This window comes from Pseudomonas sp. LF-5 (assembly GCF_037626295.1).
Classification (GTDB): domain Bacteria; phylum Pseudomonadota; class Gammaproteobacteria; order Pseudomonadales; family Pseudomonadaceae; genus Aquipseudomonas; species Aquipseudomonas monsensis.
In genome coordinates this window covers 1-57,671 of the sequence record NZ_JARKMT010000004.1, presented here as the reverse complement: position 1 = coordinate 57,671, position 57,671 = coordinate 1, and the positions used below count along the sequence as shown (strand labels likewise).

Here is a 57,671-nt window from a genome sequence, read left to right as displayed (position 1 = left end):
CTGCGCGGATATCGCAGCCTGTTCGCCAGCCTGTTGCTGATCGCCGCCGGCCTGGCCGGTGCCGCTCTGCTCGCAGTGCGCATGGGCCGCACCATCAATCGGCCGCTGGGCCAGATCAAGCAAGCCGTCGCGCAACTCAAGGACGGCCACCTGGAAACCCGTCTGCCGCCCCTCGGCAGTCAGGAACTGGACGAACTGGCCTCAGGCATCAACCGCATGGCCGGCACCTTGCAGAACGCCCGCGAAGAATTGCAGCACAGCGTCGATCAGGCCACCGAAGACGTGCGCCAGAACCTGGAAACCATCGAAATCCAGAACATCGAACTGGATCTGGCGCGTAAAGAAGCACTGGAAGCGAGCCGGATCAAATCCGAATTTCTCGCCAACATGAGCCATGAAATCCGCACGCCGCTCAACGGCATTCTCGGCTTCACCCACCTGTTGCAGAAAAGCGAACTGACCCCGCGCCAGCTCGACTATCTGGGCACCATCGAAAAATCCGCCGACAGCCTGCTCGGGATCATCAACGAGATCCTCGATTTCTCGAAGATCGAGGCCGGCAAACTGGTGCTCGACCATATCCCGTTCAACCTGCGCGATCTGTTGCAGGACACCCTGACGATTCTGGCCCCGGCCGCCCACGCCAAGCAGTTGGAACTGGTCAGTCTGGTCTATCGCGACACGCCGTTGTCGCTGGTCGGTGACCCACTGCGACTCAAACAGATCCTCACCAACCTGGTCAGCAACGCGATCAAGTTCACCCGCGAAGGCACCATCGTCGCCCGCGCCATGCTTGAGGACGAACACGAAGACAGCGTGCAACTGCGCATCAGCATTCAGGACACCGGCATCGGCCTGTCGAATCAGGACGTGCGCGCGTTGTTTCAGGCCTTCAGCCAGGCCGACAATTCGCTGTCGCGGCAACCCGGCGGCACGGGCCTGGGGCTGGTGATTTCCAAGCGTCTGATCGAACAGATGGGCGGTGAAATCGGGGTCGACAGCACGCCGGGCGAAGGGTCGGAGTTCTGGATCAGCCTGAGCTTGCCGAAAACCCGTGACGATGCCGAAGACCTGCCTTCGGCGCCGCTGCTCGGACGGCGCGTCGCCTTGCTGGAAAGCCATGAACTGGCGCGCCAGGCGTTGCAGCATCAACTGGAAGACTGCGGCCTCGACGTCACGACCTTCAATACCCTGGAAACCCTGACCAATGGCGTCACCGGGGCCCACCAGACCGATCAGGCGATTGATCTGGCGGTGCTCGGCATCACCAGCAGCGACATGCTGCCGGAACGCCTGAACCAGCATGTCTGGGACCTCGAGCACCTGGGCTGCAAAGTGCTGGTGCTGTGCCCGACCACCGAGCAAACGTTGTTTCACCTCTCGGTACCGAACCCGCACAGCCAGTTGCAGGCCAAACCGGCCTGCACGCGCAAGCTGCGCCGGGCGCTGTCGGATCTGGCCAACCCGCGCCAGCCGCGCAATGAGCCGGGCGAGCCGCTGTCGAGTCGCGCGCCGAAAGTGCTGTGTGTCGATGACAATCCGGCCAACCTGCTGCTGGTGCAGACCCTGCTCGAAGACATGGGCGCCAAGGTGCTCGCGGTGGAAAGCGGCTACGCGGCGGTGAAAGCGGTACAGGCCGAGTCCTTCGACCTGGTGTTGATGGACGTGCAGATGCCCGGCATGGACGGACGCCAGAGCACCGAAGCCATCCGCCAGTGGGAAAGCGAACGGCACTGCACACCGCTGCCGATCGTCGCCCTCACGGCCCACGCCATGGCCAACGAGAAACGTGCGCTGCTGCAAAGCGGCATGGATGACTACCTGACCAAACCGATCAGCGAGCGGCAACTGGCGCAAGTGGTGCTGAAGTGGACCGGCCTGGCCCTGCGCAATCATGGACCGGAGCGGGTCAGCGACAGCGCCGCGGCGAACAATGAACTGCCGGTGCTCGATCACGAAGAAGGTCTGCGCCTGGCCGCGGGCAAGGCGGATCTGGCGGCAGACATGCTGGCCATGCTCCTGGCTTCGCTGGAAGCCGACCGCGAGGCCATTCGTGCAGCGTGTGAAAGCCGTGACCAGAACGCCCTGATCGAACGCGTCCATCGCCTGCACGGCGCCACCCGTTACTGCGGCGTGCCGCAATTGCGCGCGGCCTGCCAACGCAGCGAAACCCTGCTCAAACAAGGCGACCCCAAAGCCGTGGCGGCGCTGGAAGAACTGGAGCGGGCGATCAACCGCCTCGCCGCTCAAGCGAGGATCAGCGCCTGATCCACGACAATGCCGATGCCGCGCGCTCACGCTAAGGTAGTGGCAGGTCGATACTGACCGGCCACGCTGTTCCAGGAGGAATTCATGCGCACGATTGTTTTCAGCAGCCAGACCTACGACCGCGAGAGTTTTCTCGCCGCCACCTGTCCGGCCGGCCTTGAGCTGCACTTTCAAGCAGCCCGGCTGAGCCTCGATACGGCGGCCCTGGCCGAACATCACGAGGTGGTCTGCGCCTTTATCAATGACGATCTCAGTGCACCGGTGCTGGAACGCCTGGCCGCCGGCGGCACACGGCTGATCGCCTTGCGCTCGGCCGGTTACAACCATGTCGATCTGGTCGCGGCGAAACGCCTGGGCCTGTCGGTGGTGCGCGTCCCGGCCTACTCGCCACATGCGGTGGCCGAGCACGCGGTGGCACTGATCCTCGCGCTCAACCGGCGTTTGCACCGTGCCTATAACCGCACCCGCGAAGGCGATTTCAGCCTGCACGGCCTGACCGGTTTCGATCTGGTCGGTAAAACGGTCGGTGTGGTCGGCACCGGGCAGATCGGCGCGACCTTCGCGAAAATCATGCATGGCTTCGGCTGTGAACTGCTGGCCTACGACCCCTTTCCCAACCCCGCCGTGCTGGCGTTGGGCGCGCGTTATCTGAGCCTGCCGGAACTGCTCGCGCAATCACGCATCATCAGCCTGCACTGCCCGCTCAACGAGCAAAGCAGGCACTTGATCAACCGTGACTCACTGGCGCACATGCAAGCGGGCGCCATGCTCATCAACACCGGACGCGGCGGTCTGGTGGACACGCCGGCGCTGATCGACGCGTTGAAGGACGGTCAACTAGGCTATCTGGGGCTGGATGTCTATGAGGAGGAAGCGCAGCTGTTTTTCGAGGACCGTTCCGACCTGCCGTTGCAGGACGATGTGCTGGCGCGTCTGCTGACGTTTCCCAACGTGATCGTCACGGCGCATCAGGCGTTTCTGACCCATGAAGCGCTGGGCGCGATCGCGGCGACGACCTTGCACAACATCGCGACCTGGGCGGCAGGATCGCCGCAGAACCAGGTCGAAGGTTGAGGGTTATTTCGGCGAGAGCGAGGACGCCAGAATCAGCAGGCCCAGCCAGCCGAAACCGAACAGCCGCTGTTTCGCCGAATGGCCGTTGCGCAGCAGGAACCAGACAAACACCATCGGCAGCAGAAACACCATGATCTTCAGCCAGCCCTCCACCGGACGGCTGCCGTCGGCATTGACGTGAGCCTCCACCGCTTGCGCGGCTTGCTGGCGACGGCGACGCCCCGCGGCGGCCGGCATCACTTTCGGTAGCGGCTCGGCGACCGGAGGCACGACAGCAGCCTCGGGGACTGCCCGGTTGCGCGGCAGGCTACCGAACGAAATTGTCGATGCCTGCGCCGGCCCCGCTTGCACGTGCGCCTGTACCGGTTGCTCCGCCATCGGAGCCCCGCAATGAATGCACGCCTGGGCTTCGGAGCTGATGCTCCGCTTGCATTCATAACATTCGATCAGCGCCATGTTCCGTTCCTTCAGAGTCGAGGGCGGCAGTTTGCCATGAGCGTCGGTCGATTTGAACCGGATCGAAGGTCGCACGCGTGCACCATTCTGCAATCGAGCCCGTGCTAGCATGTCGCGCATATTTGGAGGACCCATGGTCGAACACGATTTCCGCTACACCCTGATGAACCCGCAACACACCCTCACCGAATGCCGCGCCCTCGTACCCGGCCGCTATCAGGTTACCGGCAACGGTGGCTCGATCCGCATCGGCGATACCCTGTTGGTGACCCTCAAAGGCAGCAAGGACTTGTCCATGCGCCTGACCGTCGAAACCGTGCGCCACCTGATCAACCCGCCGGGTCAATGGACCGCGATGACCACGGGCCCGGTGTTCGGCGAACTGGCGATTCACACCTGGCAGGTCAACTGCGACAGCTGCGCCAAAGAGCTGAGCTTCGAATTCGCCGTGGACGCCAAACTGGGCAAGGCCGCCGAGCAACCGGCCGCCACGGCGCGCATCGCCGAGCTGGGCTGGAAAGCCGTCGGCGACAAGCACCTGTGCCCGAAATGCCAGGAGCCCGCGTGATGAAAGGCCTGGCCCTGACTGCGCTGATCGGTGCAGGCCTGGTTGGCTGCGCCGCGGAGCCTGTGCAGTTGCAGCAGAACCGCAGCTACATTCTGGAGTGGATCGGCGAGCGACCATTGATGGATTACAGCCATCTGACCGTGACCCTCGGCGACGATGGCCGCGCGTATGGCAATGGCGGCTGCAATCACTGGTTCGCGCCGTACACCCTCGACGGCGACAAGCTGAGCTTCGGCAAAATCGGCAAGACCCGCAAACTCTGCGCACCCGCGTTGATGGAGCAGGAACAACGCTTCCTGCAGGCGCTGCAAGGCGTCGAACGCTGGGACGTCTCGCCGATCGAGCAGATGCGTTTCTGGCCGGCGGAAGGCAAGCCATTGCGTTGGTGGCTGGAAGAGGGTTAACCCTCAGGCCGCCAAAGCCCTCACCCTAACCCTCTCCCAGAGGGAGAGGGGACTGATTGGGGGATATTGAAGAGGTACGCCGACCTGAAAGGCCTTCACCGAATCCATAATCGACTGGATTTTGCTTTGGCGAACCCATAATCGACTGGACCTTGCTTTGGCGAATCCATAATCGACTGGATCTTGCTTTGGTGAATCCATAATCGACTGGACCTTGCTTTGGTGAATCCATAATCGACTGGACCTTGCTTTGGTGAATCCATAATCGACTGGATCTTGCTTTGGTGAATCCATAATCGACTGGACCTTGCTTTGGCGAACCCATAATCGGCTGGATCTTGCTTTGGCGAATCTACAATCGGCTCGATCTCTCAGGTCGGTGTAGCTCGCCAGACACCTCGGTCGGCCCCCTCTCCCTCCGGGAGAGGGCTGGGGTGAGGGGCTTTTGACGTTACTTGGTCGCTTGTAGCGCCTCAAGCTTCGCCATCACCCCCGCCGCCGTCTGCTCGCCCATCAACTGCTCACGCACCTTGCCCTTGTTGTCGATGATGTAGGTCACCGGCAAGGCCTCACTGCGCGGCACGTCGAACAGGTCCGCCGGATCCTGCGCCAGCACGGTGAACTGGATGCCCAGCTTCTCGCTGGCAGACTTGAGATCCTCACCCTGCACGTTGTCAAAGTTGACCCCGAACACGCCGATGTTCTTGCCTTTCAGCTCCTCAGCCAGATGATTGAGTTCCGGAATTTCCGTGCGGCAAGGACCGCACCATTCAGCCCAGTAGTTGAGCACCACCCATTGTTTGTCCAAACGCTCGGACGCGACTTTCTGGCCGTTCTGGTCGATCCCGTAATCATTGCCGCAGCCCCCCAACATCAACGCCCCGATCATCGTCAATGCCGCTGCCAATCGCCGTGTCATGTCATGTTCCCTGGTCAAAAATTGAATGCGCCTGCGACCCAACGCCTCTGACGGTTCTGGATTGCGCGCTGCACAGTTAGAATAGCCGCCACTTTACGCCAGAAGCGACCCGCCATGACCGATCTGACGCTTTATCACAATCCGCGCTGCTCGAAATCCCGCGGCGCACTGGAGCTTCTCGAAGCCCGCGGCCTGACTCCGAACGTCGTGCGTTACCTGGAAACCCCGCTGAACGCGGCGCAAATCAAGGCCCTGCTCGGCAAGCTCGGGATCAGCGCACGCCAGTTGCTGCGCACCGGGGAAGATGAATACAAAATGCTTCAACTGGCCGACACAAACCTCAGCGAAGCGCAATTGATCGCCGCCATCGCCGAACATCCGAAGCTGATGGAGCGACCGATTCTCGAAGTCGGCGACAAGGCCGTGATCGGTCGTCCGCCGGAGCAGATCCTGGAGTTGCTGCCGTGAGCGCGCCGTACATTCTGGTGTTGTATTACAGCCGCAGCGGCTCGACCAGCGAGATGGCCCGGCAGATTGCTCGCGGTGTCGAGCAGGCCGGCCTCGAAGCGCGCCTGCGCACCGTGCCGGCGATCTCCACCGAGTGTGAAGCGGTGGCCCCGGACATTCCCGACGAAGGTGCGCTCTACGCCACCCTCGATGACCTGAAGAACTGCGCCGGCCTGGCCTTGGGCAGCCCGACCCGCTTCGGCAACATGGCCGCGCCGCTGAAGTACTTCCTCGACGGCACCAGCAACCTGTGGCTGACCGGTGCACTGGTGGGCAAACCGGCTGGCGTGTTCACCTCCACCGCCAGCCTGCACGGCGGCCAGGAAACCACTCTGCTGTCGATGATGCTGCCGCTGTTGCACCACGGCATGCTGATCACCGGCCTGCCGTACAGCGAGTCGGCGCTGCTGGAAACCCAGGGCGGCGGCACGCCTTACGGCGCCAGCCATCACGCCGGGGCGGACGGTAAAAAAGGCCTCGATCAGCACGAAATGGCACTGTGTCGCGCGCTGGGCCTGCGCCTGGCCAAGACCGCACAAAAACTGGAGGGCTGAGGGTGGCGAAGAAGCCGAAAGTCCTGCCCTCCGTCGAGTGGCTCGAACCCCGCGTCAAGGCAATGCGGATCATCAGCCTGCTGTGCTTCTTCGGCCTCGCCGGGCTGCTCGCCGCTTACTACCTGGTGTTCGCCGACCTGCACGGCGCCCGACCGTGGGTGATTCTGCTGGTCGAGCTGATCCCGTGGATCGTTCTCGCACCGGCGATGATCATGGGCAGCGCCCGCGGGCATTCGTGGATGTGCTTTGTGGTGAACCTGTATTTCATCAAGGGCGCACTGGCGGCCTATGACCCGAGCCGCCAGCTGTTTGGCGTGTTGGAGATGGTCGCCAGCCTGGCGCTGTTCTGTTCGGCGCTGCTGTATGTGCGCTGGCGATATCAGTTGAATCGCAAACTGGCGGGTGAAGGCGAAGTCTCCGTCGCCTGACAAACCGCTATCGCTGGCAAGCCAGCTCCCACAGGTTTCTGTGTCGAACACAAAGTTGTGTTTCAACACAGGCCCTGTGGGAGCTGGCTTGCCAGCGATTAGAGCGACGCGGTCTTAATGATTGACGGTGTACGCGAGCATCATCGAAATCTGGCTCATCGGCCGCCCGCCACTCTGTTCATGCCACTGGTTGAACGTCTCCTGCACAATCGCCAGATCGCGCAGGCTGGTCGGGGCTTTGTCGACGATCTTTTGTGCATTCAGCGCGGCGACCACGTCGTAGCTCGGCACGAAGGTATCCTTGCCGACCATGCGCAAAAAGCGTGGCGCCGACAGCCCGCCCAGCTGACTCCCGTGCTTTTTCAGGTAGGTCCACAGACCGACGATATCGGTCACCGGCCAGTCAGCGATCAGCGCGCCGAAACTGCCCTTCTCCTTCTCGACATCGAGGATGAACTGCGCATTGCGCGGCACGCTCTTGAGCTTGCCCAGGTGGCGAATGATCCGCGCGTCCTGCATCAGGCGTTCGAGGTGCTCGGCGCTCATCAGCACGACTTTTTCCGGGTCGAACTTGAAGAACACGTCCTCGAAGGCCGGCCACTTGGCGTCCACCAGACTGTGCTTGAGCCCGGCGCGGAACACGCGCAGGGCCATGGTCGAGAGGTAGCGGTCGTCGCTGATCTTGCGCAATTGCGCCGCGGTCTTGGGAACGGGCAGATGGGCTTCCAGTTCAGCCGCCGAACCGAAGCGGTTCAGACAGTATTCGTGCAGCCACTTGTAATCGCGCATGCCCTCTCCCGGGAAATGAAAATGAAATTCTACCTTTGAACACAAAACACTGTGGGAGCAGGCTTGCTCGCGAAAGCGGTATGCCATTCAACATTGATGTCGGCTGACACGACGCCTTCGCGAGCAAGCTCGCTCCCACATTTGAAGTATGTTTACAGGTTGACGACGTTAACGAAGCGCGAAGCCGCTGTTTCGTCGATCTTCAGGCTGGTGAAGTCGAACAGATTGCGGTCGGCCAGTTGCGACGGCACCACGTTCTGCAGACTGCGGAAGATGCTTTCGGTTCGACCCGGGGTCTTGCGCTCCCAGTCCTGAAGCATTTCCTTGACCACCTGACGCTGCAGGTTTTCCTGCGAACCGCAGAGGTTGCACGGGATGATCGGGAAAGCCTTGAAGTCCGAGTAGGCCTGGATGTCCTTCTCGTTGCAGTAGGCCAGCGGGCGGATCACCACGTTACGGCCGTCATCGGCACGCAGTTTCGGCGGCATCGCCTTGAGGGTGCCGTTGAAGAACATGTTGAGGAAGAACGTCTCGACGATGTCATCGCGATGGTGACCGAGGGCCATTTTGGTCGCGCCGATTTCGTCGGCAAAGGTGTACAGCGTGCCGCGACGCAGGCGCGAGCACAGCGAGCAGGTGGTCTTGCCTTCCGGCACCAGCTCCTTGACCACCGAGTAGGTGTCTTTCTCGACGATGTGGTACTCGACGCCCAGCTCTTTCAGGTAGGCCGGCAGCACGTGCTCGGGGAAACCCGGCTGCTTCTGGTCCATGTTCACCGCGACGATCTCGAACTTGATCGGTGCAACCTTCTGCAGGTGCATCAACACGTCGAGCATGGTGTAGCTGTCCTTGCCTCCGGACAGGCAGACCATGACCTTGTCGCCGTCTTCGATCATGTTGAAATCGGCGACCGCTTCGCCGGCCAGGCGGCGCAGGCGCTTTTGCAGTTTGTTCTGGTTGACCGTAAGAGTGCCCATGACGCGAAATCCGTGAGGTGTGACGAAAGGCGGGCATTTTACGCAAAAACCCCGTGGGGGCGAAGGGCCGAGAGTCTGCCCCATTCTTCCGAGGTCTGCATTGCCCTCTGTGGCGAGGGGATTTACCCCCGATCGGCTGCGCAGCAGTCGTCAAACCATCCATCGCGAAGTATCGGGAAAATAGAGTTCTGAGGTTTTGGGGCGGCTTCGCACCCCATCGGGGATAAATCCCCTCACCACAAATGTATTTCAAAGATAAAAAAGAGCTGATGCCAAGACCCCAAGGCGATTAAGCCCCGTATTTACAGCGCGATTTGCTCTAAGCCCCTAGTCCCAGTGCGGTTAAGACCTTTCTATACTGCGTCATAAGGTCGCACACATCTGAAGACCTGTATTTGCTCGGCCACCTTGGCCCGTAGGCGCTCCGCTGGGGGGCGATGGCAATAACAAGAGGAGTGACTGGCATGATCCATCACGTAGTGGGACTGTTTACCCACCCCGATCAGGAATGGAAGGAGATCCGTGGCGACCAAGAGGAAAGCATCAGCCACATGTACCTGACCCACACGCTGATTCTCGCGGCGATTCCGGCCGTTTCGGCGTTTATCGGCACCACCCAGGTTGGCTGGGTGATCGGCAACCGGGCGCCGGTGATGCTCACCGTGGAAAGCGCGATCTGGATGACTGTGATGTCATACCTGGCGATGCTCGGCGGGGTCGCGGTGATGGGCGCTTTCGTGCACTGGATGGCGCGCACCTATGACGCCAACCCGAGCCTGGCCCGTTGCGTCGCGTTCGCCACCTACACCGCAACGCCGCTGTTCGTCGGCGGCCTGGCGGCGCTGTATCCGCACATGTGGCTGGGGATGATCGTCGGCACGGCGGCCATTTGCTACACGGTCTACCTGCTGTACGTCGGGCTGCCGACGTTCATGAACATTCCCTCGGACGAAGGCTTTCTGTTTTCCAGCTCAGTGCTCGCGGTCGGTCTGGTGGTGCTGGTGGCCATCATGGCGTTCACCGTGATTGTCTGGGGCCTCGGCGTAGGGCCGGTGTATACCAACTGACATGATTCCCCCCCCCGAGAACGACAAGATCTGCCAATACAGGCCGCCGCAAGGCGGCCTTCTCGTTTGGCGGATGACCATTCGGCAGGTCGGCGATTCGCAAGTCCGGGAGGTTGCGGCATACTCGACGCCTCTGGAGATCCATCAAGCATGCCCGAGCAACTCAATACCCGCGTCGAAGACTGTTACCAACTCGCAGAAGCCTTTTTCAAACGTCATTTCCAACGCCCCGTCGTCAGCCTCAAGCTGCGCGGGCAAAAAGCCGGTGTCGCGCATCTGCACGAGAACCTGCTGCGCTTCAACCCGCAGCTGTACCGGGAAAACACCGAACACTTCCTCAAGCAGACTGTGGCCCACGAAGTCGCGCACCTGATCGCCCATCAACTGTTCGGCGACCGCATCCAGCCACACGGCGAAGAGTGGCAACTGATCATGCGCGGGGTCTATGAGCTGCCGCCGGATCGCTGCCACACCTACGCCGTCAAACGCCGCAGCGTGACCCGCTACATCTACAAATGCCCGTGTGCCAACAGTGATTTTCCGTTTTCGGCACAGCGTCATAGCCTGGTGCGCCAGGGGCGACGGTATTTGTGCCGTAGATGCCGCAACACCTTGGTATTCAGTGGTGAGATGCGGGTGGAATAGTCAGTGTTCATCTGGACCGCAGGGCCTCATCGCTGGCAAGCCAGCTCCCACAGTTTCCAGGTGCTCACAGGCTCTGTACACGACACATAACCTGTGGGAGCTGACTTGCCAGCTCCCACAGTTTCCAGGTGCTCACAGGCTCTGTACACGACACATAACCTGTGGGTGATGACTTGCCAGCTCCCACAGTTTCGAGGTGCTCACAGGCTCTGTATACGACACAAAACCTGTGGGAGCTGGCTTGCCAGCGATGAGGCCGGTACAGGCCCTAAAGAATGACTTTGGAAGCACGCAACTCGGCAATCCGCTGCGCTCCAAACCCCAACTCCCCCAACACCTGCTCCGTATGCTGGCCCAACCCCGCCCCGACATGTCGCGGTGCCGGCAGCGCCTCGGAGAACTTCAGCGGACAGGCAATCTGCGCCTGCGTCGTACCATCCCCACGCGGCACCTGGGTCACCACTTCCCGCGCCTGCAACTGGGGATGCAGCACCGCCTCGCTCAGATTCAGCACCGGCTCGACACAGGCATCGACCCCGGCGAACAATTCACACAGCTCGGCAAAGTCGTGTTTCTCGAATTCCACTTTCAGTGCGTCCTTCAATAACCGCTGCTGCTCGGGCTTGGGCGACAAGCCCTGCGCCGCCAGCTCTGGCCGGCCCAACGCCGTACACAGTTGCTGCATGAAGGCCGGCTCCAGACTGCCCACCGACAGCCAGCGCCCGTCACGCGAGCGGTAATAGTCATAAAAGCTGCCGCCATTGAGCATCTGGTCTTCCCAGTGCGGTTCCTCGTCACAGGCCAGGTAACCGGCACCGGCCATCGCGTTCAGACTGAACGCGCAATCGGTCATGCTCACGTCCAGATGGGTGCCCTGTCCGTTCTGTTGCCGGGCAATCACCGCCGCCAGCAGGCCGATCACGCCGTGCAGCGAACCACCGGCGATATCCGCCACCTGCATGCCCAGCGGCAACGGACCGCTGTCGGCGCGACCGGTATAACTGGCCAGCCCGGCCAGTGCGAGGTAGTTGATGTCATGCCCGGCGCGATCCTTGTACGGCCCGGTCTGACCGTAACCGGTGATCGACACGTAAATCAGCTTCGGGTTGATCGCCTTCAACGCTTCATACCCCAGGCCCAGGCGCTCCATCACTCCGGGGCGGAACTGCTCCAGAACAATGTCGTAGTCGCCCAGCAACTGCCTGATTACCTCCAGCGCCTCGGGCTGCTTGAGATCCAGCGCGAGGCTGCGCTTGTTGCGGTTCAGATAAGCGTGGCTGGCCGACACGCCCTGATCGTGGGGCGGCAGCACCCGCAGCAGATCCATACGGCTCGGCGATTCAATGCGCAGCACCTCGGCGCCCATGTCCGCCAGCAACAGCGAGGCGAACGGCCCGGGCAGCAAGGTCGAGAAATCCAGAATCTTCAGTGAGGCCAGCGGCGCAGACATGGGCGAACTCCTTGAGCGATGCACCCAGCCTAGGCAGCGATGCCGCGTCCGGCAATCACCGGATGCATCAGCGGCAGTGACCGTAATGCTCAAATCGCAGGCAATAAAAAACCTGCCGAAGCAGGTTTTCTATTGCCTGTGTGGTGAGGGAGCTTGCTCCCTCACCACAAGGTATTACCAAATTGCAGTTACTTCACGCTGCTCGGGGTTGGGCCTTCAGCCACACCCAGGTCATCTTCTTCACGTTCGTCCGAGATACCGCGACCGCCCGAGGCCAGCTCGGTTTGCAGTTGATCGGTATCCAGTTCCTTGACCCACTTGGCAACCACGATGGTCGCAACAGCGTTACCGACCAGGTTGGTCAGTGCGCGGGCTTCGGACATGAAGCGGTCGATACCGAGGATCAGCGCCAGACCGGCCACCGGCAGGTGGCCGACCGCCGACAGGGTGGCGGCCAGCACGATGAAGCCCGAACCGGTGACACCAGCCGCGCCTTTGGAGGACAACAGCAGTACCAGCAGCAGGGTGATCTGGTGGGTGATGTCCATGTGGGTGTCGGTCGCCTGAGCGATGAACACGGCCGCCATGGTCAGGTAGATCGACGTACCGTCGAGGTTGAACGAGTAACCGGTCGGGATCACCAGACCCACTACCGATTTCTTCGCGCCCAGACGCTCCATCTTGATCAGCATGCGTGGCAGTGCCGATTCCGACGAGGACGTACCCAGTACGATCAACAGTTCTTCACGGATGTAACGCACCAGTTTAAACACGCTGAAACCGTGAGCACGGCAGATCGCACCCAGCACCAACACCACGAACAGGATGCAGGTGATGTAGAAGCAGATCATCAACTGGCCCAGTTGCACCAGCGAGCCGACACCGTAGGCACCGATGGTGAAGGCCATGGCACCAAATGCACCCAGTGGCGCCAGTTTCATGATCATGTTGATGATGTTGAACATCACGTGGGCGAAGCGATCGATCATGTCCAGCAGCGGACGACCGTACGAACCCAGGCGATGCAGGGCGTAGCCGAAGATCACCGAGAACATCAGCACTTGCAGGATGTCACCGGTGGCGAAGGCGCCGACGATGGTGTTCGGAATTACATTGAGGAGGAAACCGACAATGCTCTGGTCTTTACTGGCCGTCACATAAGTGGCGATTTTCGAGGCGTCCAGGGTGGTGACGTCGATGTGCATGCCGGCACCCGGTTGCACAACGTTGACCACGATCAGACCGATCAGCAGGGCAATGGTGGAAACGATTTCGAAGTACAGCAGCGCGTAGCCGCCAGTCTTGCCCACGGATTTCATGTTCTGCATGCCGGCGATGCCGCTGACAACGGTACAGAAGATGATCGGGGCGATGACCATTTTGATCAGTTTGATGAACCCGTCACCCAGCGGCTTGAGGGCCACACCGGTCTGAGGGTAGAAGTGACCAAGCAGGATGCCGATGGCGATGGCAACGATCACCTGGAAATACAGGGATTTGTACAGTGGCTGACGAGTCGTCATTGCAGTTTTCCTCAAGCGTCCCGCGTAGCAACATCCATCTGTTGGCCGCGAAACCTTAATTGCGAACCCTCCTGCACTGGAGGGATTTGTTGTTGGAGCAGCGTTTTCCATCAGGTGAAACGCACGCTTCTGTGGCTTGTATCGCAAACGTCGTGCCACTTTGGTGCGATTGCCTACAAGCCTTTTGATGTCAGGGATTACACGTGCATGAATGTCACCATCCGGTGACTCATGTGTGGCGGATTTCCGCCAACCAGACGCTTCTGGTCCTGCAATTTGGCGGAAATCCGCCTTGTAGGTGCATCCGGCCGCCGGCTACCATCCGGCGCCTGAGGAAGGATCTGCCGCTTATGCGCGAACGCACCATCGCCAGTCATTTCGCCCGTGCTGCCCTCGGTGGCGCACGTCGCCTGGGTTTCGATTATTCGAACCTGCTGTCGCAACTGGGCATCAGCCCGGAATTGCTGGATGAACCCCGCGCGCGCATAGCTCCGGAACAATTCACCCGGTTGATCCAGAACCTGTGGCTGGCCCTGGACGACGAATACCTCGGTTTCGGCCACGCACCCAGCAAACCCGGCAGTTTCGCCATGATGTGCCATGCCTCGATTCACTGCCGCAATCTGGAGAAGGCACTGCAACGCGGTTTATTGTTTTATAGCCTATTCCCGCAAGCCCCGCGCCTGAGCCTGCGCCGCGAAGACGAATGGGTGCGCCTGAGTCTCGATGATGCGCAGCTATGGGATCCGGATCACTTTCTCAGCGAAAGCCTGCTGGTGATCTGGCATCGCCTGGGCAGCTGGATGATCGGCCAGCGGATTCGCCTCGAACAGGCCACGTTCAGCTACCCGCGCCCCGCCCATGGTGCGGAATACGAGTTGCTGTTCCCCTGCCCCACGACCTTCGGCGCCGGGCAGAGCAGTCTGGTCTTTCACAGCCGCTACCTGCACATGCCGTTGTTGCAGGACGAACGCACCCTCAAGCATTTCCTCGAGCGCTCCCCCGCCGACCTGCTCTCGCGACCCGACGACGGCGACAGCCTCAGCAGCCGCCTGCGCCGCTTGCTCAGCCGCGACAGTGCGCGCTGGCCGGATCTGGAGGCGGTGGCCGCGCACCTGCACATCAGCCCGCAGACGTTGCGCCGGCATTTACGTGAGGAAGGCACCAGTTTTCAGGCGCTGAAAGATCAGTTGCGGCGGGATATCGCCATTTACCATTTGGGCCGCGCGGATCTGTCGTTGCAACAGATCGCCGAGCAGCTCGGGTTTTCCGAGCCGTCGGCGTTTCACCGGGCGTTCAAGAAGTGGACGGGGCTGACGCCGGGGGCTTATCGGGCGCAGGAGCAGTGATCTGCTCGCAGCCTGTGGCGCCTTGACTGGCCTGATCGCTGGCAAGCCAGCTCCCACAGTGTCCGAGCCGAACACAAAATCCTTGAACGACATCGAAACCTGTGGGAGCTGGCTTGCCAGCTCCCACAGTGTCCGGGTCGAACACAAAACCCTCGAACGACATCGAAACCTGTGGGAGCTGGCTTGCCAGCTACAGTGTCCGGGCCGAACACAAAACCCTCGAACGACATCGAAACCTGTGGGAGCTGGCTTGCCAGCGATGGCGCCCGAAAGGCCGGCGACTAAACCGCCGGAAAATGAATCCTGAACGCCGCCCCGCCCATCGGCGAATCCCCCAGCATCAGTTTGGCGTTGTAACTCTCGATGATGTCCTTGACCACCGCCAGCCCGATGCCCTGCCCCGGATGCTGACGATCCAGGCGCTCGCCACGCTCGAGAATTCGCGCACGCTGATCAGGTGGCACGCCCGGGCCATCGTCCTCCACGCACAATTCGACCCCGGCCAGGGTCTCGCGCACGCTGATGCGCACTTCCCCCAGGCACAGACGATAGGCGTTCTCCAGCAGGTTACCCATCATCTCCAGCAGAGCGCCCTGCTCGATCGGCACATAACAATGCTCCGGCAGATCAAACGCCACGCGCACACGTTTGTCGCGATACACCTTGTCGAGGGTGTCGCACAGGCTTTTCAACACCGGCTGTAGCCGCACCTGATGGCGCACCAGACCACTTTTGCGCAGGCTGGCGCGTTGCAGTTGATAGCTGATCTGCTGGCTCATGCGTTCGATCTGGCTTTGCAGGACCCAGGCCTGATCGAGGTCCTTGGGGCGCTGGGCCATGTCTTCACTGACCCCTTGCAGCACGGCCAACGGGGTTTTCAGGCTGTGCGCCAGATCATCGAGGGAGTCGCGATAGCGGCTGCGCTGTTGCCGCTCGCTGAGCAGCAAACGGTTGAGCGAGCCGGTCAGGCGCAACAGTTCGCGCGGGTGTTGTTCAGTCAGACTTTCGCGAGTGCCGCCTTCGATTTCATCGAGTTCCTGACTGAGCTGACGCAAGGCCTTGAGGCCCCAGGACAGGCCGATCCAGAGCAACACCAGCAATACCAGCAGCGCCGCGCCAAAACCCAGATAGAGATTCTCGCGCAGGCCTTCGAGGGTGGTTTCGTATTCGCGTACCGGTTGCAGGGCGACGATGCTGAACGCTGCGTTTTTGCCGCCAAGCAGTTTGACTTCAACGTCATAGACGAAGAACTCCTGACCGTTGGTCTCGCGAATCCGCGCGAACTCGTTGCCGAGTCCGTCGTAGCGCGGTTTGTAATTGATCTGCTCTTCCTGGGTGGCTCGCGAACGCCAGACCAGATGCCCTTCGCGGTCGTAGATGTAGCCGAGCAAGCGGAAGTCGGTGAGGTTGAAACGCTCGTCCGGCAACTGATCGGGCATCAGCAGCCGACCGTTCTCGACCCGCGCCGCGGAAATCAACGTGGTGACGTCCGAAGCCAGACGCTGCTCGATCGAATCCTGCAGCGCGAGACTGAACGCACCTTGCATCGCCGGAAGCAACGCCAGCATGAACAACACCGCCAACGTGGCGGCGGCGAGCATCAAGCGAACGCGAAGGGAACGAATCAAGTGCAGCGCTCATTGAACAGGTAGCCGAGACCCCGCACGGTGTCGATCGGTTTGAACCCGGCCGGGCCTTCGAGCTTGCGACGCAAACGGCCGACCAGCACTTCGATGACATTCGGATCGCGCTCGTCGTCATCCGGGTAAAGCTGCTCCATCAAGCGATCCTTGGGCACCACTTGCTGGTGGTGCCGCATCAGGTATTCAAGGATGCGGTATTCGTAGGCCGTCAACGCCAGCGGCTCTTCATCCAGCGATGCCTGTTTGCGATTCAGGTCGAGCAACAACGGCCCGGCGACGATGGTCGATTGGGTGAACCCGCTGGAGCGGCGCAACAGGGCATTCAGCCGCGCATCGAGTTCTTCGAACTGGAACGGCTTGACCAGATAGTCGTCGGCGCCGGCGGCGAGGCCTTCGACCTTGTCCTGCCAGTTGCCGCGCGCGGTGAGGATCAGGATCGGGAAGGCCTTGCCGCCGGAGCGCAACTGGCGAATCAGGTCGAGACCGCCCATGCCCGGCAAGCCCAGATCGATCACCGCCAGATCGAAGTTGAACTGTCCGGTCTGGTACAGCGCCTCTTCGGCATTGGCCACGGACTCGACCACGTGACCGCTCTCCGTGAGGCGGGTTTGCAGGTGATGACGCAACAGCGCTTCATCTTCGACGACCAACAATTTCATAACGCTCTCCCGGGTAAATCAAACGCTCCAACTTCAACAGCCTACCTGTGGGGGCGAACCTGCTCGCGAAGGCGACGGCACAGGCAACAACTTTCTCACTGCTGTTCGGTAGGGTGCAAGGTTAGCAAGCCGCCCCTGTACCTGCCCTGAACACTCTCTGAACCGGCGCCGAATCAAATCGACTAGGCTGTCCTGACCACTTTCGACAAGGAGACCGACCATGCGCCTGTTCCTCGCACTCACCCTGCTCGCTGTCAGCAGCCTGGCCAACGCCGCGATCAAGACTCAGGAGATTCCCTACCAGAGCGCCGACGGCACACAACTGATCGGCTATTACGCCTACGACGATGCGATCAAGGGCAAGCGCCCGGGCGTGGTGGTGGTGCATGAATGGTGGGGCCTGAACGATTACGCCAAGCGCCGCGCCCGCGACCTCGCCGGGCTGGGTTACAGCGCACTGGCGATCGACATGTACGGCGAAGGCAAGAACACCGAGCACCCGAAGGATGCGATGGCGTTCATGCAGGCCGCGACCCAGGACGCGGCCGCTGCGAGCAAGCGTTTCGAGGCCGGACTGGATCTGCTGAAAAAACAGCCGCAGACCGACGTTAATAAAATCGCCGCCATCGGCTATTGCTTCGGCGGTGGTGTGGTCCTGAACGCTGCGCGCCAGGGTGTGCCGCTGGCAGGTGTGGTGAGTTTCCATGGTGCACTGGCAACCAAGACCCCGGCCACGCCCGGCAGTGTGAGGGCAAAGATTCTGGTCGAACATGGCGCGCTGGACAGCATGGTCAGCGCCGACAACGTCACCGCGTTCAAGGCGGAAATGGACAAGGCCGGTGCCGACTACACGTTCGTCAGCCTCAACGGCGCCAAACATGGTTTCACCAATCCGGATGCCGACCGCTTGAGCCACGGCGAACACGGTGGCCCGGATATCGGCTACAACAAGGCCGCCGATGAAAAATCCTGGGCGGACATGAAGGCGTTCTTCCAGAAAATCTTCAGTTGATCAAACGCTGCAGGATGACCTGTGGCGCGAGGGAGCATGCTCCCTCGCCAAAACAGCATGACCTACTACCCAGCATCGACATCAACCGGCAAAATGCCCGCCATGAATGCCAGCCCGATCCTTCCCGCCTGCTGCACCCCGCTCGACGCCCACTGGCCGTTGCCAAACGTCTTGCCCGACACCGTCCTGCTCAGCACCCATTTCGACCCGGCGCAACTGCTCGGGGATGACTTCCAGCGCAGCGCCGTCGTGCCGCCGCCGAGCATTCAGCGTTCGGTCGCCAAGCGTCAGGCCGAGTTTCTGGCCGGGCGTATCTGCGCCCGTGCGGCGCTGCAACAACTGCAAGGCGCAGGGGTTGTCCCGCCGATTGGCGAAGATCGCGCACCCGTGTGGCCGCCGCACATCTGCGGCTCGATCACCCACAGCACCGGGCGTGCGGCGGCGATAGTCGCCAACAAAAAGCACTGGCGCGGCCTGGGCATGGACCTGGAAAACCTGCTCGACAGCGAGCGCGCCGAACGCCTCGCCGGAGAAATCCTGACGCCGGCGGAATTGCAGCGCATGGCCGCCGGCTCGCCAGAGCAGTTGGGCCTGTGCGTGACGCTGACTTTTTCGGTGAAAGAAAGCCTGTTCAAGGCGCTGTATCCGATCGTGCAACAGCGTTTCTATTTCGAGCACGCTGAAGTGCTGGAGTGGACGGCGCAAGGTCACGTGCGACTGCGGCTGCTGACCGATCTGTCCGCAGAATGGCGTCATGGCACTGAGCTGGAGGCGCAATTTGGGGTGCAGGAGGGGCAGTTGTTGAGTCTGGTGAGCATCCCTGCCTGAAATCTTTATCGCCGCTCAGGGCCCCATTGCTGGCCGGCCCGCTCCCCCAGGCTCCGGGCGTGCGCAAGCCCTGTGGAAGCTGCCTTGCCAGCGACGGGGCCAGCAAAACCATCACAAATACTCAACGTCGCTCCTGATTCCTCGGCCAGCTCAGGCTGAAACACGCCCCTCCCAGACTCTTGCTCTTGCCTATGATCGCCCGGCCGTCATGCCAATGGATGATCCGCCGCACGATCGACAACCCCAGACCGTGCCCGCCGGACGCTCGCGTCCGGCTGTCATCCAGGCGCAGGAACGGCGTGAATATCCGCTCCCACGCCACCTCCGGCACACCTGGCCCGTCATCCTCGACATCGACCCGACAACGCAACTGCCCGACCTGATAACTCACCGTGACCTTCGACCGCGCATGGCGCATGGCGTTGCTCACCAGATTCTGCAGCGCCCGGTGCAGATAACGCGGCTCGGCCTCGACCCAGGCCCCGTCATTATCGGCAGCAGACAGACACAACCCCCGCTGCACCGTGACCTCGGCACGCAACGGCGCCAGTTCCTCGATGACTTGATTGACCAGCGCATCCAGATCAATGCGCTGAAACGTCAGCGCCGGCGAACCCTGTTCCAGGCGTGCGTAAGTGAGCATTTCATCGACCAGCTTATCGAGGTCCTCGATATCGTGATCCATGCCTTCGCGGTACTTTTCCAGCGCCTGCGGCGTGGTCGCCGAGCCGATCATTTCCAGACCGAAGCGCAAGCGCGCCACCGGTGTACGCAGTTCATGGGACACCGCCCGCACCAGTTCACGCTGGATGGCCAGCAACTGCTGCAAGTGCTCGGCCATTTTGTTGAAGGCTGACGCCAGCCGCCCGACCGAGTCGGCGCCGCGCGCCGGCACGCGGGTTTCCAGGCTGCCCTTGGCGATCCGCGTGGCGGCGGCTTCAAGGCCACGCAAGCGGCGTTCGAGCTGACGCACCAACAGGTAAACGATCAGGCCGATCAGGCTCAGCCCGAGCGCCGCGATCAGCACCAGCCATTGCGGCGGATACGGATTCATTTGATACAACGGGCCGATTTCCAGTACCCACGGCGTGCCAACCATGCCGGCGAACACCCGGATCGAATCGCCGCCCTTGCCCAGCGCCATCACCGTATCGCCCTCGGCGACGCGGCGGCTCTGGTCTTCGTCCATGTCGGCGTCTTCCACGGTGACCAGGCGCAGATCAAAGCCGAAGCCTTTCTCTTCCTTTATCTGCGCAAGACGCCTGGGCTGTTCGCCGACCGGCACGCGCACCAGTTCATCGGCCAGCAGGTAAATCGTCGCCCGGGCCAGTTGTTCGCTGATCTGCTGCACTTCCCCCACCAGCACAAGCTGTTCCTTGTCACTGACCAGCCGGAAGACCCTGGCCGCGTGTGGGCCAGTCTGTTCTACCAAGGCCTGGCCGCGTTGCACGCGGGTGCGCTGAGCCAGATCGAGGTCGGTCTCGGCAAACTTTTTCAGTGCCAGCGGAATGCCGAGCAATCGCTCCCACACCAGCAAGGCACGATGCCGCTCGGTTTCGTTCATCGGTTGCAGGTTGTCGGCCATCAACGAAAACGTGCCGTGGGCCAGACGCTCGCGGTACTGCTCGCTGCGCACCTGATTGAGCAGGTTCAGCGCCAGCACGCCGAGCACCGCCACCAGAATCAGCGCCGCGCACATGCCACCGTAGATGCGCAGGAAGATCGAGTTCACAGCGGCAGGTCTGCGCAGGCTTCAGGGACGAACAGGTAGCCTTTGCTGCGAATGGTCTTGATCAGCCGTGGATGGTCGGGGTCGTCGCCGATTTTCGGACGGATGCGCGAGATGCGCACGTCGATCGAGCGGTCCTGGCCGTCGTAGCCGATGCCACGCAGGGCGGTGAAGATTTCTTCCCGTGACAGGATGCGCCCGGCGTTGGACACCAACAGCCAGAGCAGGTCGAATTCGGCGCTGGTCAACTCGATGCCGGTGTCGCTCAGCCAGGCTTCGCGCAAGGCGTTGTCGACCACCAGCGGGCCGAATTGCAGACGCCGGGATTTCTCGCTGGCCGGTTCCGGTGTGTCACTGCGGCGCAGCAACGCCTGAATGCGCGCCAGCAACAGGCGCGGGCGCACCGGTTTGCAGACGTAATCGTCGGCACCGAGGTCGAGGCCCTGAATCTGATCGGCATCGTCAGTGCGTGCGGTGAGCATCAGAATCGGCCCGTCATACTGATTGCGCACCTTGCGACAGATGCTCAGGCCATCTTCGCCCGGCAGCATCAGGTCGAGGATGACCAGATCCGGCTGCTCCCTGATGATCCGCGCCGCCGCCAGCGCCCCGTTGCCTTCAATGTCTACACGCAATCCATTGGCTTGCAGGTAGTCACGCGTCAACTCGGCCAGACGCTGGTCATCCTCGACGATCAATACCTGAAAGGCTTGTTGCTCCACCGCTGACCTCTGCTTTCCATTGTTATTAATAAAGGAGGTACGCCTGACTCAACACAATACCCCGTGGCACCGGGCTTGCTCGCGAAGGCGACGGCGCGCTCGACATTGAGGCTCCATGACACAGCGCATTCGCGAGCAAGCCCGCTCCCGCATCCCTGCGCCAGTCACTGACTGACATCCTGCCCCCCGTCTTTTTGTCATCTTTTCGGAGGATAAGAATGCGTACTTGTGGGCCGATTGTATAAACGGCGTACAGCCAGAACACAAGTCGGTAAATGCGTTCGGACAAGGCGTTTTTTTGTGATAGGGTTCGCGCCCTTAAAAATCCGCTGAAGCGTTTTTCCCAAGGAAAAAACGGTGACAGACGGTCTAGCTCAGCAGGTTCGCGGCCTACACGGGAATTCCGTGTTTCTTACACAATTTACGCACAGGTTTATCCACAGCTAGTACGTTGCAAGCCCCCTCGAAACGCATTATCTTGTAGCACGGCGCAAGGATAGACCCTACATATAGGGTTTTCCGCTTAAACGCCCAACCACATTTCGGACCTGAAACTCAAGCGCTTTATTGCCAGTTTCCGGTTGAACCAAGCAAGTTTTTCAAAGCCCAAACCGCACTTGCGGATGGCATCGTTTTTCAGGTTGGAAACGACCGGAACGGTACGGGTGTTGCAGTCATGACTGTCACCCTGGAAGGAATCCGGCTCGAGCCCTGGCTCGCAGCCAAAAACTTCGGCAAGGATGCGGCGTCATTAGCCTTTTTCCTACTGGTCCGAAGTTGTTATGCCCGACGCCCGTCGGTTGTAGTGCTTCGGACCAGAACGGTGAGCACCATGATGGTGCCCAAACAAACATAGAGAATGTGGAGATCACCCCCCATGCAAACCGACACAACTCGCGAGAACCCGCAGGGCACCTTGCCGCAGGCCGCCGATTCGACTTCGGATCTGGCAGCCACCGCGCCTGGTCAACTGCGCGTGATCAAGCGTAATGGCACTGTCGTTCCTTACACCGATGACAAGATCACCGTCGCTATCACCAAAGCGTTTCTCGCAGTTGAGGGCGGCACCGCTGCTGCTTCGTCGCGAATCCACGACACCGTTGCCCGCCTGACCGAACAGGTCACCGCGACCTTCAAGCGTCGCATGCCATCGGGCGGCACCATCCACATCGAAGAAATCCAGGACCAGGTCGAACTGGCCCTGATGCGTGCCGGCGAGCAGAAAGTCGCTCGTGACTACGTGATCTACCGTGATGCCCGCTCCAAGGAGCGCGCCGTTCGCACCACCGAAGAGCCGGTACAGGCCCACCCGTCGATCCGCATCACCCGCGCCGACGGTAGCCTTGCGCCTCTGGACATGGGTCGTCTGAACACCATCGTCACCGAGGCCTGCGAAGGTCTGGAAGAAGTCGATGGCGATCTGATCCAGCGCGAAACCCTGAAGAACCTGTACGACGGCGTGGCCCTGAACGACGTCAACACCGCCCTGGTGATGACCGCGCGTACGCTGGTTGAACGCGAGCCGAACTACTCGTTCGTGACCGCCCGCCTGCTGATGGACACCCTGCGTGCCGAAGGCCTGGGCTTCCTCGGTGTCGCCGAAAGCGCCACTCACCACGAAATGGCCGACCTGTACGCCAAGGCACTGCCGGCCTACGTCGCCAAAGGTATCGAGTTCGAACTGCTGAACCCTGTGCTGGCCACCTTCGACCTGGAAAAACTGGGCAAGGCGATCAACCACGAGCGCGATCAGCAATTCACCTACCTGGGCCTGCAGACCCTGTACGACCGTTACTTCATCCACAAGGATGGCGTGCGCTTCGAACTGCCGCAGATCTTCTTCATGCGTGTGGCCATGGGCCTGGCGATCGAAGAAAAGCAGAAAGAAGACCGTGCGATCGAGTTCTACAACCTGCTGTCGTCCTTCGACTACATGGCTTCGACCCCTACCCTGTTCAACGCCGGCACCCTGCGTCCACAGCTGTCGAGCTGCTATCTGACCACCGTTCCGGACGACCTGTCGGGCATCTACCACGCGATCCACGACAACGCCATGTTGTCGAAATTCGCGGGTGGCCTGGGCAACGACTGGACGCCGGTGCGTGCACTGGGCTCTTACATCAAGGGCACCAACGGCAAGTCGCAAGGCGTGGTTCCGTTCCTGAAAGTGGTGAACGACACCGCGGTAGCCGTTAACCAGGGTGGCAAGCGCAAAGGCGCTGTCTGTGCCTACCTGGAAACCTGGCACATGGACATCGAAGAGTTCATCGAGCTGCGTAAAAACACCGGTGATGATCGTCGTCGTACCCACGACATGAACACCGCCAACTGGATCCCTGACCTGTTCATGAAGCGCGTCTTCGATGACGGCAAGTGGACCCTGTTCTCGCCATCGGAAGTACCGGACCTGCACGATCTGACCGGTAAAGCCTTCGAAGAGCGCTACGAGTACTACGAAGCGCTGACCGAGTACCCGGGCAAGGTCAAGCTGTTCAAGACCATCCAGGCCAAAGACCTGTGGCGCAAAATGCTGTCCATGCTGTTCGAAACCGGCCACCCATGGCTGACTTTCAAAGACCCGTGCAACCTGCGCAGCCCGCAGCAGCACGTTGGCGTGGTTCACAGCTCGAACCTGTGCACCGAGATCACCTTGAACACCAACAAGGACGAGATCGCCGTTTGCAACCTGGGCTCGATCAACCTGCCGAACCACATCGTGGATGGCAAGCTGGACACCGCCAAGCTGCAACGCACCGTGAACACGGCCGTGCGCATGCTCGACAACGTGATCGACATCAACTACTACTCGGTGCCGCAAGCGAAGAACTCCAACTTCAAGCACCGTCCGGTCGGTCTGGGCATCATGGGCTTCCAGGACGCCTTGTACCTGCAGCACATCCCTTACGGTTCCGACGCTGCCGTCGAGTTCGCCGACAAGTCGATGGAAGCGGTCAGCTATTACGCGATCCAGGCGTCCTGCGACCTGGCTGACGAGCGTGGCTCGTACGAGACCTTCAACGGTTCGCTGTGGTCCAAAGGCATCCTGCCGCTGGATTCGCAACAGATCCTGATCGAAGCGCGTGGCCAGAAGTACATCGACGTTGACCTGAACGAAACCCTGGACTGGGCACCGGTTCGCGCCCGTGTACAGAAAGGCATTCGCAACTCGAACATCATGGCCATCGCACCGACCGCGACCATCGCCAACATCACTGGCGTTTCGCAGTCGATCGAACCGACCTACCAGAACCTGTATGTGAAATCGAACCTGTCGGGCGAATTCACCGTGATCAACCCGTACCTGGTTCGCGACCTCAAGGCTCGCGGTCTGTGGGACTCGGTCATGATCAACGACCTGAAGTACTATGACGGTTCGGTTCAGCAGATCGAGCGCATCCCGCAAGAACTCAAAGAGCTCTACGCGACCGCGTTCGAAGTGGACACCAAGTGGATCGTTGACGCCGCCAGCCGTCGTCAGAAGTGGATCGACCAGGCCCAGTCGCTGAACCTGTACATCGCCGGCGCCTCGGGCAAGAAGCTCGACGTGACCTACCGCATGGCCTGGTACCGTGGTCTGAAAACCACCTACTACCTCCGTGCCCTGGCCGCGACCAGCACCGAGAAGTCGACCATCAACACCGGCAAGCTGAACGCTGTTTCCAGCGGCGGCAACCACGGCGACGACTCCGTACTGGCTGCTCCGGCCGGTCCGGCACCTGTGCCAAAGGCTTGCGCGATCGACGAGCCGGACTGCGAAGCTTGCCAATAAGCTGAGCCGATCAGGCGTTGCGAGACGCCTGATGCTCTCCGGATAAAAGAAACCCCCGACAGACTTCTGGTTTGTCGGGGGTTTTCTTTTGCACCTGCGCCAGCTCCCACGGAGACTGGCAGACCGGAAAAAGCCGGGGGCAAAAAAAACGGCGAAACCTGAAGTTCAGGTTTCGCCGCCAGTTGTTTCTACAGTGCTGCGTCAGACCATAAACGACTCAGCCATTGCCTGCCCTACCACCGGAATGGTGAAGGTATCGCCATTGCTGGTGACAAAGGTATCAATGGTGTTGGAACCGGCATACCAGTCTGCGAGGATCACCGCATTATTCTGCTTGCCGGCGTTCCACTCCACCGCGTTGAAGATGTAGGCATTGGTGCCATCGGTCTTGATGATCACATCGGCGTACGACTTGATGTTCTGCAACTCGACCTTGTCATTGCCATAGAGCCCGTCATCCTTGATCAAGACCGTGGTCGACGAATTCACTTTGTAAGTGTCGCCACCCTCACCGCCGTAGGCATAACCGCCGGCAGACAGGATCAAGGTGTCAGCACCGGCACCACCAAACAGCTGATACTCCGGGCCGACGCCTTCCAGGATATCGTTGCCCTCGTCACCGTAGGCGGTGCCTGCATAGACGGTGACCTGGTCGTTACCGGCATCACCGTGCAAGACACTGCCGATATCGTTGTTCGCGCTGAATAGGGTGTCGTTACCGTTACCCCCGAACAATTGATCGGCCTCGGCAGCGCCGCTGCGATCAGGACCATTGATGGAGTAAGGCTCATACTTGCCACCGTAAATCGCGTCGTCGCCATCGCCGCCATAGACCAGGTCGTTGCCTTCACCCCCATAGATCTGGTTCCAGGTGGCGTTGCCTGTCAGGGTGTCGTTGAACGCGGAGCCATGCAGCCCTTCGATATTGACCAGGACATCACCGGTGGCATCACCGCCGGTGGCAGTGTTGGCCAGCAGATCGACCTGTACCGCCGCCGAACTGCCCGTGTACCAGGCGGCATCGGAGGTGCCGGCACCGCCGTCGATGAAGTCGGCACCCTTGCCACCGATAAACGTCTCGGAACCGGCGCCGCCGATCAACGTATCGTTGAAAGCCGTGCCTTCCCAGTTTTCGATATTGGTGTAGGTGTCGCCAGCCGCCGCGCCGGTCAGTGGCTTGGTGAGATCCAGCGTGATAGCTGAACCTTCCAAGGCGAAGCTCACGGTGTCGCGAGCGTTGCCGCCATCAAAGTTGTTGACCTGTTCGTTACCGTAGAACGTGTCATCACGTGACGAACCGAGGAACCTCTCGATGTTCTGGAAGCTGTCGCCCTTGGCAATCCCGGTGTGCTCACCGGTCTTGAGGTTGATCGTCACACCGCCTGCGCCGGCGTCGTCATAGCTGACCGTATCGAAGCCATCGCCACCGATGAAGGTATCGGCACCCTCGCCCCCCGACAAAATGTCGTTACCCGCCCCGCCCGTGATCACGTTATCCAGCGCATTCCCCCGAGAGATGAACGCGCCGGTTCCGGTGTAGGTCAATCGCTCGATACCGGCATTGAGGATGTAGTACGACTGATTGGTGCGCACTTCATCATTGCCGCCATCGGCCAGTTCGACGATCGCGCCGTAGGCCGCATTATTGAGGATGTAGACATCATCGCCACTGCCGCCCTGCACGGTAAAACCGGTCGAGTTGGTAGTGGCGGTGAAGACATCGTTGTAGGCCGAGCCGATGATTTTCTCGATGCCGACAAAGCTGTCACCCTCGGCGTCACCGCCCGTCCCCACGCCCGATCCTGCGCCGGCCGCACCCAGTGTCAGGTTTACGCCCTGGCCGGATTGCGAGTAATCCAGCACGTCTACGGCATTGCCGGTACCTGCGTCAATCCTGTCTGCGCCGGCGCCGGCGATGAACGTGTCACCGTACTGCGTGCCGCGAATCATTTCGATACCGACGTAAGTGTCGCCGGCGGCGATGCCGGTGTGCACACCGGTCTTGAAGTTGAAGGTGATCGCCGCGTTGCTGTCGTCATAGCCGACGGTGTCGGTGCCAGCCCCTCCGATAAACGTGTCGGCGCCACCGCCACCGTACAAATTGTCGTTGCCCGCGCCGCCGGTGATGATGTTGTTACCGGCGTTGCCGGCACCGGTAAAGTTACCGGTGCCGGTGTAGGTCAGGCGCTCGACTTCGGCGCTCAACGTCATGCTCGACAGCGAAGTACGCACCTCATCGTTACCCCCCCCGGCCACCTCGATAATGACCGGCGAAGCGTTGCCGTTGATGATGTAGACGTCATTACCCGCCCCGCCCTGCAAGGTGAAGCCGCCGGTGCTCGAGCTGAATACGTCGTCGTAGGCCGAACCGATGATCTTCTCGATGCCGGAGAACGAATCCCCTTCGGCATCGCCGCCGGTGCCGGTGCCAGCACCGGATGCCAGGGTCAGATTGATCCCGGCAGCCGATTGCGAGTAGTCCACCACGTCGACGTTATCGGTCGTGACAGCGCCGCCTTCAAACTTGTCGGCAGCGCTGCCGGCAATAAATGTGTCGCTGAATTTGGAGCCGCGAATCACTTCGATGCCGTTGAAGGTGTCGCCAGTGGCGATGCCGGTGTGGGCACCGGTTTTAAGGTTGATCGTCACGCCCACAGAAGAATCGTCATAGCTGACGGTATCGTTGCCGGCGCCACCGATGAATGCGTCTGCACCCGCGCCCCCCATCAATACGTCGTTGCCGACGCCACCGGTGATGATGTTGTTACCGGCATTGCCGGTACCGGTGAAGTTGCCGGCACCGGTGTAGGTCAGGCGCTCGACTTCGGCGCTCAACGTCATGTTCGTCAGCGAAGTACGCACCTCATCGTCACCCCCACCGGCGAGCTCGACGATCGTTTGATAGGCAGGACCGTTGATCACGTACAGGTCGTTACCCGCCCCACCCTGCAACGTGAAGGTCCCGGCACCGGTGGTGAACACATCGTCCTGTGCCGATCCGACGACTTTCTCGATATTGGTGAAGGTATCGCCCTGGGCATCGCCGCCCTGCCCGCTGCCTGTGCCGAGCGTGGTCAGGGTGATGTTGACGGCTTGTGTCGAGGTCGAATAATCGACCGTGTCGACACCCCCGGCAATGCCGCCATCAAAGATGTTGGCTTCAACGCCGCTGACGAAGGTGTCGGCGTATTTGCTGCCCACAATGATCTCGATGCCCGAGAACGTATCGCCCGCAGCGAAACCGGTGTTAACGCCGGTTTTCAGATTGACGGTCACGCCAGTGGCGAGGCTGTCCTCGTAGCTGGCCGTGTCGATGCCGGCGCCACCGATCAGTTGGTCGGCCCCCGCTCCGCCGATCAGCAGGTCGTTGCCTGCACCGCCGGTAATGATGTTGTCGCCGGCGCTGCCGCGACCGGTGAAGTTACCGGTACCGGTGTAGGTCAGGCGCTCGACTTCGTTGCCCATGGTCAGGCTGGTCAGGTTGGTGCGAATCTCGTCGTCACCGCCTCCCGCCAGTTCGATAACCCCGCCCGTACCCGGACCATTGATGATGTAGACGTCGTTACCGGCCCCCCCGTAAAAGGTGGTGCTGCCGGCGGTCACGGTGAACACGTCAGCCTGGGCCGAGCCGTAGAAAGCTTCTATGTTGCTGAAGGCATCTCCTTGCGCATCGCCACCGCTGCCGGTGCCGGCTGAGTTCGCCACCGTCAGATTGACGCCCTGTTCCGAGCCGGCAAAGCTCAATGTGTCGAAACCATTGCCGCCCTCAAAGGTGGTTGCCGCAGCATCGCTGACAAAATTGTCGGCGTAGCTGGAACCGCGAATCACCTCGATGCTGCTGAACGTGTCGCCTGTGGCAATGCCGGTATGCACGCCGGTCTTGAGGTTGACCGTCACACCGACGCCCGAAACGATATCTTCATAACTGGCCGTGTCGATGCCCGCGCCGCCAATCAACTGGTCGGCCCCGGCGCCCCCGATGAGCACGTCGTTGCCGGCGCCGCCGGTAATGATGTTGTCCCCGGCATTGCCACGCCCGGTGAAGTTACCGGTACCGGTAAAGGTCAGGCGCTCGATCTCGCCGCTCATCCCCATGCCGGCCTGGTTGGTACGAATCTCGTCGTCGCCGCCTCCAGCCAGTTCACCAATAGCCATGGAATCTTTGCCATTGAGGATATACACATCATTACCGGCGCCGCCGTAGAGCGTCACGCTGCCGGAGTTCACGGTAAACACATCGGCATTGGCAGAGCCGGTGATGACCTCGATGTTGCTGAACAGGTCGCCCTGGGCGTCCCCTCCCAGACCGCTTCCGGTGGTGCCATTGACGGTAATGTTCACGGCCTGCTCGGACGTGGCGTAGCTCAGTGTGTCGTAACCACCGGCACCGTCGAAGGTATTGGCCTCGGCATTACCGACGAAGTTATCGCTGTACACCGTGCCCCGGAAGGCTTCGATCCCGACGAACGTATCGCCCTTGGCCAGACCGGTGTTGACGCCAGTCTTCAGGTTGACGGTGACGCCCACCCCCGAGTTGTCATCCTCATAACTGGCCGTATCGATGCCGGCACCGCCAATCAGTTGGTCGGCACCCGCGCCGCCGATCAGTACGTCATTGCCATCGCCACCATTGATGATGTCGTCACCGGCAAGCCCGCGTATCTGATCGTCTCCTGCAGTACCCATCAAAGTATCTGCACCATCAGAACCATAAATTACAGCCATTACATCTTCCTTGTGTGGGTTGGAAACTACGGTGAAACCTTGTGCGAAAGCTTCCTGAATTCCTTGTTGCCGAACGATGTCCTGGCTCAATGAAGCAAATCATATGAAGTTTTGACGCGTAACTTTCTTTGGGCGTGCGGAGTGCAAGTTTCAAACCAACAACCCGACGAACGGTGGGTTATTGAAATTTTGAATTTTCCCAGGGTAAAAAAAACCGACGCCCAAGGCGTCGGTTTTCAGTGGCAGAGCGGTTTCGACACAATCAGGTCATCTGAATGATGGTCTGCATGATGGTGCTCTGGGTCGAAATGGTCTTGGCGTTCGCCTGATAGTTGCTCTGGGCCTTGATCAGGTCCACCAGCTCATTGGTCAGGTTCACGTTCGACTCTTCCAGCGAGTTCGACACGATCGACCCCAGGGTGCCGGTCTTCGGCGCATCAACACCCGCCACACCCGAGGCAAAGGTTTCCTTCCAGCGAGTACCGCCAATCGGCTGCAGGCCTTGCTCGTTGGCGAAGCTCGCCACGGCTACCTGACCGATCGCCTTGGTCTGCTGGTTGCTGAAGTTGGCGGTCATCACACCGGTCGAGTCGATGGTCAGGCTGGAAATCTGGCCAGTCGCATAACCGTCCTGGTATTGCGCCGTACGCGCGGTCGGCGAGTTGAAGGAGGTGGTCAACGACATGTTGAACGCGATACCGGTCGGGTTAGCCTTGGAACCGTTCGGCCCCCAGGTCACAGGCGTGGTCGCCGGGTTGGTCACGACACCCGGTATCCAACCAGTCATGGTCAGGGTGTTGCCGGCCTGGGTCCAGCCAGTACCCGCCGTCACGGTATTGATGGTGCCGTCAGAGTTGAAGGTGATGTTGTGGGTCAGCGGCGTCAGGGTGTTGTTGGTCGGGTCCGATGGCGTACGACCATCCATGTAGGTGTAAACGCTCCAGGCATTGGTACCCGTTTTCACGTAGTACTGATCCATGCGGTGCTCGTTACCCTGAGTGTCAAAGACCGGCGTGGAAATCAGCTTGTTATAGCTGTTCAGATCGGTGGGACTGAACGGCGCCACGGTAGGTTTGACGTCCTCCGAGTTCAGGTTCATGGTCTGGTCGATCTTGGTGGTCGCGTTCGGCTTGAGGGACGAGGTGTCGATCTTCAGGTCGGTCAGCACACCGGTCATGATCTTGCCGTTGGCATCGACGCCATAACCCTGCAGACGGTTGCCGTTGTTGTCGACCACGTAGTTTTCAGCATCGGTCTTGAACGCACCGGCACGGGTGTAGCTCAGGGAACCGTTGTCGCTGAGGATGAAGAAACCGTTGCCCTGGATGCCCATGTCCAGCACGTTGCCGGTGTTGTTCACGTCACCCTGGCCAAACTGCTGGGAAACGTTGGCCAGACGCACGCCGTTACCGACGGTCTTGCTGCCGGTGCCCAGGCGGGTGGCCGAGTACACGTCTTCGAATTCTGCACGGGACGCCTTGAAACCGGTGGTGGCCACGTTGGCGATGTTGTTGCCGGTGACGTCCAGTTGCTTGTTGGCAGCATAGAGACCGCTAAGGCCGATATTGAAAGACATATTCCACTCCTTTGTGCCGGTTAGTCGGCTCTATATACCAATGGTTTGTACTTTGGACAGCGCGACGCTGCCCAGGCCCGCCAGGTTCAGCATCAACTCACCGCCGGTCTGGCTGATGGTCACGCTGTTGACGGTGGCCGGCAGATACGTGATCAGCGAGGTGGCCTTGCCGTCGTAAGTGGCGCTGGCAGTGAACGTGTAAGTGCCCGCGGCCGCGACCGCACCGGACGCGTCCTTGCCGTCCCAGATGAAACTGGCGTTGCCGGCCTTCTGGGTGCCCATGTCGATGGTGCGCACGACTTTGCCGTCGGTATCCTTGATGGTGACCGAGACAGCGCCGGACGCCGGGACCACCACAGAGCCATTGAAGCTCTTGCTGGTGTCGACCACGGCCTTGTCGGTCTGAGCGATGACCGAGCGACCGACCAGCGACGACGCCTGCAGGGCCTGCGAGGAGTTGTAGTTGCCGGCGATGCCACTGACGGTGGTGTTCAGCGTGGTGATGCCTTCCAGGCTGCTGAACTGCGCCAGTTGCGCGACGAACTCGCTGTTGTCCTGCGGATCGAGCGGGTTCTGGTTTTTCAGCTGGGTGACCAGCAGTTGCAGAAACGCATCTTTGCCCAGGGCCTGCTTGCCGGTGGCGCTATTGGTGGCTGCAGCCAGGCCGCCGGTGGTCGTCCCGGTCTTGACCGAAGAATTGGACAGGACGTCCTTGATATTCACGCCGCTGGTGGAATCGGAAACACTCATGGCAGTCGCCCCTTATTACTGACCGAGGGTCAGTACCTTCTGCATCATGGTTTTGGCGGTGTTCATCATTTCGGCGTTGGTCTGGAACGAACGGCTCGCGGAAATCATGTCAGCCATTTCTTCCACCACGTTGACGTTCGGGTAGTAGACGTAGCCCTTGGCGTCGGCGGCCGGATGGTTCGGCTCGTAACGCGCTTCGAGGTTGCTCTGGTCTTCGACCACACCAAGCACCTGCACGCCTTGACCGGCAGCGTCCTGACTCTGGAACAGCGAGTTGCTGCCGCTGTTCTGGCCGCCCTGGAACATGGTGGCGAACACCGGGTGACGGGCGCGGTAGGTCTGGTCGATGCTCGACGAAACGGTTTCGGCGTTGGCGATGTTCGAGGCCACGGTGTTCAGACGCGTGGTTTGTGCGCTCATGCCGCTGCCGGCAATGTTGAAAACGCTGGACAGGGACATGGATTACTCTCCGCGCAGGGCTGACACCAGCCCTTTGAATTTGCTGTTGAGCAGGGTGAAGCTGGCCTGGAAGCCGACCGCGTTTTCCGCGTAGTTCGACTGCTCCAGTTGAGCGTCCACGGTGTTCTGGTCGATCGAAGGCTGCATCGGCGTGCGATACATCAGCGATTCGTCGCCATTGCCCAGACCTTCGGCCTCGATGTGACGGCTGTTGGTCATGTTCAGGGCAAACGTGCCACCGCTTTTGGTTTTCTCGGTCTGTGCTTCGAGCACTTTGGAGAAGTCCAGATCCCGCGCCTTGTAGTTCGGGGTGTCGGCGTTGGCGATGTTGTTGGCCAACACTTCGGCACGCTGGGCGCGGAAGCCCAATGCTTGTTCGTGAATGCCGAGCGCTTTGTCGAAGCTGATGCTCATGTCGGGAACCTTCAGGTGACCGGTTTTTCGTACCTGAGCTTTAGCAAGGGCCGTGCCAAACAGAAGAACCCCCGTAAACCGGGGCCTGGCGGGGGATCGGCAATGCGGCAATGCCAGAAAAGCGGCAACCGGTTTCCGCCGGATGCCGCTTTTCTGCCGCTTGCCCCCCTCTCTCACCCACCAATGTCCTCTGCAGGAGTGAGCCAGCTCGCGATAGCGGTGTGTCAGGCGCCGATGATGTTGGATGTACTACCGCTATCGCGAGCAGGCTCACTTCTACAGGGGGTTTGTGGTGAATTGAGACTGAATGCCAGGCACAAAAAAACGGGAGACCTTTTAGGGTCTCCCGTTTTTTTGTGTTGCTGCAGCCAATCACTTCGCCTGGTAAATGATCCCCGGGCTGCACTGGACCATCTGGTAATGATCCGGCAAACCGTTCAGCGCTTCGGAAGCGCCAAGGAACAGATACCCGCCCGGTTTCAGCGTGCTGTGAATGCGCAACAGGATGTCTTTCTTCACCTCGGCGGAGAAGTAGATCAGCACGTTGCGGCAGAACACGATGTCGAACTTGCCCAGACTGGCGTAGCTGTCGAGCAGGTTGAACGAACGGAATTCCACCCGGTTCTTGATCGGCGCCTTGATCACCCAGCGCCCCGGCCCTTTCGGGTCGAAGTAACGCTGCAGACGGTCGGCGGACAGGCCGCGACCGATTGCCAGACTGTCGTACTCGCCGGTCTTGCAGTTGGTCAGCATGCTGCCGGACAAATCCGTGGCAACGATCTGCACGCCCATCTTCAACTGGCCGAGGTTGCTGCGCTCGAACTCGTCGATCGACATCGACAGCGAATACGGTTCCTGACCCGACGAGCACGCCGCCGACCAGATCCGCAGACGCTGGTTGGGGCTGGCCTTGATCGCCTCGGGCAGCACCTTGTTCTTCAAGACTTCAAACGGATAGGTGTCACGAAACCACAGAGTTTCGTTGGTCGTCATGGCATCGACCACCTGCTCGCGCAAACCGCTGCGCGGCTGGGTCTGGATGCGCTGAACCAGCTCACCCAGGGATTTGATGCCTTGCTGCTCCATCAGTTTGTTGAGACGGCTCGAGACCAGGTACTGCTTGTTTTCACCGAGCAAAATGCCACAGGCTTTTTCCAGGAAGACCCGGAACTGTTCGAAATCCAAATTACCCGTAGACAATGATGCCGCCTCTTAAATCGTGTTGACCGCCAGGGGCAAAGCGCCCCTAGCTGATATCTGCTGCTTTGATCCGGTCGACTACCCGGGATGCCAGGTCATCAGGACGGAATTTGGCCAGGAAGTCATCGGCACCGACTTTCTTGACCATCGCCTGATTGAATACCCCCGACAACGAAGTATGCAGGATGATATGAAGCTTTTGCATGCGTGGATCGCTGCGGATTTCCGCCGTCAGGGTGTACCCGTCCATCTCCGGCATCTCGATGTCGGAAATCATCATCAGGAACTCTTCTTCCGGCTTCTTGCCCTCGTCGACCAGCTTGCGCAGGTAGTCCAGCGCCTGCTTGCCGTCGTTCAGCGCCACCACTTCGACGCCGACCGTCTGCAGGCAACGCGTGACTTGCTTGCGCGCCACCGACGAGTCATCGACCGTCAGCACGCGCAGCGACAACGCCTTGCTCTGGGTTTCGACGTCGACCACACCCACCGAAATCGCTTCCGGTGTCGGCGCCACTTCCGCCAGCACTTTCTCGACGTCGATGATTTCGACTAACTGATTGTCCACTCGAGTCACAGCGGTCAGGTAGTGATCGCGACCCGTGCCCTTGGGTGGCGGATGGATCTCTTCCCAGTTCATGTTGACGATGCGCTCCACCGAGCGAACCAGGAAACCCTGGGTCTTGGTGTTGTACTCCGTAATGATCACGAACGGACTGTTCTTGTCTTTCAACGCCCCGGAACCGGTCGCCATTGCCAGATCGAGGATCGGAATGGTTGCCCCCCGGATATTCGCCACCCCGCACACGACAGGACTGGACTTGGGCATCAACGTCAGCGACGGGCATTGCAGCACTTCCCGCACCTTGAACACGTTGATTCCGTAGAGCTGCTGACCGTCGAGACGGAACAACAACAGCTCCAGGCGATTCTGCCCTACCAGTTGCGTGCGCTGGTTTACCGAATCCATTACACCAGCCATGCCCAGACTCCTACACCAACGCCAAGTGTTGTTGCGACGCACATTCATTGCTAAACGGCACGGCGCTTGCTTTTTAACTCGTATGAACGCTCAAACGACATTTTTCCGACGCCTGACATCTTCCCTTCGCAGAGGGCTTTGCGCGGTGTCCGCCGTTTGCTTCTTTTTCGCTGGCAGCCCTGCCATTGCTGATGCGGTTACCTTGCCTGACATGCTTATCGGCGTCACTCAGGGCTTTCTTGAGTTCACCGTAGAAGACTATCTGGCTACCAGTCAAACGGAAGGCCGCTACGAAATCGAAGTAAACCAGCTCGACCCCCGCATGCACATGCCTATGTGCGACAAGGAATTGACAGCCAGCCTGGAGAGTCCGGCACGTCCGTTGGGCCGGGTAACGGTAAAGGTTCGCTGTGAAGGCACCTCGCCCTGGACCGTGTTCGTGCCCGCTCAAGTCCGCCTGTTTCGCGAGATTGTGACCACCACTCGGCCGCTCAAACGCGCCGGCATTATCGAGCCGCGGGACGTGACCTTGCGCGAGCGCGACGTCAGCCTGATCAATCAGGGTTTTCTGACGTCCGTAGACGAAGCGATCGGGCAGAAATTGACCCGACCAACGGTCGCCGATCAGGTGATTACCCAGGTGCATCTGGAACAGGCAGAAGTCATTCGCAAGGGCGATCAAGTGGTCATCATCGCCCGCAGCGGTACGCTGGCTGTGCGAATGCCGGGCGAAGCCCTGTCCAACGGCGGTTTGAAGGAGCAGATCCGGGTGAAAAACCTCAACTCCCAGCGGGTCATCAAGGCGCAGGTCATCGCGCCCGGCCAGGTGGAAGTGGCCATGTGAACCACTGAGCAGAAAACTGGCGCCGACCTCGCCGCTTCCCTAAACTGTGCCGCAGCAGGACACGCGCCGGTACATGAGGCTCATTGCCAAATGGGCCTAAAGTTTTCCAGGGGATGGCCGAAAACATGGCAAGCGTCCAAATTCCCAGAGGTTTTTTATCATGGTCATCGATTTCAGCCGTTTGAACAGCTCCTCGTCACTTACAGGCAGTACGCGTACCAGCGCGCCGAAGGAAACCGTTGAAAACGGCACTTCCGCACCGCTGAATACCCCGGCCGAATCGGCCAGTACCGCAAAAAGCGGGGAATCGGTACACCTCAGCAATGAGGCTCAACAGTTGCAGAAGGTCACTGACAAGCTGCGCGATCAGCCTGCTGTCGACAAAGCCCGTGTGGCCGAGTTGAAAGCCGCGATTGCCGATGGCAGCTATAAAGTCGACAGCAACCGTGTAGCCAGCAAACTGCTCAACTTCGAAGCCCAGCGCTAGGCCACCGCCAGCGCGAGGCTTTTGGACGCTTAGAAACCAAGGCCAGCCATGCACGACACTAATTTATTGCAACTGATCATCGACGACTTTGCTCCAGCTCAACAATTGCTGGAGTTGCTGCAAAACGAGTCCCTCGCCTTGCACGGTCGCGACATGCCACTGCTGGAAGAAATTCTGGCGCGCAAACAGGCATTGATCATTCTGCTCGAACAGCATGGCCGCAAGCGCAGCGAAATCCTCGCCAGCCTCAACCTGCCGACCAATCGGCAGGGTCTTGAGCAATTGGCCAGCCAGTCGAGCATCGGCGATCAATTGCTCAGTCAAAGTGATGTCCTCACCGATCTCATTGCCCAATGCCAGGCGGCCAACGTCAACAATGGCCAATCGATCCTGGTCCAGCAGGCTGCCACAGCCAATCAGCTGAAAATCCTCACCGGTGGCGAGCCGCCAGCGCTCTACGACGCCAGCGGAACCTTCGCCAAGCCCGTCAAGCCGCGTACGTTCAGCCAGGCGTGAGCCATTCGATGGGCCCGCACTATCAACACGTGAAGCATGCTGGCAAAATGCTGGCTAGTCATCGTCAAATTTTGTCTGGAGATTGAGAAAACGTGCCAAACGCCCTAAGCGCGGATGATGCTCCGCAGCCACCAAAGGTGCTGACCACGCCCCTGGAAATCTCCAGCAACCTGCGCCAACTGCAAGAGAGTCATGATCCACTGATCATCACCTTCCATGAACGCAGCCAGCGCTTCCAGAGTTATTTGATCAAGGTTGACCGCGACAGCGCCTCGATCGCCCTAGACGAGATGATCCCGCGCGATGGCGAACGCTTCCTGCTGGCCGGCGAGCCGTTCAAGGTCGAAGGCTTTCACGAAGGCGTGCGCATTGCCTGGGAATGCACCGGCAGGCTGAACATCGAAGAGTCCGATGGCGACCGTTTCTACACTGGCGACTTGCCCACCGAAGTGGTTTACCACCAGCGCCGCAATGCCTTTCGCGCAGCGCTGAAACTGACCGATCTGGTCAGCGTCGAACTGGGCGGCGAGAAGCTCAAGGCGCCAATCAACGGCAAATTGCTGGATATCTCCGCGACCGGCTGCAAGCTGCGTTTCGAAGGTGACATCACTGACCGCCTGCAACTGGGCCAGGTCTATGACCGGCTGATCGCTCCGCCGCTGTTCGGCAACCAGCCGACCTCCGTCGAACTGCGCTATCTGCACTTCGAAGAAAAACTCAACATCACCTTCGCCGGCCTGCGCTTCCACAACATCAGTGGCCCGGCGGCACGTAATGTCGAGCGCTTCGTGTACCAGTTGCAGCGTGAGGCACGGCGTTTCGATAAAGACGACCTCTGAGTCGAACGCACAATGAAAAAGGGCAGTCCTTGGTGGGACTGCCCTTTTTTTTGCGCGGAATGAATGCTTGGCAGGACATTCTGTGGCGAGGGGATTTATCCCCGCCCGACTGCGCAGCAGGCGTAAGACCATTCAGCGCAGAGCGTCGTAAAGATGTGATTAGCGGGTTTCAGGGCCGCTTCGCAGCCCAACGGGGATAAATCCCCTCGCCACTGATTTCCATCCCAGCTCAACTGTCAGGGCCTGGCACCACTGATGTCCGGAGCAGGTTTATCGCTGCCGTCATCCGGGCTTGCAACGGGCTCAGACTCAGGTTCTTTGTCCGGCTCAGGCTCAGGCGTCACCGTCGTCTGCATCTGCTCCTGCACCACCTGCTCATCCACCCGCGGGTCAAGCGCGGCGACCAATGGCGAGCTGGACATGCTGTCCGGCATCGCCACGTGATGCAGCGGCGCGTCGTCGACCTGGTGCAGATTGGTCACCGCTTTCGGACGAATGCGCCACACCAGCACCAGTGCAAAGAAGCTGAAGAACGCATACAGACTTTGGCTGCCGAACAGCTTCATCAGCACACCCGCCAGCAGCGGGCCGATACTTGCGCCGACCCCGTAGGTCACCAGCAGCATCGCCGTCAGCGACACCCGACGATCACCTTCGACGTGGTCATTGGAGAACGCCACGGCCAGCGGATACAGACAGAACTGCACCAGCGAACAGAGGAAGCCGACCACGAACAGCACCTCCAGCGGCACCTGCGGCAGGATCGCCAACGGCAATGCCGCCACCGCGAGAAACCCGGCAAAGCAACGAATCAGCAGCGCCCGGTCGTAGCGGTCGGACAACCAGCCCAACGGCCACTGCACCAGCAGCCCGGCGAAAATGCAGCTACCCATGAACAGACCGACCTGCTCGGTCGACAGCCCCTGCTGCGAGGCATACAGCGGCGCCAGACCGTAGAACGAACCGATGATCAGACCGGCCCCCAGCACCGTGCTCAACGACTGCGGCACGCGCTTGATAAAGAAGCGCGGTTCCATCGGCGCCGGATGCAGCGGCGCCGGGTGAATTCGCCGGGTCAGCGCCACCGGCACCAGACACAGGGCGAAACACAGCGCGACCAGCATCAACAGCTCCAGGCCCAGGCCTGGGTGCATGACCAGAATCAGTTGCCCCAGCACCAGCCCCAGATAGGACGCGATCATGTAACCGCTGAATACCAGGCCGCGCTGGTTGGCGTCGGCCTGCTCATTGAGCCAGCTCTCGATCACCATGTACTGACACATCATGCCGAGGCCGACGATGGTCCGCAGCACCAGCCACGCCGGCAGCCAATCGACCAGACCATGCCCGAGCACCGCCGCGCCGACGATCCCGGCACACGCCGAATACGCGCGGATATGCCCGACCCGGGCGATCAAGCGGTGACCGATCTTGCCGCCCAGCACCAGGCCAAAATAGTTGGCCGCCATCAGCGCACCAACCCACAGTCCGTCGACATGGTCAGCGGCCAGGCGCAACGCCAGATAAGTAGATAGAAGGCCCGAGCCGATCAACATCATCAGCGAGGCGAAATACAGCGCTCGAAAGGATTTCCAGATTTGGCGCATCGGCGTTCCGAGCGGCTCCTTGCAGTAAAGACCGGACTATCAAAACGATAGCGCGGTGGCGACAGTACGTCAGGCCTGGGCTGCTAGAACACGCCGTTCCCAGGGAGTGATTTCGTCAAAGAAACTGGTCAACTCCATGGTCTTCGAAGCGATGTAGCCTTCGATGAACTCTTGTCCGAACAGTTCCCTCGCCAATTGGCTACGTTTCAGACGCTCGAGTGCGGCATGCAAGGTACACGGCAGCGAAAGATTGTCCGGCACCTCGAACTCGCCCTGAATCGCTTCGGTCGGTTCGAGTTCATGCTCGATGCCATGCAAACCGGCGGCCAGACTGGCGGCGATGGCCAGATAGGGGTTGGCGTCGGCCCCCGGCAACCGGTTTTCGACCCGACGAGCGACCGGCGAACTGGCCGGAATCCGCAGCCCTGCGGCGCGGTTATCGTGGGACCAGCAGGCGTTATTCGGTGACGCAAACGGGTGGCACAGACGCTGATAGGAGTTCACATTCGGTGCAAACAGCGCCGTGAAATCCGCCATGCCCGCCTGCTGCCCGCCGATGAAATGGCGGAACATTGCGGTCGGCTGGCCGCTCTCGTCGCTGAACACATTTTTGCCGGTGGCGATCGCGACGAGGCTCTGGTGAATGTGCATCGAACTGCCCGGCGTGTGCGCCAGCGGCTTGGCCATGCACACCACACTCAGGCCGTGCTTGAGCGCGACTTCCTTGAGCAGGTGCTTGAACAGGAACGTCTGGTCGGCCAGCAACAGCGGATCACCATGCAGCAGATTGATCTCGAACTGGCTGACACCCATCTCATGCATAAAGGTATCGCGTGGCAGACCGAGGGCCGCCATGCATTTATAGACTTCGCTGAAGAACGGCCGCAGACCGTTATTGGAACTGACGCTGAACGCCGACTGGCCATCCTCGCGACGCCCGTCGAGGCCAACCGGCGGACGGAACGGCTGGGTTGGATCGGTGTTCGGCGCGAAGACAAAGAATTCCAGTTCGGTCGCCACGACCGGTGCCAGACCGCGAGCGGCGTAACGAGCGATAACTTTCTTGAGTTGACCACGGGTCGACAGATTGGAGCTTTCGCCACTCAGTTCATCGGCATCGCAGATGGCCAAGGCACGCGGCTCGTCGCTCCATGGCAGGGGATGGATCATGCTCGGCTCGGCCACCAGCGCCAGGTCGCCGTCATCACTGCCGTAAAACCGCGCCGCTGGATAACCACCCATGATGCATTGCAACAGCACTCCCCGCGCCATCTGCAAACGCCGCCCTTCGAGAAAACCCTCGGCGGTCATCACCTTGCCTCGCGGCACGCCATTCAAATCCGGCGTGACGCACTCAATCTCATCAATGCCGGTCAGTCGCTGCGCGAGTGAACGCTGGCCATCGGTTGTCATGACGCAATCCTTGTTATTGTGCGAGCCGCGAACGGCGACCCGTACAAAATAGGCTCCGGCTGTTCGGAATATCAAGCAGCGTCAAACAAAAATCCGGGTCACGGCAGATAAAGGCTGAACACCCCGCCACCCAACGGCCCGCCGTTGCTGATTTCGGTATGCCCGACCACGCCATTGCGCTGATGCAAAGCAGCAATGCGGTTAGCGAAATACAGGCCCAGGCCGGTGCTGCCGCTGCCGTGATTGATGCCCTGCACGTAATCGGCCTGGCGCTCGAGCATCTCGGCCGGGTAACCGTCGCCGTCATCGTTGATGCTCAACACCAGTTGCCCGGCCTCGTCGCTGACGGTAATCAGCAGCGACTCGCGGGCATAACGAATGGCGTTGTTGATGCAGTTGCCCAACACCGACGCCACCAATTCGCGATCGAAGAACCCCAGCGGGCTCAGCGGATCGACTTCATAGGTGGCGATAATGCCGCGACTGGCGAACACCTCTTGATGCGCCGCCAGTTGCGCCTCGATGAAATCATCCAGCTCGTGATACGCCGGTTGCAGCGGCATCTGGTTGACGCCGAGCTTATACAGCCCGAGCAACTGCACCAGCATGCCGTTGAGGTGGGCGAACTCAAAGTCGATCACGCCCTGCTCTGCCCCGATGCGCTGCGCTTGAGGCAAGCGCGCCAGCCATTGGCTGTGGGCCTGCATCAGCATCGCCAGCGAGTTCTTCATGTCGTGAACGGTGGAGGCAATCACCGTGGAGAAATCCAGCGCGTGCTCGTCTTGGTTCATTCGCCAAACGCCTTGCTTTTCAGCTTCTGATAACGCGCATAACGCGCGTCGGTGTCGGGCATCAGGCCGACCATTTTCAGGCAGGCCCGACATTCTTCCAGCTCCGCCGACGGCACATTGGTGTCGGTGCCGTGCAGCAGCGACTGGGCCATGTTCAGCGCGATACTGATGTTCTTCGGTTGCATCTTCAGCGCCTTGCGGAACACCTCGCGGGCCTCCACCAGGTTGCCGGTCTTGTACACACGCACGCCCTGACGGTTGAGGTCAGCGGCGGCGTTGCTCGAACTGAGGATAGTCGGGTCGTCGGTGAGCTTGGCAATGTCTTTCATCACCGCCGGATCATCACCATAGATTTCCGCGCAGCTCTTGAGCATCGACGTGCCGGCTTCGGCCTGACCGAGCATCTGCAGCTGCTTGGCGACCAGCAGCGCCGCTTCAGGACTCATGAACTGCTCCATGCCGTCCAGACGCATCAGCGCTTGCTCGGTGAGCTTGTCAGCGGTTTCCGCGTCGTTGAGCAACAGGCTGGTGGCCTTCATCAGGCGCGCACGAATCTGCAGGCCAGGGTCGGTCGGGTTCTCCTTGGCCACCGCGCTGAGGGTGGTGTTGATCTCCAGCCGCGTGCGGGTGTCGAGACCGCGCTCGCTGCCCTTGCTGATCAACGCATGGGCCAGACCAAGGTTGCTTTCCGGATCCTTGAACCGCGACTGCGCGCCCTGCGCCACCGCTTGCCGATAAGCGCGCGAGGCGGTGTCGAAGTCTTCGTTGGCCATTGCCAGTTTGCCGAGCAACGCTTGCCGACGCACCGCCAGCGGCGACAACCGGATCGCCTCTTCCAGCACCCGCTGCGCGCCTTTGGTATCGCCTTCGGCGACCAGCACATCGGCCATGCCGTCGTACAACGCCGGCATCATCGGAAACACTTTCAGCGCTTTCTCATAGACGCCCTTGGCCTGCGCCACCTGCCCGCGCTTGAACAGCAACTTGCCCAACCCGGCAAACGCCCACGGCAACGGCCGGTCGGCAATGATGCTGTCGTAAAGGCGCTCAAGGGCTTCGTTCTGGTTCATGTCGCGCAGCGCATCGGCGCGATAACGCAGGCACAGCGGCGAATAGCGGATGTCCTGCTTGCACAGCGCAATACAGGCATTGAGCACCTCGACCGGCTTACCGCGATCAAGGGCTTGCAGAATCGGTTTGAGCAACGTCTTGCGCTGCTCCAGACGCTCCAGGCGCTGCGCCAGGCCGGAACGGTTGAACGGTTTGGTCAGGTACGCATCCGGCTCGTGCTCCAGGGCACTGAGCACCATCGCCTGACTGGTCTCGGCCGTCACCATGACAAACACCGCTTCATGGCTGATGAGCTTTTCCGACATCAGGTCTTCGAGCACCTGCTGGCCGTTCTTCTTGCCGTCGCCGAGATGGAAATCCTGCAGGATGAAATCGTAGGACTTCTGCGCACACATCTTCAGCGCCTGCTCGCCGGTATCGGCGGTGTCCACATCCTTGACCCCCAGCTCACGCAGCATCGAACGCACGGAACTGCGGAAATCCGAGAAATCATCGACGATCAGAAAACTCTTTTGGTGATACGACAGCATCGAGGATTTCCAGGCAATTGAAGTAGGTGAACCGCGGGAGATTTCAGGCGCGCAGATGATAGCTGGAGGCCAAAGGCTATCAAGCGATTTCGCGCGAGTCTGAAGTCGCCGATTGAGTTATCGGCCAGTCGCGGCGTTCTCTTAAGCAATCCGCTCAAGATTCCTGATGCGTGCTGGCACTGTGCCTCGGCGGAGAGCGCCAACTGCTGCGGATACTGCTCAAAGTCTGTAGCCTTACAGTCATTTGTAAGAAAAGATGTGCCGCCATTACCCATTGTTCCGATGATGCCAAGAGCCGCGTTTCGGAGTTGCTGAAGCAAGGAGCATTAGATGCACCCCAAGCACCATGACGACTACAAATCCGCCATTTCATCATCAGGCATGGATATTTACTGCCCTGTTGAAGTGGGTGATGCGGATTACTGGATTCCCACCGCGCAACTCGAAGCACTGTTGAACGAAGGCTTGCAGGGACTGTGCTGGGCGGATCTTCCGATAAAGACTCGCGGCAAATTGGCAAAGACGCACGTGTGCGAAGCGCTTGGTTATCCCGCTCCAAAGTCGTTCAAGAGGAAAAAGCCGCGCTTCACAGGGCAGCAACTCGATGTTTATGTCCAGAGCGCTCAAAACCTGCAGATCTATAACGAACAACTGTCCCCTTCCCGTCGCTACGTGATCATTCGCGTCAATGAACAGGGCATGGTAGACGGCGTAAAAGTTGCAAACGGGCAAGAACTGGCACTACTGGATACAACAGGCACCATTACGACCAAATTTCAGGCAGGGTTTGAAGTCGGGTCTTCGCCACAGGAACTTGTTTCGCAATACGACACGCCTCCGATTCAAAAGCATGTCCAGGCAGGTTTGAAGTTCGCGCCCTCGACAAGTCCTGTCCAAGAGCCAGAAAGCGGAATGCTGTTGCCGATCAGCGAAATCTTTGCTCGCCTGGCCCCCCTGATTGGCAGGTCTTTTCGCGATCCAGGACCAACCCAGGAGCGCAATCGCGGCGCAGCCCTCCACCGACTGATCTGCGAACAGCTTGGCTACAGCAGTTACGAGGATAATGGGCGGTTTCCGGACGTCCGCCACCAGATTCTGGAAGTAAAATTACAGACATCCCGCACGCTTGATCTCGGCCTGGTCCTGCCCAGCAGCGAAGGGCCTCTGGACATCAAACAAGTGGGAGACTTCCACCCCCGCCACTGTGATACCCGGTATGCCGTTTTTTATGCGACTACCGATGGTGCCAACGTAACCCTGACACATTTAATGGTGGTCACTGGCGCAGACTTTTTCAGCCGCTTCCGCCAATTTGAAGGCAAGGTTAAAAACGGAAAAATCCAGATACCACTACGCCGGATCTTCCTCGACATTTAATCCAAACACCTGCCAGACCAGCGCGTTCAGTTCAGAAATCATCTGATCTGCCGCGCTCGACGGCAGTTCTGCATGAATCGCCTTGGCCAGCGCAATGATCGCCTGGGTTTCCTTTCGGGCCGGATCCGGCAAAGGAAACTGTTCAACGTACTGCGTAATGAAACGCCGTCTACCCGCGTAAAGCTTGTTATTGAAACGATGATCGTAGAATGACTCGATGAACGTCGAGTTAGCCACCGCCAGGGCCAGCCAGAGCAGATCGTTCTCGTCCTCTCGCTCACACTGGATCCAGTAACACTCGCCATTGACGATGCCACCCTCGGTATCCATCCAGAAGGTCGGCTTCTCGGATATATCCGGAAAGACAATCTTTGGCGATGACCAGGCAGCCGGATCCTGAGGCACCCACAGTTCGTACCAGGCCCGGCCTGCTTTTATCAGGTAACTGCGGGCTTCCAGCACATCACGATGCCGCTTGAGATAACGCGAAGCCAAGGGATACAAGCTCAGATCAACAGCTTTGCGCCCTCCTCCCGACGTCGCTTCATGTGGGTACATGATCTCCTTCATGTGTTTTGCCTGGCTCGGGACACGGGCCTTGAACTGACGCGCACAATGACGAGTGATCAGCGGGCGAAGAAGCTCGGGACGACCACCTGGCAAGTCTGACCAGTCACTACGAACAAACACTTTGTCAGCGGTGGACTTCACTCCCACGCGGATCTTGCCGATCCGACGAAACGTGTTCCAGGTGTTTTCACTGACCGTGGCCAGCCACTGATCGCCGGTTTCCGTTGAAATACGCCATACGCCTTCAGCGTGATCACCATTTTCCAGCAGACCATGACGAACTGAAAAATTCCGCCCGTCCGGAGTCGACACAATAGTGTTGTCACTCATCGCCAGCGCCTCAAACACGTCCGACGCTTGAATCAAGGCGTTTTCCTTGCATTCATAAATCGTCGAGAAGGCAATCTCTCCAACACTTTGATCCGATGGCGCTTTTATTCCCCTGGCCAACAGAACAGCGGGCAACACCGCCGCATCAAACAGCTTGGTATCGCCGAAATCCCAGACGTGATCGATCTTGAATTGCGACAGCAGAGCTCGCCTTACGGCCTGCCCTGACTTGGTCGTCATAAAGCGATTGGAGGTTATGACCCCGGCCACGCCGCCCTCGGTCAGAACCTGGGAAATGCCCAGCAGGAACGGGTAATACAGGTCCACTCGACCAGTCAGACCAAATCTTTGCGCCAATTGCTGAGCCTGCTCGCCCCCCATGATCTGGGTACGAACATAAGGCGGATTGGCGATCACCAGATCGAAAGGCATTGGCGCCTGCGCAGCACTGGATGAAAGATTCGCATCGCCACTCAGACTCAACACATGATCGAGAAAATCCTTTTCTTCGATCAGCAAAGACACATCCGGGAAGACCTTGCGCAGTCGAACAGATGCACGCGCCACAGCGCCAGGATCTGTGTCATAGCCGACAACCCTTATCCGATTCAGGATGTCTGCCGGCATGCGCATGAGCAGCGCCTCGAGCAGAGCACCGTCGCCAACCGCAGGATCCAGAACACGGATTTCACCCTGTGCGGGAAATTCTGCGAGCGAAACCATCTGATCGGCCACGAAGGCAGCAAAATCCGCAGGCGTGTAAATGACGCCAGCGGATTTCTGCTGGTCAACGTCGCCGTATCTGCGCGTGTTGGCAGGAAGGATTGCAAGGTCTGTCGAACTACTCATATGGAACATTTCCGATGCCGGATCAAAAGGATCAAGTCCCCCCGTTAACGGGCCAACCCTTCAAAACCGACAAGAGTACAGGTTTTACAGCCCTCTCCGAACCGCGATTTCGGGTTTTTCGAGCATTCCGATGAATGAAGCGACAAGACGCCTGATCACGCCGAATCACTTTCCAATTGAAGATGCAACAAGAGGGGCGAAGGACCGCTAGGGTCAGGCCCGCGCAATCTTTTTGCCATTACCAGGGAGAGTGACGGAGCGGAAACCGGAAAGCCGCTATGGAGAACGACCCGATGTAACCAAGCTGGAAGTTAAGCCAGTGAAATATGGTGTCCCAGGGCAGGTTCGAACTGCCAACCTTCCCCTTAGGAGGCGTATGCTTTGGTGAGTCAGCTTGATTCCGCTTGCTTCCTGAAGTACCACAAACCTCTGTTTTTAAAGGGCCTATCTATTCTACTTGTGTCTCGAGGCTTCTCCTTGTAGCGTTCTGCATCACGAGAAGTGGGGACCGAAGTGGGGACTAGAATTGGCCACCAACACTGCTGACAAAAGCGTGAACGATCAAAAGCTCAAGGGCATGCCGCCAGCATCCAAGTTGACGGAAAGCTTGCCTGGCCGTTCCCGAGGTAGCCTTTTGTTCAAGCGCAGCCAAAGTGGTGCGATCAGCGCCTATTTCCGCTATCGGCTCAACGCAAAGGACACGATGATCTCTCTGGGCCAGTATCGCTTGAGCGCCAGAGCGCCGGGACTGACGCTGTCTGAGCTGCGCGACAAAGCGGCAGAGATGGCATTAATTGCTTCCGAGCACGGCGACGTTAAGGTGTACTTGGCGGCCAGAGCCGCCGCAGAAAAAACACAACGACAAGCCGCAGTGCTCGCGCAGCAGCTTGCGACCCGACAAGGTAGCTTCGAAGAACTACTAAATGCATATGTCAAAGATCTGACCGCTCGCGGCAAGGTCAAGGCAAAAGAAGTCGAGCGCCTATTTCAGACACACGTGATCCAGCACCACCCAGATTTGATGACGCGTCCAGCAAAATCCATCACCGGCGAGGACATTCATTTAGTGATGAGCGCGCTACTCGCACGCAAACCTAAAGGTCGTGGTATCGGGAACAAAGCGAAAACGGCCAACACTGACATGCGATCAACAGCTGCCAGCGTCCACCGATATCTAAAGGCTGCATTCAGCTATGGCAGTAAGGCACACCTCTCCTTGGATCGAGACGTAAGCGATTCGAAAGTTTTCGATATCGGGGTCAATCCGGCTACCAAGGTCCCTACCCTTGCGAATACACGCGGCGGTCAGACTGAGTCCCTGACGCCAGAAGAATTTGGTGAGCTTTTACGGCACTTGGATACTCTGCCTCCCCGAGAGACGGCAATCTGCAAAGGTTTAATCTACCTGGGCGGCCAACGAATGGAGCAGTTGCTCCGTGTGACCTGGGAGGATACGTCCGATGACCTTCTGCACCTTACCGACGGAAAAGGGCAAAAGACTCAAGCATGGGATCACCTGCTACCCTTGACCACCAGAATTAAAGAAATCCTGATGCCATTGTTGGAGAGCAAAATTGGGCCGGGCCCGTTTTGTATTGGCCGGCGCTGCATTCGTCCGGACACAGCAGGCAAGCGATTCAGTGATGCTGGAAAAACTTTGAGTGGGTCCAATAAGACGCGATATTTCAGCTACGCAAACGTGCGGGTAAGCGCTGAAACGCTGATGGCTGCACTCGGAATTACTAAGGAAATCCGTGGTTGGCTTTTATCGCACGGACGCAGCGATGTGCAATCGGTTCACTACGACCGATACAGCTATCTACCAGAGAAAAAAGCTGCCCTCGAGTTATGGGGTAGATACCTAGACTGCTTGCATGCAGAGAAAGAGTGGGATCAAGGCAAGGTTGTTTTACTCAGTCGAAATCGGCGCCAAGAACACTCCAACATGAACATCCCGTAAGTCCTTGTCCACTCATTCACGGGGGGCGGGGTTAGCCGCCGCCCGGATCTGCGCTACTCTCCGAGCACTAGAGGGCTAGCCCTTCCTAAAGCGACATCATTTTTCACGTGTTCGTGATCACTCTCTGCGCGAGTAAGAATTCTCAGTTCATACAGTTGCTCGGTCCTGCCGGAAAGCTCTCCATCTAATGTGTCCTTTAAATCACGTACCAGTTGATTACGAGCTTTCTCTCTGAGCAATTCCAACTTTTTAAGCTGTGTAAATTTCATTTCGTCTGCATTCATTTCAACCAGTCCCAGTGGATTTTTTTTTAGCTTACCTCATCGTCAACGCTACTTCCTTCCAAAACAGCGTGTCGAAAATCTTCGGTCTGCAGAGCAGCAAAAACTGGTGGTTGAAGATGGATAAAACGGGCAGCACGGCCGGCCAATATCCATGCCGCAGCGCATGAGGTCAAGCGAGGCTAGGCTCGAAGCGCTCCCAGCGCTGTCGACTTTTTTGACTCTCGGCAAACCACTGGAGCCATATCTCTTGGCATTCCCAGTCGCTAAACCTGCCTCCTCTTTGTGACGTGTGGATGTGATAGCGGCCGCTGACCAGGTAGGCCCACGCAACATCAGTGATTCTCAGAATGCGAACGTCGCGGGCGCTCAGGCCTGCATCTAGCATCGCGCTTATCAATATCTCAATATTCAATCTTCCGCCGCCACTGGAAGCAAAAGAACAGAGCAGGTCCCCCACATGGATCTTGGGGAATGCCTCATCGAAACGCTCAAAAGTGATATGACAAAACAGATCACTCCTTTCACAGGGATTACATACGATGACCGGCTTGTAGCCTTGGCTTAGGTAATGCGTCACCTTATCCGCACACAGATGAAAATATTCAAAGACACTGTCGGAGCGTCCGTCCATATAGTCCGGGTTGACACAGAAGGTATTTTCGAAAGTGCGGCTCATCGCGAGGGGAAACTCTTCTATTCCTGACTCATAACGTTCCAATTGTGAGACGCTGCTCAAATCCAACAATTCGCACATCTGCCGCTTACTCAGCCCCAGCAGTTGGTCGCGTACGTAGTGGATGCGCTTACCCGTTTCCACCGCATAGTTTGATTTTACTTCGCTGCCGGCGGGATAGAGAGCGGGCTTATCGGCTTCGGCTCTGGGTGCGCACGCAGGCAAGAGACGTTCTACAAGCGCTTTGGTCAATGACTGCACCACTGCGACTAATACAGTATTTCCCAGCATTGCATCACCCTCGTTGGTTGGTCATGAGTATGTCGCAGTGTAATCCTAGCGGATTGAGAAGTCACAAAAAATCAACCCGTTCAAATCGTAACTTGTAAGTATTTCCTTGCGGACAGGCTTGATAAATCGCCGCACCTGGATATTTTCTTTCAATAATTCCCCGCAACGCATCTCTATCAGACTGCTCCATACGACAACCAAAAATTATTGACTCCAACTCGCCTCCCCCAAACTTTATGTCCTCAAACGGCTTTTCTGGAAACCGTCCATCGCCGGCAACAATTCGCCACTCCCGCTCATGCTTCCAAACTTCGGACTTTGTATATACCGAATCATGAACTAGCTCTTTACTGGCCCTGACGCTCGATCCTGACAGCAAATCGGACAAGGATTCGTTATCAAACAGCAGTGGGATGTCTTCGGCATATTTAACGGGCACAGCCCCGACATAAGGGCTATCTTCTCCAGAAACATTACGAAATGAAAGTACCGCCCCCCTGTTACTGTCAGAATAATAAGCCCACATCAACTGATTATCTGGGGTATCAGTAAGACAAAGTATCTTCGTACGTTTTAGCTTTTTCCGCGCCTCACTTCTTGCCTTAGCGACGAGAGCGTCAATTCCCCCCAGAGCCTCATCAATGCCAGGAGTAAATCTCCGTAAAAATTCGTTTTTCTCTATACCAGGCTCAACAACTCTAAGCATCTCGATAAGCACGCCCAAATAATTAGTGTCGATTACACCATGAGATCTATTGTAATTATCCCATAGTTTTACGATAGCCCTCTGCCTCACCACTTCGCGATCTATGTCAACGCGTAAATCAAACTGAATATCATATGGATCATTCAACGTCTCCGGAGTTGACCAGCGCAACGTCTGATTAGACAAAACTATTTTCGCTGTCGCCACACTCATATACTTATAAAACTTCTGAGGAACCACCGTCACACTCCAGAACAATCCCAACTCGAACAACCAGGGTAAATATTTAAGCAATGGCGAAGCACAACACAGGTAAGTTTAAAAAAGTTGGCTTGGTAAGCAAAACTTCCGACCGCCTCCCCACAACCGACGTGCGCGCTCCATCGGGCGGGCATGCAGCGCTGGTTTCATTACTGGTTTAGGGATTTTTCGTGCCCCTACTAACAGGAAGATAGATTGACCGGACGAAGATGTAAAAGCTTCTTTGTTACAGAAGTAAACTAAAGTCTTTTTTAGATGGATAAGTTTTGGATTTCCCGGGGCAAGCCCCTAACGACTTATAAAGATTTACAGCCTCAGCATTATTTAAATCGACACCTTCGAAAATAAGACTTTTACATCCAGCAGCCTCAGCCTCTTCAACAAATCGGCTACAGAGCTTCCGGCCAAATCCCTTTCGCCTATAGTCAGCATAAACCAGAATTTTTGTCACCCTAAGTTCACACCCTGGGAATATATGTCCGTGCGATTCGGCCACTAAAACCCCATCAAAAAAAGCACGAGCTTCGTAGTAATCACACCCTAATGATGGGCCCGATACATACTCAATAAAAAACCCCTGAGGCAGTACCCGCACTCCACCTTCCTTTTTAAAAAATCCAAATACCCCCTTAATTACCTCAAACATTCTTTTGTCCTGTATACATGCCGCATTGCAGATCATCTGTTACGCCATCGAGGCGCTCTGCAACGAACAAATTCGCTTTTCTAGATAGTTGATCCCTGAGACGTTTCAGCTGCTTCTCAGCATCATTCATAGCTCGTACGCCGTATTTCTGAGTCTGCCTATGCTTCTCGAAAACTACACTTTCGTGACTAAAAACCCTACCCATATCCAGAACACCTATTACAGAGTCGGCGCTCTTCTCCCTGGTGTTCATACGAACTTGAGTTACATAAACCCCAATTACTTGAAAACCCAGACTTTCGTAAAACGGCACCTTTGGGATTGGACAACTCAACTCAGCATGAGGATATCGCTCAAGCATCAAAGCTATCATAGACCGAGCGACACCCTCGCCCCGACGGCTTTTGAGCACCGCCATGTATGTCACCCCGCAAGCTTCCAGCGAACCTTTAAGGGGCAAATAAAGCAAAAAACCAAGAACCTTACTTGGGTGCAAATCATCGCAAGCTACAATCAATTCAACGCGAGCCTCTGACGACCGCCCAATTCCATATAAATAGGTACCGATTTCGACAGCCATTGCTGCCTGATGCGCGGGATAGAGCGCATTACTGGATGGTATGGCGCTCAGAGCTATATCGGTTAAGTACTCTGTGGCCATGTCGATAACTTGACTTGCCACGTGTTCAGGAGGAGTTTCGGTGTAACAGATAAGTGTCGGCATAAGGCTCAGCTTCGCATCGATGAGGTTATTATCGCTATTGCCTGGGGCAGGAGCTCAAGACAATTCACGCCAGAAATCGGCGCTGTGATTGTTAAGCCCTCGGCTATAGGAGTCGGCTACAGCCTGGAACGTTGGCGGGATCGTGCTCCCATCACCTCCCGCTCTGAAGTATTCTCTGACCGAATGGAGCGCCAGCCCCATCAGTTGCTTCCATTCACGAGATAGCTTGGCCTGTAGAGCTTGCTTTAGTATGGAGGCACTGGCTTTCCGTTTAGTTGTTGACATAACGTAATCGGGCCACGAGTCGACACGGTGGTAAAAGGCTATGTCGCCGTACGTCCAGTCATCCTCTATCGCTCGGCGCCACCGGTAGCTCACACGTACAGTCAGCTGTTCGCTGAAACTATCCGGCCAGATGATCTGATCATCAACGTAAAAGAGCTGCCCTTCATTCTCTTCCGTTTCCACACGGTGCTTCATTTGCCGGACTGCATCCGCCAGGTCACTGCCAGCATGTCGGACGCCTTCTTTTGTCTCAGCAAGCTTATTTGCCGACTTCGCCTTGCCGTGCTCCACCAGCGCCTGCTCGAAAGCTCGAAGCTGTGACGCAACGTACGGTCCGCAGCTCGCGAGGTTAAGAAGATGTAAATTACCTATTCGCCCCTCATACACACCCTGCGAGATGAGCTTGTCCAACACGTCGGTGTTGACTGCTCTGAGAGCATCTTGCTCGTCGCGAGAAATGTTGATCTCCCCCATGCCTTTTTCTCCATGTGTTCGAGTTGGCCATCCCACCTGAACTTATACCGATTAAGCAACCGGTTCGAGGTCGTGTATCAAGGGATCACCACATCACCGCGGCCATTGAAAATCCGCATGACGGTCTCAAGCGGAAAATTATCAGCGATTTCTTGGTTGTACACTTTCTACTCTTAGTGAAATTTCACATATTCCGTTGTTAGTAAACCCAGGCAAAACGGTGAAAAAACCGCGCAGATACCAGCACCCATGCTGGTAATACAACCCGGCGTCAGAGTCATTATTGTAAACGAGTCCTATGCAGAACCCGGTACTATTACTGGGACCAGCCACGTCATTACCAAGCTCTTTATAGGGCTGCCATATGGTTAAATAATCTGAGGCCAATATGTTTTCGTTTTCCATTTTATCTCTGGAGACAACGATTAGCCCGCCATCATCTACAACCAGATCCAACTCAACAACTTCCATCTCAACTTTATCGAAAAATCCAACGAACCTAGATATTGACTTTTCATCTTCCGACGCCAATCGAAAAAAAGGCTTAGACCATTTCTTATTTAACGGAGGGAACCGCTTTATTGAATCGCGACTTCTATATACTTTATTTAACCAGAATGTAATTACAGCTATAATTATGGTAGCAATTAATGCAACTACGGCAATCCAGTCATTCAACCCCATACATCATCTCCATCGACTGAGTCGCCCCTCGCTCTCTTAGACCTGCTACCTTCCGCTGCCGCTCAGGCCCGGAAGGCCCCTGACATCCGATATAACGCTATTCCTCTGAGCGGAACTTAACGTGTTTCGATGGATCTGCCGAATATGCTGACAGCTTTGCTCGCCCGCTAAAACGGGAACTAGCCATGGCCGTTGGAATCTTCGGTTCATCCGGGGTATCGCCTTGTAGCTCTATCCCGGCCTCTTGAGCCTTAAGTGCAACAAATCCCCGCAATAGATTTTCGCGATACGAATACATTTCCTCGCGCCCCTCTACCAGCTCAAGAATCTCGCCATGATCTTTAGTCATGAATTTTTTCAGAATCTTTTTAAACTGTTGCAGACCTACTGGTTTATTCTCATCCTCGGGGTCCGCGCCAAAAATCTGCTTATTAATTCTAAGATAGGACTTAAAGATACTATCGACATAACGGATAGTGTTTTCCGAGTCAGCAGTAGCCCAGAGTGCCAATAAATAATCATTGGTTTTGTGCAAAACTGCGGAATCGTACGGCTTTTGTAGTCTTCCACTAATACCGACGATGGAGCGGGCGATCGCCAACTCAAAATGTCTTAGCTGAAGTTGTTTTACATTCTCTTCATCCTTAAATGCAGCCCAAAGTAAATTCTGGGTCAACAGATGAACAAAATATGGAAAACCATTACTAATACGTGAAATTGAATGAACGATTTCCTCATCCACATCTAAATCAAAAGCTTTTATCGCATTGTAAGCAATTTCTTCTCGAGATGACCAATACAAGCGATCAAGTTTAAGCGTAAAAAGCTGACGAAAACTAGATTCGTGATCACCCAAAAGCTGATAAAGCGAGGAGGCGATACCGGTAAATATAAACTTTATATTAACACCGCGATCACCTAGGTCTTTCAAAAAGTGTGCAAAATTAGCCCTTTCTTTTGCGGACTCAATTTGGTCAAACTCATCGATTACAATGACGGGACGCTCAGAATGAATTTCTGCCACCTCCTCCATGACATCAACAGCAGTAAACATTGAGTCGACGGGAGGAATCGTCACCTTTCTCTCTTTATCCTTAATTTGAAGTTTGTAAACTTTCAAATTAAGCGTATGAGTTAACTCGAGATCCCGCTTCCCTCCAGACCTACGTAAAACTCTTTCTGCAATTTCCTCTATCGTTTTATAAAAGCATGTATCTTTACCACAAGGTATATGGATTGGCTCGTTGTCGCTAGTTTGATATTGCGTCGCAACAGATGCTGCCAATGAAGACTTACCAACGCCTCGATCACCATAAATGAATACATGCCCACCATCGTCGTATAAAGCCTCCTGCACAAGTTCAAGCTCTTTTTCACGACCAAATAGACGTTCAATGCTTTTTACAGGTGTCCGAACTGATAGTTTCGAACGTAAAATCTTCGCAAACTCCTCCTCTTCAAGATTCCCTATACTCAATTTTTACTCCATTAATTTATTAAATAATTTAGCCGATAATACTAATTTGATATCACGCTGTCCATCAGTGCCTTAATCAAACGCTTCACTTGGCATTGTCAGAATGCGAGTTTGACGTGTCTTAACATCCGCAGTCACCCTGAATGCTGCGGTTCACTTAGTCTGCTGAAGCTTTTTGAAAACCGCCAGCAGGCGCTCTGCAGATTTTTTCGCTTTTTCGGAGGTGTCACACTCACTAGCTTTGATGCGCTCAAAGTGCACACCTTCGTGCAGCAGCATTGTTGTTCGGTCGTGAGCGTCAGCAGGCGTTTCTTGATGGACTGTGTCACCATCGACCTCTACGACCATGACGCGTCCTGCCTGGATGACTACGAAGTCAGGTTCTATGCGTTTGTACTCAGCACCGCCTCGGATGAAGACTGGCAATGGAGCAAAGGAAACCCCTATTGACTTGAAGGCCCGGTACAGGTGTATTTCTGGCTGTGATCGAAAAATCAGCCCGTCTACTGAAAGTGGTGCCACATTGTCTGATCGCACACGCCCCTGATTCGACACCTTAGATCCAGACAACCATGCTGCCGCTTTTTCACGCCATTGTGGATCCTCAACGACAGCGGGGGAAATAATCACCCCACCAAGAAGGTCGTTAGGTGTCTTGTTTGCTATTACTTCAAATTTTTTGAGAATTGCGGCCTCGATCTTACCTTTATGCGCTTCGATCTGAGGATAAAGATTAAGAGGCGCATGAAGAACCAGGTTGTAATAGGTTGTGCCGCCATTCCAGCTATCGTAGTGGGACTCGATTATCTCAGGTGTTGAGTAGGTCAGTATGGCAACTTCTTGCGCAGCTCCTTCGGATGCAAAAAGTCTTGCAAGAGTGCCCAATGTGGGTTCGAGGGCAACAAGACATGGAGGACTCATCTCATATCCTATGGTTCACGGAGTAGGAAGAAACTTTCACCTGAGACCCTTATTTTGCTAATGCAAAAGATTGAATTTGTAGTACATCGATCTCAGTCTTTGTTTGTCGCTTTTAATGGATCTGTTTCGCTACGGTATCTTTGTTCGCGTTGTATGAAAGCATTTACGCCACCTTCCATGATGTCTTGAATATCTCGGCGAACGTAGTCGTACTCGACTGGGCCAATATGGCGCCTTGGCTCCGTGTTACCCGTCGCTGATTCACGCACGATAATCGATCCTCCGCGGTTCTCTAGCGTGATCAACTGATCTGCATCCCCCAACACCGGAATATTCGCATTATGAGATATGACGATCAGTTGCCTGCGCCATCTACTATCCCGTAACTCCCCGACTACAAGCTTTGAAATCCATTCAGAATCGAGATCGTCCTCTGGCTGGTCAAGGATCAGTGGTTCCCGCCCGTGGTGGAGGACAAACGCAAGCATCGCAGCGGTTCGTTGTCCTGGAGAGCCTTCGGTAATGAGTTGCCAATCGTTCTCCTGATCCGGATCCCCGCCGTCGCGCAGAAAATACATCGTTGCAACGTCATCGGGGACCTCTGTCGCGAGCCGATGCCTTACAGCCTCCTCAAGTGTCGCGAGCCGTTGGGCAAATTGGGGGCGGGTCTTGAAATCCTCCTGCCATTTCACAAAGTCGCCTGTGGCGAGCGAGGTCCGCCAACGCGACCACCTCGTTTCCCGTTCAGACGCATCCTGAACCCATAACGTGGCCGCGAGGACCGAAACGTCATTTTGAAATGCATCGGCCCGAAATCCGCACAACTCCCGCATAGCTTCTTGCCAGCGAACGGTATCGGCAAATGGTGACATCACGAATTTGAGTCGCCCGCTGCGCTGGTGAATCTCGTCCAACACTTCGATACGTCTTTGACGTCTTTCCTCAAACAGCGCTTTTATTTGGGAGGTGGAAGTAGCGACACGTTGTTTGGAATCAGGGAGAAGCTTTTCCTTAGCCTCTAGGTTTTTTACAGTTTCACGCGTGATCCGGAGCTTTTCCTGCAGCTTTCCGAATTCGTCTGGTGACAGCCCCTTCCCCCGAAGCTCTTCTGTATAAAGGTTAAGGTCGAACTCCGCTGCCGCTGCATCTGTTCGCCATAGTGAATCTTCGTGAGCCTCCCAGGCTGATTTTGCTTGGACTGCCGTCGATACAGCATTTTGGACTGCATCAGCAAGCGCCACATTTATGCTACGTAACGAATTGTAGAGTTGAAGGAAATCGTTCTGGAGATCTCCAAGAGTTTCGGGAATCGAAAAGTCTATATTTTCGCCAACAGCTGGTTTGAGCGATATCGCCTGAAGCCGATCTATCAGATTAGTCAACTTCCTATTTTCTTCGTCTAGGATTAGCTTTTCCGCCCTGCGAGCATCGATTCGCGCAAGTCGAAGCTTCACCTCTGGGGCTGCAAATGCGTTGACTTGAGTTTGTACCGTTTTGTAGTGGTCTAATGATTCCGGACATCCATTTAGGCGAGAATGCTCGCCAGAACGAGGTGTCAGATGACCAAACAACGCCGTACCTTTTCCCCTGAATTCAAACGCGAGGCTGCCGACCTCGT

At 57.8% G+C, this 57,671-nt stretch carries 51 protein-coding genes (1 of these 51 running past the window's edge); 19 read left to right on the top strand and 32 right to left on the bottom strand.

The features are described 5' to 3' along the window. Both PseuLF5_RS15025 and PseuLF5_RS15020 read left to right on the top strand, forming a co-directional pair. Window positions 1–2,268: the 3' portion of a response regulator gene (locus PseuLF5_RS15025; protein WP_123467316.1), read on the top strand. It extends 486 nt beyond the left edge of the window; the window shows 2,268 of its 2,754 coding nt (coding positions 487–2,754); its start codon lies off the left edge, out of view; its stop codon occupies window positions 2,266–2,268. A gap of 84 nt (window positions 2,269–2,352) precedes the next feature. Continuing rightward, complete coding sequence (locus tag PseuLF5_RS15020; RefSeq protein ID WP_123466906.1) at window positions 2,353–3,342, top strand: 2-hydroxyacid dehydrogenase; 990 nt, start codon at window positions 2,353–2,355, stop codon at window positions 3,340–3,342. A 3-nt stretch (window positions 3,343–3,345) separates the two neighbouring features. On the opposite strand, the gene PseuLF5_RS15015 is transcribed toward PseuLF5_RS15020, so the two are convergent. Then, window positions 3,346–3,798: a hypothetical protein gene (locus PseuLF5_RS15015; RefSeq protein ID WP_340133898.1), complete on the bottom strand. Its 453-nt coding sequence runs from the start codon at window positions 3,796–3,798 to the stop codon at window positions 3,346–3,348. Window positions 3,799–3,931: 133 nt separating this feature from the next. On the opposite strand from PseuLF5_RS15015, the gene PseuLF5_RS15010 reads away from it, so the two are divergent. Continuing rightward, window positions 3,932–4,366: a hypothetical protein gene (locus tag PseuLF5_RS15010; protein ID WP_123466910.1), complete on the top strand. Its 435-nt coding sequence runs from the start codon at window positions 3,932–3,934 to the stop codon at window positions 4,364–4,366. Next, window positions 4,366–4,770, top strand: coding sequence for an META domain-containing protein (locus tag PseuLF5_RS15005; protein WP_123466912.1), 405 nt, complete (start codon window positions 4,366–4,368; stop codon window positions 4,768–4,770). Before PseuLF5_RS15010 ends, PseuLF5_RS15005 begins: the two co-directional genes overlap by 1 nt. A gap of 451 nt (window positions 4,771–5,221) precedes the next feature. Here PseuLF5_RS15005 and PseuLF5_RS15000 read toward each other — a convergent pair whose 3' ends face one another. Then, a complete protein-coding gene (locus PseuLF5_RS15000; RefSeq protein WP_267802486.1) occupies window positions 5,222–5,689 on the bottom strand; it encodes a TlpA family protein disulfide reductase in 468 nt (155 codons plus the stop codon). Between the two features lie 114 nt (window positions 5,690–5,803). Here PseuLF5_RS15000 and arsC point away from each other — a divergent pair, with 114 nt between their 5' ends. Genes arsC through PseuLF5_RS14985 form a run of 3 tightly spaced genes read left to right on the top strand, consistent with a single transcriptional unit; the run spans window position 5,804 to window position 7,178 of the window. Further along, window positions 5,804–6,157 carry an arsenate reductase (glutaredoxin) gene (arsC, locus tag PseuLF5_RS14995; protein ID WP_123466916.1) on the top strand — a complete coding sequence of 118 codons (354 nt, stop codon included), beginning with the start codon at window positions 5,804–5,806 and terminating at the stop codon, window positions 6,155–6,157. Next, the gene (gene wrbA / locus PseuLF5_RS14990) at window positions 6,154–6,750 is read left to right on the top strand and encodes an NAD(P)H:quinone oxidoreductase (protein WP_123466919.1); all 597 of its coding nucleotides are present in this window, start codon (window positions 6,154–6,156) and stop codon (window positions 6,748–6,750) included. The genes arsC and wrbA overlap by 4 nt, the downstream gene beginning before the upstream one ends. A gap of 2 nt (window positions 6,751–6,752) precedes the next feature. Next, on the top strand, window positions 6,753–7,178 hold the full coding sequence (locus PseuLF5_RS14985; protein WP_123466921.1) for a DUF2069 domain-containing protein: 426 nt from the start codon (window positions 6,753–6,755) through the stop codon (window positions 7,176–7,178). A gap of 114 nt (window positions 7,179–7,292) precedes the next feature. On the opposite strand, the gene PseuLF5_RS14980 is transcribed toward PseuLF5_RS14985, so the two are convergent. Continuing rightward, on the bottom strand, window positions 7,293–7,967 hold the full coding sequence (locus PseuLF5_RS14980; RefSeq protein ID WP_123466922.1) for a DNA-3-methyladenine glycosylase I: 675 nt from the start codon (window positions 7,965–7,967) through the stop codon (window positions 7,293–7,295). 152 nt (window positions 7,968–8,119) lie between these two features. Further along, window positions 8,120–8,944: a tRNA 2-thiocytidine(32) synthetase TtcA gene (gene ttcA / locus PseuLF5_RS14975; RefSeq protein ID WP_123466926.1), complete on the bottom strand. Its 825-nt coding sequence runs from the start codon at window positions 8,942–8,944 to the stop codon at window positions 8,120–8,122. A gap of 464 nt (window positions 8,945–9,408) precedes the next feature. Here ttcA and PseuLF5_RS14970 point away from each other — a divergent pair, with 464 nt between their 5' ends. Then, window positions 9,409–10,011 (top strand): Yip1 family protein, encoded by a 603-nt coding sequence (locus PseuLF5_RS14970; protein ID WP_007917515.1) that lies wholly within the window; start codon window positions 9,409–9,411, stop codon window positions 10,009–10,011. 150 nt (window positions 10,012–10,161) lie between these two features. Continuing rightward, window positions 10,162–10,656, top strand: a complete 495-nt coding sequence (locus tag PseuLF5_RS14965) for a SprT family zinc-dependent metalloprotease (RefSeq protein WP_336347321.1) — start codon at window positions 10,162–10,164, stop codon at window positions 10,654–10,656. A gap of 268 nt (window positions 10,657–10,924) precedes the next feature. On the opposite strand, the gene PseuLF5_RS14960 is transcribed toward PseuLF5_RS14965, so the two are convergent. Both PseuLF5_RS14960 and PseuLF5_RS14955 read right to left on the bottom strand, forming a co-directional pair. Next, the gene (locus tag PseuLF5_RS14960; protein ID WP_340133896.1) at window positions 10,925–12,106 is read right to left on the bottom strand and encodes a CaiB/BaiF CoA transferase family protein; all 1,182 of its coding nucleotides are present in this window, start codon (window positions 12,104–12,106) and stop codon (window positions 10,925–10,927) included. Window positions 12,107–12,294: 188 nt separating this feature from the next. Then, on the bottom strand, window positions 12,295–13,629 hold the full coding sequence (locus tag PseuLF5_RS14955; RefSeq protein WP_123466930.1) for a dicarboxylate/amino acid:cation symporter: 1,335 nt from the start codon (window positions 13,627–13,629) through the stop codon (window positions 12,295–12,297). A 350-nt stretch (window positions 13,630–13,979) separates the two neighbouring features. Here PseuLF5_RS14955 and PseuLF5_RS14950 point away from each other — a divergent pair, with 350 nt between their 5' ends. Then, a complete protein-coding gene (locus PseuLF5_RS14950; protein ID WP_123466933.1) occupies window positions 13,980–14,978 on the top strand; it encodes an AraC family transcriptional regulator in 999 nt (332 codons plus the stop codon). A gap of 281 nt (window positions 14,979–15,259) precedes the next feature. Here the strand turns inward: PseuLF5_RS14950 and PseuLF5_RS14945 are convergent, their stop codons facing one another. Together PseuLF5_RS14945 and PseuLF5_RS14940 are read right to left on the bottom strand one after the other, a co-directional pair. Continuing rightward, window positions 15,260–16,606 (bottom strand): ATP-binding protein, encoded by a 1,347-nt coding sequence (locus tag PseuLF5_RS14945; protein ID WP_123466934.1) that lies wholly within the window; start codon window positions 16,604–16,606, stop codon window positions 15,260–15,262. After that, window positions 16,603–17,280, bottom strand: a complete 678-nt coding sequence (locus tag PseuLF5_RS14940) for a response regulator transcription factor (RefSeq protein WP_123466936.1) — start codon at window positions 17,278–17,280, stop codon at window positions 16,603–16,605. Before PseuLF5_RS14940 ends, PseuLF5_RS14945 begins: the two co-directional genes overlap by 4 nt. A 220-nt stretch (window positions 17,281–17,500) precedes the next feature. On the opposite strand from PseuLF5_RS14940, the gene PseuLF5_RS14935 reads away from it, so the two are divergent. Both PseuLF5_RS14935 and PseuLF5_RS14930 read left to right on the top strand, forming a co-directional pair. Beyond that, window positions 17,501–18,292, top strand: a complete 792-nt coding sequence (locus PseuLF5_RS14935; protein ID WP_340133894.1) for a dienelactone hydrolase family protein — start codon at window positions 17,501–17,503, stop codon at window positions 18,290–18,292. A 102-nt stretch (window positions 18,293–18,394) separates the two neighbouring features. Further along, window positions 18,395–19,120 carry a 4'-phosphopantetheinyl transferase family protein gene (locus tag PseuLF5_RS14930; RefSeq protein WP_340134039.1) on the top strand — a complete coding sequence of 242 codons (726 nt, stop codon included), beginning with the start codon at window positions 18,395–18,397 and terminating at the stop codon, window positions 19,118–19,120. Window positions 19,121–19,241: 121 nt separating this feature from the next. Here PseuLF5_RS14930 and PseuLF5_RS14925 read toward each other — a convergent pair whose 3' ends face one another. Together PseuLF5_RS14925 and PseuLF5_RS14920 are read right to left on the bottom strand one after the other, a co-directional pair. Further along, window positions 19,242–20,852 (bottom strand): ATP-binding protein, encoded by a 1,611-nt coding sequence (locus PseuLF5_RS14925; protein ID WP_128614892.1) that lies wholly within the window; start codon window positions 20,850–20,852, stop codon window positions 19,242–19,244. Next, complete coding sequence (locus PseuLF5_RS14920) at window positions 20,849–21,571, bottom strand: response regulator (RefSeq protein ID WP_123466944.1); 723 nt, start codon at window positions 21,569–21,571, stop codon at window positions 20,849–20,851. Before PseuLF5_RS14920 ends, PseuLF5_RS14925 begins: the two co-directional genes overlap by 4 nt. Window positions 21,572–22,448: 877 nt before the next feature. Here PseuLF5_RS14920 and PseuLF5_RS14915 point away from each other — a divergent pair. Further along, window positions 22,449–25,340, top strand: a complete 2,892-nt coding sequence (locus tag PseuLF5_RS14915) for a ribonucleoside-diphosphate reductase subunit alpha (protein WP_123466946.1) — start codon at window positions 22,449–22,451, stop codon at window positions 25,338–25,340. Window positions 25,341–25,541: 201 nt separating this feature from the next. Here the strand turns inward: PseuLF5_RS14915 and PseuLF5_RS14910 are convergent, their stop codons facing one another. The 7 genes from PseuLF5_RS14910 to PseuLF5_RS14880 form a co-directional block, all read right to left on the bottom strand. Next, complete coding sequence (locus PseuLF5_RS14910; RefSeq protein ID WP_340133893.1) at window positions 25,542–30,065, bottom strand: beta strand repeat-containing protein; 4,524 nt, start codon at window positions 30,063–30,065, stop codon at window positions 25,542–25,544. A 262-nt stretch (window positions 30,066–30,327) separates the two neighbouring features. Next, window positions 30,328–31,641, bottom strand: coding sequence for a flagellar hook protein FlgE (flgE, locus tag PseuLF5_RS14905; protein WP_267802467.1), 1,314 nt, complete (start codon window positions 31,639–31,641; stop codon window positions 30,328–30,330). A 30-nt stretch (window positions 31,642–31,671) separates the two neighbouring features. Then, entirely contained in the window at window positions 31,672–32,391 is a 720-nt protein-coding gene (gene flgD, locus PseuLF5_RS14900) for a flagellar hook assembly protein FlgD (protein ID WP_123466952.1), read from the bottom strand. A gap of 15 nt (window positions 32,392–32,406) precedes the next feature. Then, window positions 32,407–32,850, bottom strand: coding sequence for a flagellar basal body rod protein FlgC (flgC, locus tag PseuLF5_RS14895; protein ID WP_003227217.1), 444 nt, complete (start codon window positions 32,848–32,850; stop codon window positions 32,407–32,409). A gap of 3 nt (window positions 32,851–32,853) precedes the next feature. Beyond that, the gene (gene flgB, locus PseuLF5_RS14890; RefSeq protein ID WP_123466954.1) at window positions 32,854–33,264 is read right to left on the bottom strand and encodes a flagellar basal body rod protein FlgB; all 411 of its coding nucleotides are present in this window, start codon (window positions 33,262–33,264) and stop codon (window positions 32,854–32,856) included. A 372-nt stretch (window positions 33,265–33,636) separates the two neighbouring features. After that, entirely contained in the window at window positions 33,637–34,464 is an 828-nt protein-coding gene (gene cheR, locus PseuLF5_RS14885) for a protein-glutamate O-methyltransferase CheR (protein WP_007963053.1), read from the bottom strand. A 46-nt stretch (window positions 34,465–34,510) separates the two neighbouring features. Continuing rightward, complete coding sequence (locus tag PseuLF5_RS14880; protein WP_041074300.1) at window positions 34,511–35,443, bottom strand: chemotaxis protein CheV; 933 nt, start codon at window positions 35,441–35,443, stop codon at window positions 34,511–34,513. An 82-nt stretch (window positions 35,444–35,525) separates the two neighbouring features. Here PseuLF5_RS14880 and flgA point away from each other — a divergent pair, with 82 nt between their 5' ends. From flgA to PseuLF5_RS14860, 4 genes are all read left to right on the top strand, one after another. After that, complete coding sequence (gene flgA / locus PseuLF5_RS14875; protein ID WP_123466957.1) at window positions 35,526–36,287, top strand: flagellar basal body P-ring formation chaperone FlgA; 762 nt, start codon at window positions 35,526–35,528, stop codon at window positions 36,285–36,287. A 160-nt stretch (window positions 36,288–36,447) separates the two neighbouring features. Beyond that, window positions 36,448–36,774, top strand: coding sequence for a flagellar biosynthesis anti-sigma factor FlgM (gene flgM, locus PseuLF5_RS14870; protein ID WP_123466959.1), 327 nt, complete (start codon window positions 36,448–36,450; stop codon window positions 36,772–36,774). A 48-nt stretch (window positions 36,775–36,822) separates the two neighbouring features. Then, window positions 36,823–37,290 (top strand): flagella synthesis protein FlgN, encoded by a 468-nt coding sequence (locus PseuLF5_RS14865; RefSeq protein ID WP_123466961.1) that lies wholly within the window; start codon window positions 36,823–36,825, stop codon window positions 37,288–37,290. 92 nt (window positions 37,291–37,382) lie between these two features. Next, entirely contained in the window at window positions 37,383–38,129 is a 747-nt protein-coding gene (locus PseuLF5_RS14860; protein WP_123466963.1) for a flagellar brake protein, read from the top strand. 236 nt (window positions 38,130–38,365) lie between these two features. On the opposite strand, the gene PseuLF5_RS14855 is transcribed toward PseuLF5_RS14860, so the two are convergent. The 4 genes from PseuLF5_RS14855 to PseuLF5_RS14840 all read right to left on the bottom strand — a co-directional run bounded on the left by PseuLF5_RS14855 (window position 38,366) and on the right by PseuLF5_RS14840 (window position 43,541). Further along, a complete protein-coding gene (locus PseuLF5_RS14855) occupies window positions 38,366–39,736 on the bottom strand; it encodes an MFS transporter (RefSeq protein WP_340133889.1) in 1,371 nt (456 codons plus the stop codon). A 69-nt stretch (window positions 39,737–39,805) separates the two neighbouring features. Beyond that, entirely contained in the window at window positions 39,806–41,047 is a 1,242-nt protein-coding gene (locus PseuLF5_RS14850; RefSeq protein ID WP_322376239.1) for a glutamine synthetase family protein, read from the bottom strand. A gap of 200 nt (window positions 41,048–41,247) precedes the next feature. After that, the gene (locus PseuLF5_RS14845; RefSeq protein WP_340133887.1) at window positions 41,248–41,940 is read right to left on the bottom strand and encodes a sensor histidine kinase; all 693 of its coding nucleotides are present in this window, start codon (window positions 41,938–41,940) and stop codon (window positions 41,248–41,250) included. Continuing rightward, on the bottom strand, window positions 41,937–43,541 hold the full coding sequence (locus PseuLF5_RS14840) for a tetratricopeptide repeat-containing response regulator (protein WP_222832272.1): 1,605 nt from the start codon (window positions 43,539–43,541) through the stop codon (window positions 41,937–41,939). The genes PseuLF5_RS14845 and PseuLF5_RS14840 overlap by 4 nt, the downstream gene beginning before the upstream one ends. Before the next feature lie 330 nt (window positions 43,542–43,871). Between PseuLF5_RS14840 and PseuLF5_RS14835 the strand changes: the two genes are divergently transcribed. After that, on the top strand, window positions 43,872–44,918 hold the full coding sequence (locus PseuLF5_RS14835; RefSeq protein ID WP_340133884.1) for a hypothetical protein: 1,047 nt from the start codon (window positions 43,872–43,874) through the stop codon (window positions 44,916–44,918). Here the strand turns inward: PseuLF5_RS14835 and PseuLF5_RS14830 are convergent. After that, complete coding sequence (locus PseuLF5_RS14830) at window positions 44,892–46,667, bottom strand: Eco57I restriction-modification methylase domain-containing protein (RefSeq protein WP_340133882.1); 1,776 nt, start codon at window positions 46,665–46,667, stop codon at window positions 44,892–44,894. The genes PseuLF5_RS14835 and PseuLF5_RS14830 overlap by 27 nt on opposite strands. 526 nt (window positions 46,668–47,193) lie before the next feature. Between PseuLF5_RS14830 and PseuLF5_RS14825 the strand changes: the two genes are divergently transcribed. After that, a complete protein-coding gene (locus PseuLF5_RS14825; protein ID WP_265068174.1) occupies window positions 47,194–48,627 on the top strand; it encodes a tyrosine-type recombinase/integrase in 1,434 nt (477 codons plus the stop codon). Window positions 48,628–48,680: 53 nt separating this feature from the next. Here the strand turns inward: PseuLF5_RS14825 and PseuLF5_RS14820 are convergent, their stop codons facing one another. From PseuLF5_RS14820 to PseuLF5_RS14775, 10 genes are all read right to left on the bottom strand, one after another. Continuing rightward, a complete protein-coding gene (locus PseuLF5_RS14820) occupies window positions 48,681–48,911 on the bottom strand; it encodes a hypothetical protein (RefSeq protein WP_265068175.1) in 231 nt (76 codons plus the stop codon). 169 nt (window positions 48,912–49,080) lie between these two features. Continuing rightward, a complete protein-coding gene (locus tag PseuLF5_RS14815) occupies window positions 49,081–49,875 on the bottom strand; it encodes a hypothetical protein (RefSeq protein WP_340133880.1) in 795 nt (264 codons plus the stop codon). Window positions 49,876–49,936: 61 nt separating this feature from the next. Continuing rightward, a complete protein-coding gene (locus tag PseuLF5_RS14810; protein WP_340133879.1) occupies window positions 49,937–50,821 on the bottom strand; it encodes a DUF2971 domain-containing protein in 885 nt (294 codons plus the stop codon). 247 nt (window positions 50,822–51,068) lie between these two features. Then, entirely contained in the window at window positions 51,069–51,488 is a 420-nt protein-coding gene (locus PseuLF5_RS14805; protein WP_340133877.1) for a GNAT family N-acetyltransferase, read from the bottom strand. Next, window positions 51,481–52,212 carry a GNAT family N-acetyltransferase gene (locus PseuLF5_RS14800; RefSeq protein ID WP_340133876.1) on the bottom strand — a complete coding sequence of 244 codons (732 nt, stop codon included), beginning with the start codon at window positions 52,210–52,212 and terminating at the stop codon, window positions 51,481–51,483. The genes PseuLF5_RS14805 and PseuLF5_RS14800 overlap by 8 nt, the downstream gene beginning before the upstream one ends. A 54-nt stretch (window positions 52,213–52,266) precedes the next feature. Beyond that, entirely contained in the window at window positions 52,267–52,971 is a 705-nt protein-coding gene (locus PseuLF5_RS14795) for a hypothetical protein (protein WP_265068181.1), read from the bottom strand. A gap of 141 nt (window positions 52,972–53,112) precedes the next feature. Then, complete coding sequence (locus PseuLF5_RS14790) at window positions 53,113–53,655, bottom strand: hypothetical protein (protein WP_265068182.1); 543 nt, start codon at window positions 53,653–53,655, stop codon at window positions 53,113–53,115. A gap of 97 nt (window positions 53,656–53,752) precedes the next feature. Further along, complete coding sequence (locus PseuLF5_RS14785) at window positions 53,753–55,132, bottom strand: AAA family ATPase (protein WP_265068183.1); 1,380 nt, start codon at window positions 55,130–55,132, stop codon at window positions 53,753–53,755. Window positions 55,133–55,285: 153 nt separating this feature from the next. Then, a complete protein-coding gene (locus PseuLF5_RS14780; RefSeq protein WP_265068184.1) occupies window positions 55,286–56,053 on the bottom strand; it encodes a hypothetical protein in 768 nt (255 codons plus the stop codon). A 92-nt stretch (window positions 56,054–56,145) separates the two neighbouring features. Continuing rightward, window positions 56,146–57,671, bottom strand: a 1,526-nt coding sequence (locus tag PseuLF5_RS14775) for a hypothetical protein (RefSeq protein ID WP_340133868.1), incomplete at its 5' end; no start/stop codon positions are given.

Bases quoted from the DNA above. Each gene is read 5' to 3' on its own strand.
- PseuLF5_RS14915 (WP_123466946.1), top strand. From the start codon at position 22,449: ATGCAAACCGACACAACTCGCGAGAACCCGCAGGGCACCTTGCCGCAG.
- PseuLF5_RS14800 (WP_340133876.1), bottom strand. From the start codon at position 52,212: ATGCCGACACTTATCTGTTACACCGAAACTCCTCCTGAACACGTGGCA.
- PseuLF5_RS14965 (WP_336347321.1), top strand. From the start codon at position 10,162: ATGCCCGAGCAACTCAATACCCGCGTCGAAGACTGTTACCAACTCGCA.
- PseuLF5_RS15005 (WP_123466912.1), top strand. From the start codon at position 4,366: ATGAAAGGCCTGGCCCTGACTGCGCTGATCGGTGCAGGCCTGGTTGGC.
- PseuLF5_RS14805 (WP_340133877.1), bottom strand. From the start codon at position 51,488: ATGTTTGAGGTAATTAAGGGGGTATTTGGATTTTTTAAAAAGGAAGGT.
- PseuLF5_RS14820 (WP_265068175.1), bottom strand. From the start codon at position 48,911: ATGAATGCAGACGAAATGAAATTTACACAGCTTAAAAAGTTGGAATTG.
- PseuLF5_RS14930 (WP_340134039.1), top strand. From the start codon at position 18,395: ATGAATGCCAGCCCGATCCTTCCCGCCTGCTGCACCCCGCTCGACGCC.
- PseuLF5_RS15010 (WP_123466910.1), top strand. From the start codon at position 3,932: ATGGTCGAACACGATTTCCGCTACACCCTGATGAACCCGCAACACACC.
- PseuLF5_RS14970 (WP_007917515.1), top strand. From the start codon at position 9,409: ATGATCCATCACGTAGTGGGACTGTTTACCCACCCCGATCAGGAATGG.
- PseuLF5_RS14865 (WP_123466961.1), top strand. From the start codon at position 36,823: ATGCACGACACTAATTTATTGCAACTGATCATCGACGACTTTGCTCCA.
- PseuLF5_RS14830 (WP_340133882.1), bottom strand. From the start codon at position 46,667: ATGAGTAGTTCGACAGACCTTGCAATCCTTCCTGCCAACACGCGCAGA.
- PseuLF5_RS15000 (WP_267802486.1), bottom strand. From the start codon at position 5,689: ATGACACGGCGATTGGCAGCGGCATTGACGATGATCGGGGCGTTGATG.
- PseuLF5_RS15020 (WP_123466906.1), top strand. From the start codon at position 2,353: ATGCGCACGATTGTTTTCAGCAGCCAGACCTACGACCGCGAGAGTTTT.
- flgB (WP_123466954.1), bottom strand. From the start codon at position 33,264: ATGAGCATCAGCTTCGACAAAGCGCTCGGCATTCACGAACAAGCATTG.
- arsC (WP_123466916.1), top strand. From the start codon at position 5,804: ATGACCGATCTGACGCTTTATCACAATCCGCGCTGCTCGAAATCCCGC.
- PseuLF5_RS14960 (WP_340133896.1), bottom strand. From the start codon at position 12,106: ATGTCTGCGCCGCTGGCCTCACTGAAGATTCTGGATTTCTCGACCTTG.
- flgE (WP_267802467.1), bottom strand. From the start codon at position 31,641: ATGTCTTTCAATATCGGCCTTAGCGGTCTCTATGCTGCCAACAAGCAA.
- flgA (WP_123466957.1), top strand. From the start codon at position 35,526: ATGAACGCTCAAACGACATTTTTCCGACGCCTGACATCTTCCCTTCGC.
- PseuLF5_RS14855 (WP_340133889.1), bottom strand. From the start codon at position 39,736: ATGCGCCAAATCTGGAAATCCTTTCGAGCGCTGTATTTCGCCTCGCTG.
- PseuLF5_RS14780 (WP_265068184.1), bottom strand. From the start codon at position 56,053: ATGAGTCCTCCATGTCTTGTTGCCCTCGAACCCACATTGGGCACTCTT.
- PseuLF5_RS14880 (WP_041074300.1), bottom strand. From the start codon at position 35,443: ATGGCTGGTGTAATGGATTCGGTAAACCAGCGCACGCAACTGGTAGGG.
- PseuLF5_RS14935 (WP_340133894.1), top strand. From the start codon at position 17,501: ATGCGCCTGTTCCTCGCACTCACCCTGCTCGCTGTCAGCAGCCTGGCC.
- ttcA (WP_123466926.1), bottom strand. From the start codon at position 8,944: ATGGGCACTCTTACGGTCAACCAGAACAAACTGCAAAAGCGCCTGCGC.
- flgD (WP_123466952.1), bottom strand. From the start codon at position 32,391: ATGAGTGTTTCCGATTCCACCAGCGGCGTGAATATCAAGGACGTCCTG.
- PseuLF5_RS14795 (WP_265068181.1), bottom strand. From the start codon at position 52,971: ATGGGGGAGATCAACATTTCTCGCGACGAGCAAGATGCTCTCAGAGCA.
- PseuLF5_RS14955 (WP_123466930.1), bottom strand. From the start codon at position 13,629: ATGACGACTCGTCAGCCACTGTACAAATCCCTGTATTTCCAGGTGATC.
- PseuLF5_RS14790 (WP_265068182.1), bottom strand. From the start codon at position 53,655: ATGGGGTTGAATGACTGGATTGCCGTAGTTGCATTAATTGCTACCATA.
- PseuLF5_RS14835 (WP_340133884.1), top strand. From the start codon at position 43,872: ATGCACCCCAAGCACCATGACGACTACAAATCCGCCATTTCATCATCA.
- PseuLF5_RS15015 (WP_340133898.1), bottom strand. From the start codon at position 3,798: ATGGCGCTGATCGAATGTTATGAATGCAAGCGGAGCATCAGCTCCGAA.
- PseuLF5_RS14815 (WP_340133880.1), bottom strand. From the start codon at position 49,875: ATGCTGGGAAATACTGTATTAGTCGCAGTGGTGCAGTCATTGACCAAA.
- PseuLF5_RS14840 (WP_222832272.1), bottom strand. From the start codon at position 43,541: ATGCTGTCGTATCACCAAAAGAGTTTTCTGATCGTCGATGATTTCTCG.
- flgC (WP_003227217.1), bottom strand. From the start codon at position 32,850: ATGTCCCTGTCCAGCGTTTTCAACATTGCCGGCAGCGGCATGAGCGCA.
- PseuLF5_RS14910 (WP_340133893.1), bottom strand. From the start codon at position 30,065: ATGGCTGTAATTTATGGTTCTGATGGTGCAGATACTTTGATGGGTACT.
- PseuLF5_RS14940 (WP_123466936.1), bottom strand. From the start codon at position 17,280: ATGAAATTGTTGGTCGTCGAAGATGAAGCGCTGTTGCGTCATCACCTG.
- flgM (WP_123466959.1), top strand. From the start codon at position 36,448: ATGGTCATCGATTTCAGCCGTTTGAACAGCTCCTCGTCACTTACAGGC.
- PseuLF5_RS14950 (WP_123466933.1), top strand. From the start codon at position 13,980: ATGCGCGAACGCACCATCGCCAGTCATTTCGCCCGTGCTGCCCTCGGT.
- PseuLF5_RS14980 (WP_123466922.1), bottom strand. From the start codon at position 7,967: ATGCGCGATTACAAGTGGCTGCACGAATACTGTCTGAACCGCTTCGGT.
- PseuLF5_RS14850 (WP_322376239.1), bottom strand. From the start codon at position 41,047: ATGACCGCCGAGGGTTTTCTCGAAGGGCGGCGTTTGCAGATGGCGCGG.
- PseuLF5_RS14845 (WP_340133887.1), bottom strand. From the start codon at position 41,940: ATGAACCAAGACGAGCACGCGCTGGATTTCTCCACGGTGATTGCCTCC.